Raw genomic sequence first — 57,671 nt, forward strand, 5'->3', positions numbered from 1 at the left:
TATACCTTTATACCTTTATACCTTTATACCTTTATACCTTTATACCTTTATACCTTTATACCTTTAAGTGTAAATAAAAAGTCGAGCAATATTGCCCGACTCTTTTGTAGTCTTTAATCAGAGTTAGTAAACATCTCTACGATAACGATCTGTTTCTCTGAGCTCATCTAGCTTGGCTGCGCCCAAAATATTAATTAAAGTTTGTTCTACATCATGTGCCATTGTATTTATGCTACCACATATATAAATACTGGCATTATTAGCAACCCATTCAATTAATCTTTGTGAATTTTGCTGTAGTTTATGTTGAACATAGCAGCTATCCTCAGAATCTCTAGAGAAGGCAAGATCTAAATGAGTGAGAAAAAAGTTATGTTCTAGAAGTGACTCAAGCTCAGCTTCATAAATAAAGTCTTTTTCACGCTGTCTTTCACCGAAAATTAACCAGTTATTCTGATATCCATAAGATTTCCGCTCTTGAAGTAAACTCATTAGTCCCGCAACTCCAGTACCATTTCCAATCAGAATAATAGGGTTGCTATTATTAGCTAAGTGGAAGCTCTCATTTCTTCTAATACGTAAGTTAATTACATCTCCAATGTTAGTATGTTTACAGAGCCAACCTGAACCTAGCCCAACTTCTCCCTCTTCTGAAATTTTAAGGCGAACCACAAGTTCTAACTTATTTTGTTTAGGTATGCTTGCAATAGAATATTCACGGTGTGGGAGCGTTGGTAATTGCTTTTCTAAGGTGTCAATCTGAGTATCTTGTAAAATGGTTGAATGCTCTAAACTCTTATGTTTAAGTACTTTATAAGCATCCATATTATTCAGAGCAATATGATGTTTTGTCATAAAGTTTTGAATTCTTGCTTTAGCATTCATTGGCTGTATTTCGGCAATATCTCCAGCTTGCCAATCAATTGTTTTCGGTGTATCAATTTCTAAAAGATAAATAGGTGCACCTAAACTTCCTACATTAATATGCTTGCGACTAACTAGAGTACACTCATCAAAAGCATCAAGCATTTTTACAGTTTGTAAGTTCAGTTCAGTTACTTTAGCTAATGCTTGATACCAAGAGGCAATGTCTAGTGTATTTGCATCATCTACTTCAATCGTTGGAAATAGAGGATTTGCTTTCTTGTATGAAAGCCAAGCATCAACTTCACGCCCAAACTGACAATAGGTATCTGCATATTCTTTAGAGCCTAAAGCCAATACAGCATATTGGGTATTAGATAAATCAAATGAAGTAGGCATAATCTTTTTTACAAAGCTTGTCGCTAAATCAGGAGCTTCACCTGTACCGTATGTACTTACAATAAATAAGATACGTTTGTACTGCATTAGGTCTTGCTGTGAGATTTTATGAATAGATTTTACGACAACGGATTCTTTTTGTTCTTGTAAGCTTGAAGATGTTCCCCATGCAAGTTGCTCTGCTGTACCTGTTTGTGACGCATGCACAATAAGCCATGTTGATGAGTCAGGCTTAACTTCTTCAGGAGTCGTTATTTGTCGCGCTTGCTCTGTTAGTTTCTTCTGCTTACGTCTTTTTAGGTAGAGTAAAATACCTGTAATAAAGAATAGCGGCATGGCAAGAGAAGAAAGCATTGCTAAGAAATGCCAAACTGGACCGAAGAAGCTTCCTCTATGTACAGGCAGCATACTAGACATAATCTTCTCATTGAGAGGCTTGTCTTCATATTTTTTTACAGATTCTAAGGTCTGTGATTCATAGTTATATACTGCGCTGTTTCTAGCTCTTTCGTGTTGAGGTGTAGCATCAAAGAAACTGAGTTCTACTTGTCCATTTTCTTTTTTAGGTACTGTTAGCGTTAAACTAGAAAAGCCATCTTTATAATCTTTATTAAAGCCAATCCATGCTTCTTGTAATGCATGACTAATTTGTAAGTTTGAAGGCTTTACATCTTCTTTGGTTTTTTTGTCATTCGCCATTTGCATTGGCTGTGGTCTGTTGACACCCATGACTTTAAACATGCCATCACGCCACCAATCATAAGACCAATATAAGCCTGTCATTGCAAGCATAAGGTAAAATACAATAACCCAAGTACCAACTACGGCATGTAAATCCCAAAGAAAATTTCGCCCTTTTAATTTTGGTTTAACGAAGAGCCACTGTTTAAGTGAATGTTTTTTAGGCCAACGTAGATAAATACCACTAAGAACAAAATAAATAAGCATCAATGCACATGCACCAGTAATCTGGCTGCCAAATGGTCTTTCTAATGTAAGAGTGCGGTGTAAGTTTAAAATAAACTGAAAGAAATCTTTACCTTTAATTGCAGGTAGAATTTCGGCAGTATAAGGGTTGACCATAAGGTCTAACCCTTTTCGTTCACCATCTTTTTTAATATTTACAATAGAGGATGCATCTGCTTCTTGCATAATTGTAATGCTATTAATTTGAAGTTTTGGATCTTGTTGTTTGAGGTGCTGATAAAGCTGGTCTGGTGTGAGCTTGGGAGAGTTTTCTACTTGAACGACATAGCTTTTTTGATTGAGCCAAGTCAAAATTTGTTGGTCATAGGAGTAAATAGCACCAGTAATACCAATAATGGATAAAATGAGACCTGCTGTAATCCCGCAGAACCAATGGAGTTGGAAGAGGGTCTTTTTGAGCATAAGTAAATACTGACGATAAATAGTGAGATGATGGATAAATAATCTCAAGATTATAACGAATTATCATGTTTAAATGCTATTACTTTACATATAGTATTAATTATCATTTATTTTTATATTCAAAAAAAAACTCCTTATGAAAAGGAGTTTGATTATTTTTTGCTAAATATTTTTTGCTTCGCCAACAGACTCTTTTAAGTGTTTACGAATCGTTGAAAAGGCAAAGTTTTTGCTATCCATACGTTTTGGTAAAATATAGGCCCCTTGCTGACCTTTTAACTTAAAGTTAACTAATAGAAACTCAGGTGTATCGTACCATTCATACATATCTTTCCAACCTACAGAACCCACACCTTCTTGTAGGCCAACTTTTTGGCGCATAACTATGCCAGTAGGTTGAACGCCTAATCGAATGCCTTTAATTTCCTGTGCAGGCATTTCATTCATTTTGCGTTTTACATACCATTCAAGTCCATATTTACGAACAAGAAGATAAATTGCAACGCAGGCGAGTGCAACCCAACAAAAAATAGTTGAATAGTTTTTTATTAAAACAATACCTAAAATTGAAAGCAAAACGACAATACCCATAATTGCCCAAGCTTTTATGCCAATTTTATTTGTACTACGCCAAATGGTTAGTTGAGCATTTCGTTGTTCTGCTTCAGACACTTCATAACTTACAGGTTGTAAAGTGTATGCATATAAATTTTTAGCTGTCATAGTGGATCTTTACAGATATTAAACTTTAAAAAGTGTACCATTAATCATGTACATGAGTGAGCATCTTTTAAAGAGATGCAAATGCACTGGTATCATCATGTTCGTAGCTTAAACTTTGTTTAAGCGTTCTAAGTTGCCCTAGAATACCAAACATTAGTGATAATTGCTGTAAAATGATAATTGCGAGTTGATCATTTGTATTATCTTGTGAGAGTCGATCTCTAATTGTTTGCAAAACATTTGTGACGGTAAGGTCAGGCATTTCATCATAAAGCAAGACACCTGTAATATCACTGACAGCTTGATCAAGGAGCTTTAGGATATCTGAGTCTTCTATTTTTTCACGATGTGCACCGAGAGCTGCAATATAACTGAGTAGGGTATGGTTTAGACATAGAAGGTCAAAAGACTGTGTTTTTTTAGCTGAGTTATAAAAGGGTTCAGTGGCAAGTGTTGAAATTACTGAGGCGAGTTCAGCATCACTATTATGTGCTGTTCTGCGTATAAAGCGATAATCTAAACCATTGTTTTTACCATGATGGTATTGTTTAACGACTTCATTTAAATAGTCACACTGTGCTTTAAACGCTTTTTTAATATTTCTTGGAAGCCTGCGAAATTTCCAGTCAGGAAATATAAACATGACTCCTAACCATGCAAAGAAACATCCAATAACTGTATCTAATATGCGTGGGACAGCTGCTGTATAACCTAAGCCACCATCTAAATTGAAGTTAATGAGTGCCAAGATCGTAATAAAAGCAGTTGCTTGAGCATATTGTTTACTACGAAGTTCAAAGAATAAAACACCACTGATAATAAGTAATAGAAGTTGCCCTTCGGTAGAAGGTACGAAGAATAAAATGCAGAAACCCACTAAAACACCCATAATTGTTCCTAAAATTCTTAGTTTTAGGCGTCGTTTAGTGGCATTAAAATTTGGTTGGCTGACGAAAAGTGCTGTGAGAAGTATCCAAAAACCATAAGTGATATGTGTTGTTTGAATAAAGATATATGAGATAAAAAGAACTATAGAAACACGAATAGCGTGTCTAAATAATACTGATTCAGGTGTACAATTTTGCCTAATACGTAAAATAATATCTGAGAAACCTTTCAAATCATCATCTTTTAAAAGACTTTCTTGTTGCTCACTCTCAAAAGTAATGGCTTGTTCTGTTTCTAAGTTTTTAAGCTGACTGTCGATAGATTTTAGATTTTTATAAAGAGAGTAGAGTGCATTTATCCAAAGAGGGTCGCTTGGGTAGTTTTTTCTAAGTCTTTTTAGAGATAGGTTGAGATTATCAAACGCTTGTTTGAAACGAATATTGTGCTCGTATTTTGTGCGGTGGCGTATGCTATCACTGAGGTCTTTACATGCTTTACCTTGCAGAGAAAGAATACGTTGAAAACGAAAGATAATATCACTATGTTTAAAATGCTCTACCAAAATTTGATAGTCGATATGAGATGAATCCGCACGCTCATGAATGTCTTGCGCAACAAAATAATATTGCAGACTCCGCCGTGTACTTTTTCTACCTCTATCTCCTTTTAAGCGTGTAAGTAATGAAATTTTCATTTCATTGAAAAGTTGGATCAGCTTGCTATTTTCCATAGAAAGATCAATCCAGCTTTGTTTATAACTTTTTTCCGTCATATCGACGTCAAATAAGTTTGCTTTAGCAAAAAGAAAATTTCCTAAAGATGAATAGCTTAAAGCTAATTTTTCTTGTACTGGGCGAATTGGAAACAAAAGATAGCTAATTGTAGAAAGTATACCGTACCAAATTGCGCCAATGACGAGTAGTGAGGGTTGAATATACCAAGCATCAAATAGATGTACCCCCAACATACTATATACAGAAACCACAAGGCATCCGTAGGAGATTGTTGCATAGCGACGACCCAGTGATCCAAGCAATACCCAAGCAATACATGCAAATAGAAGGCTAATTGCAAATATTACAGGATATGGAAATAGAAGCTGAATGGCACTTGCTGCAATAAAGAAGCCTAAGTATGTATAGGCTTGATTCATAATACGAATAGTAAAGCGATCATCAATATCGCTTAAGCCTGCTGCAACAACACCTAATGTCAGTGGAATTGTTGCAATTTGGAAGTTTAGAAAGTATGGGATAAAGGCTGTACCAATAAAGGCAATTGCCATGCGAATATTATAAATTAAAGAAGCCCGATATTTAATTTGCTGAAGACGCTTTAGCCCAATGTTCAATGACGTAATTCCTAATAAAAACTTCTTTTAAACGTTAAATAGCATGAACAGTATAACTGAAAAAAAGCTAAACGATTCTTTAGAAAAGGCTTTAGTAAATATTCGCAGCTTATTATTCACTTAAGAATTTTGTAAAATTTTCGACAGCTTCACGTGGGGTATGAAATGTATTTACAATTGCATTTGGATCGGCATAACCAAGCGCAACAGTGCAGACAAGCTCTTCATCTTCATGGGCATTTAAAGCATTAAGAACAATGGTATTAAAATGATTCCATGCCGCTTGAGGACAGGTATCTAGCCCTCTCGCTTTAGCACTAAGCATGATATTTTGAATCATCATTGCAATATCCATTTTTGCACCAATACCCATTATTTTATTTACTGTAATAAAGATACCTACAGGTGCATCAAAAAACTTAAAGTTTCTTAACTGTTGTGCAGCCATTTTTTCTTTTTCACCACGCTGAATATTTAATAGACTGTAAAGTCCCCATCCATTTTCACGTCTTCTGTCTATATATGGAGAGATCCATTTTTCAGGATAGTAGGAAAAAGTTTCTTTATAATTATCTTTTAGGGTTGGGTTTTTAAATATGTCCTCTTGGGTTTGGCAGACACGCTCTACAATCTCATCTCGCTTTCTTCCTGTAACCACATATACTTTCCACGGTTGTGTATTTGTGCCTGATGGTGCACGTGAAGATACTTCTAAAATGTCATGAATGAGAGCTTGAGGTACTTCTTTATGAGGTAAAAAAGCTCTCACAGAGTGTCTAGAAGTTATTATTTCGTCAATATGTTGTAATGTGCTCATTTTTCTCTCAATTATTTCGTTATTACATGGTCTTTTACCTAGTCTAATCGACAATTGGGTATAAATTTATGCTTATAAAGAACTTTAATTATTAAAAATTGTTTCAATATTTGTCATTTATATATTGATACTTGTATTTCAAAATTCAGGCTTATATTTTGTTATATATATTTGTTTCATATGTATTTATTTTTAAAATAAACAGTTAATTTTGCATTTTTTAAGAAAAATAAATTTAAGTTTTTTTGTGATTTAAAGTGCTTGTCAATTGCTAGAAAGCGTGATCAATGTAAGAAAAAAATTTTGTTTAAAGATTTGTATGCGTATAATTGCGTGTTTTTTACGTTTAAGGTGTTTTTAGATTTCGTAATTATTGTTATATATTTATATATATCAATAAGATTTTTTGACCGTGGATTTGGGCACAAAAGAAGTTTAAAAACAGGCTTTCAAATTTTGGCTAAATGTTTGACGAATACTTTCTGATAGCAAGTAGATCTACAACATATTTTATCGAGTACAGTTCTACGTTTGTTGAGTTGTTGCTAGGTTAGAAGTGACCTTATAATGCACTACAAACGGCACTAAAGATCATCATTAGAATGAATGTGAGCATTACTTTAGTGCGCCACCTTAGGTATGAATATTTTCGATAGCCACGTTTATATAAGGACGGATGTCTGAATGAATCAGGAATTAAATGATTTACTCATGGGTTGGATCAACCACTTAAATGATCCACTTTGGGACTTCTTAATTATTTTCCTACTGTCTGTGGGGATTATTTATACAATCGCAACAGGTGGTGTACAAATCCGAATGTTCTTAGAAAGTATTCGGGTAATGAAAGGCAGCCGCAACGAAAATGAAGGCGAAAAAAGACAAGGTCTAACGCCGTTCCAAGCATTTGTAACAGGATTGGCAAGTCGTGTAGGCGTTGGAAATATTGGTGGCGTTGCTATTGCAATTGCGATAGGTGGTCCGGGTGCAATTTTTTGGATGTGGGTAACAGCACTGGTTGGAATGAGCTCTGCGTTCGTTGAATCTACACTTGCACAGTTGTTTAAAATACGTGATCCAAAAAATAAACGTTTCCGTGGTGGCCCTGCGTACTATATTACCAATGGTTTAAAAAGTAAGTCATTCGGTATTATTTTCGCATTAGCTATGATTCTTGCTTATGGCTTTGTATTTAACTCTGTACAAGCAAATGCAATGATTGATGCTTCATCTCACGCGTGGGGGTGGGATAAATATAATATTTCAATTCCTTTAGGCAGTTCTAGTTTCCCAATTTCTTGGGTAGGTCTTGCACTTGTATTTCTTATTGGTATTGCCATTTTTGGTGGTATTAACCGTATTGCACGTTTTGCTGAGTTATTCGTACCATTAAAGGCAGGTCTATATTTAGGTGTTGCTTTTTATATCGCGATTATTAACTATGAGCAATTGCCTCACTTATTTGGCTTAATTTTTACAAAAGCATTCCAATTTGATGCAGCAGCAGGTGGCTTCTTCGGTAGCATGGTGTCTATGGCATTAATGCAAGGTGTGAAGCGTGGTCTGTTTTCGAATGAAGCAGGTATGGGCTCTGCACCAAATGCGGCAGCAGCATCAGATGTACCACATCCAGTAAACCAAGGTCTTGTACAAATGTTAGGTGTATTCGTAGATACATTTATTGTATGTACAAGTACAGCAATGATTATTTTGATCTCTGGTGCTTATACAGAAAAAGGTTTTATTGGTGTACAGCTTACACAGCGTGCTTTAGAAAGCCAATTAGGACCTTGGGGCGGTGATTTGCTTGCCTTCTTATTATTCTTGTTCTGCTATTCTGCTATTTTAGGTAACTATGCTTATGCAGAAGGAAATATGCAGTTTATTAAGAATAACCGTAAGGTCATGTTAATCTTCCGCATATTAGTATTATGTATGGTTTACTTCGGTGCAATTACAAGTGTTCCGCTTGTATGGGCAATGGCTGACTTGTCTATGGGTATTATGGCGACGCTAAATTTAGCAGCTATTTTACTACTTATGCCATTTGTAATGGTATTGCTCAAAGACTATCGTAAGCAGCAAAAAGCAGGTATTAAAGATCCGATCTTTAAATTAGATGATCATCCTGAATTAAAGAAAAAAGTAAAAAGCGATATTTGGTAATATAAAAAAAGCTCCCATAAGGGAGCTTTTTTTATACATGTAGTTATAGATAATTCATTTTTTGGCAAGAAAAGCCTAAAAAACCAAGATCGAACTAGTAAATATCAATGTTATTGATTATTATTCTCAAATAAGAGTTATTTACATAAATACACAGTGCCTTTTGCTTTTAATAAGCAAATTTCTTTACATGATGTTTGTAAATGATTATCAGTCAATATTTAAACAGTCGAGCTTTAAATGCGTAAATTATCTGTAAGAAAGCTGAAACCTAATTACTTAAATTGTTGTATAGCATTGGTTTTAGGGGGAGTTTCATTATCGGTAAATGCTCAGGAAAGTAATATCAAACTACCTGTAATTACAGTATATGCCGAGCAAAATCAAAAAATGCCTGAGTCATTCACTGTAATTAATGAACAGAACTTAGAGCGAATGGGTGTAACAGATATGGCGAGTATTATTAAATATCAGCCATTGGTGAGTGCGCCACAAACGGCTGTTGGTTCAGGAAATGCTTGGGATGGATCAGGGACAAGTAGCTATAATATTCGCGGTGTTGAGGGTAATCGGGTTGGTTTAGATATAGATGGAGTAGAGCTTCCTGATGCAGCCCCAGAACCTGACAGTGGAAAAGGAAATAGCTTTAGTTCAGGGAGAGACTTTATCGATCCTGAATTATTTAGCCAAGTGACTATTCAATCAGGAACAACCAATGTAAGTAGTGATGGCATTGGAGGTAGAGTTGTCTTTAAAACAAAGTCACCTCAAGATTACTTAAAGAATGGGAAAAAAATTGCAGGAGAAGTGAAAGGTGGTTATAGCTCTGCAGATGATGCATGGTTTAGTTCTGTAGCAACAGCTATTGGGAATGATACAGTAAAAGGGTTGGCTATTTATTCTCATAGAGATGGGCATGCAACAGAAGGTGAAGGAAAGCTACCTACGAATCCTGTGAATTGGAAGTCTGATGCTGTTTTAGCCAAGCTCTTATGGAATATTTCAGATTACCAATCACTTGGAGCAACATTCGACTTTTATGAAAAACAGACAAACCGTTATATTAGCTCTGATTTATTGAGTAGCCTCTATCCCAAAGGGGCAAAGCAAGATGTAGATGGACAAAGAATACGTTATAGCTTAGATCATAGCTTAAAAACTGAAAATGTAAGCTTGTTTGATGAGCTAAATACGAACTTATTTTATCAAACAACGAAAAGTGATAATACGACGCGTGCATTCTATGCAGGTAGAGCAGGAAATGGTAATCGTACAATCCTTAATAATTATACGGAAGATAATATTGGTATTAATTTAGGGGCAAAAAAACAATTCAGCTTGCATCAGTTTAACTATGGGCTTAATTTTAGCCAGCAAAATAGTGATCGTCCATGGCAACAGTTTAATGCTGATGGCAGTGTGACTACTCAAAATAGGATGGTGAAATCCAAGACAAATAAATATGCTGCTTATATTTCCGATGCTATGCAATGGGAGATTGCAGGTAATCCTCTTGTAGTAACTCCTGGATTACGTTATCAGTTTGAACAGTTTAAGCCTGAAAATAATAATCAAGTGCTAACATCAGCTGCGAAACAGGCGCAAATTTCTGAAAAAGATAATGCTTATCTTGCACCTAGTCTTGCAATAAGTTATGAGTTTTCACCTAATTATTATAGTTATTTAAAATATAACAGAGGTAACAGAATACCGACGGCTGCTGAAATGTCAGGAGCCTATGATCCTGGTCGTGGGTATTCAATTATTGGTAATAGTCAGTTGAAGAAAGAGACAAGTGATGCATTTGAAATTGGTTTAAAAACAACACCAATAGATGGTATTAAAGTCGATGTTACGGGTTTCTATACAAAATATAATAATTTTATAGATTATAGAATGCTCAATGTGCCTATTGCAGGTGATAGCAGTATGACTTATCAATTGCAAAATATGGCAAATGCCAATATATGGGGAGGTGAGATCTCTACACGTGTCGATTTAGCACAGTTTGTATCGCATGCCGATGGTTTTAGCCTTGCATTGGTTGCAGGTAAAACAAAAGGCAATGCTATAAACATAGCAGGACAAAAAAGTAGCTTAAACTCGGTTCAGCCTGAAAAAGCAAGTTTAACATTTGCATATGATGATCCTGATCAACGCTATGGTCTTGGATTTACAACCACAGCCGTTAGCGATAGAACAGCTTCAAAAGATGTCAGTACTGCAAATATTACGGGAGCAACTCAAAACTATTCACGTGTTCCCGGCTATGTCGTGCATGATTTATCTGCATATTGGAAAGCAAACCAATTTATGACCGTGAATGTTTCCCTAAATAATATCTTTGATAAGAAATATTGGGACTATGCAAGTGTTGGTACCTTAACAAGTGCAAGTCTAATTGATCGAGCAACTCTTCCGGGAAGAAATATAGTTGCAAGTTTGGCATTTAAGTTTTAAGAAACAGGAATTTTCATGAAAAAATATTTAGCAATCATCTCTTTATGTACATTGGCATCATGCCATTTATTTGCGTCAGAACAGGTTAAGAATACCCCTCTTATATTTACAACGGGTATAGAGGAATCACCTCAAACAACAAATAATAGATGGGTCAAATTATTTGCAGAAGATAATGCAAACGAGGTATCTAAAAAACAGTTTATTCAGAAGTTTACAGCACAATATGAGAGCTTATTCAAATCTAGCAGTCATGTAAATCGACAACAGTTTGTGGACTTTGAGCTAGAAAAATTTGATCAAATGATGCAAAGTCATAGAGGTATGTCAGTAAAGCAGGCTCATGTACGCTTTAATGTACTTGATGAAAACAAAGACCAAAAGTTGACGCTAAAAGAGTTTCAGGATGTTGGTTTAAAGACATTTGATAGTTTTGATAAAAACCATGATGGTGTAATCAATGATGAAGATATTAAATTGGATGAGAAAAAAGTAACATTACATGGAGGTGCTTCATTTAAGAGTCCAGTTTCTATGCCTATGGCAACAGATACGACATCATTTATTGAGCAATATGGTGAAGGAAAGGGTTATGTAACGTTGGCGATGTATTTGACAGCGCGTGAAAAACAATATGTTCACATGGATATAAGCCATAATTGGTATGTGACAGAAGATGCTTATGTAAATGAGTTTGCACAACGTTATGATGAGCATGCTTTAAATGCTCGTTCAAAAATGAAGTCATTTGATGAGTCTCGTTTTGATCATATTTCACATAGCAAAACTACGATAGATAGAAAAGATATTAAGCAATTTGCAACTCAACTTTTCCAATATTGGGATAAAGATAAAACAGGAAAAATTAAATTAACTCAGCCTTAGTGTGTTTTTGAGTGTTTGATGAACAGTTAAGAACTTATAGTATTGACGTAAAACGAATAAATATACATAATGCACGCACAAAATGGCTATGTAGCTCAGTTGGTTAGAGCACAGCACTCATAATGCTGGGGTCACAGGTTCAAGTCCAGTCATAGCCACCAAATTTAAACTTATAGAAATATAAGTTATAAGCCCCCAAAAGATTATATCTATTGGGGGCTTTTTTATTGCGCTGATCATTCGTATCTAGAGATCAAGTTTGTAATTTCATGAACATAATATGTTGTTCTATTTATTTTAATAATGTCATTTTTAGAAGCAGTTTCAAAAGTAGTATATAGCGCTGAATCAAAAATAGTCGAACTTTTTGAATTAATCCATAAATAATGTGTATATTTATTATTATTAACAATAACGATATCTTCCACCTGCTCTAAATATAAGGTTTCACTATTAACGTGAGACTTTAAAGTAATTAATAATAATGCTGTCATTATTATCCTAAAGGACCGAGTAACTCATTGAATATATTACTCTCTACAGTAGATAGATTCATGTTGTATATGGCTAATTTTGTTAGTTAAAAAACATGTTTGTAAGCTTTTGCTTACAAGTATCTCTACCTGAAAATTTATAGGCATGCTTGGTATCGTAATAGGTGAATAAACATGAATAATTTATTTAATTAAGTCTAGATATTAAGAATAAGTATTACGGTAATATGACAATGATATCTAAAACATATACCATATTATTTTGATTGAAATAATTGCTTATACATAAAGAAAAAACTTTACTCTAGGCAGAAATAAATAAGAAATTTGGAGATCTATATGGAACGCTTTGCTCCCATTTTGGTTATCTTTGGAGCGGTATCATATGCGATGGTCGGTATTGTCTTGGAAGTCGCGACACATCATGGCTACCCAGTTCAAAAAATTATTGTTGGTATGTATTTACTATCTTTTATCGTTTTACATATGCTTTATTGTGTATCTAAACAGACCAACTCATCTCTTTCTAGAAAAGAATTTATACTGTTTTTGTCTTTAGGAATCTTTACGATCTCCATTACATATTGTTTTTATCATTCCTTGAGGTTTGTAGGCGTACCTATTGCAACATTATTGTTAATGCAATCATCATGGATGACACCACTTTTATCTGCATGTTTAAGAAAAACAAGCTTAGCAAAGAAAGATATCATTTCTATGTGCTTTATCGTATTTGGTGTGTTTTTATCAGCGTATAGTCATGATGTTACTATTTCATTTGCTGGTATTGGGTGGGGGCTTGCTGCAGCATTAAGTTACAGTATTATGCTATTGTGCTCGTCAAACTTGGCTAAGGAAAAAAGTGTATTAGAGAAGTCCTCTGCAATTAGTTTAGGTGCATTTTTAATTTCATTAGTTTTATTTCACAATGACAGTTACGTTGACTTTTTAAGTGAAAGGACATATTGGTCATTGTTATATGCGCTATTTGCAACAATTTTACCGCTTACATTATTGGCAACTGGTCTGAAGTATATTTCAGCCAATTTAGCAGGGGCACTCATTACCTTAGAAATTCCTGCTGCTTATGTGTTATCGGCATTTTTCTTGGCAGATCATATTACGATTAATCAGATTTTAGGTTGTCTTATTATTACGTTAACAATAGGACTACCCAAAGTATTAAATAAAAAGAAGCCTAACATTTAGTTAGGCTTCTTGGTTAAGAAATTAGATACCTGCTTTCCAACCATTCATAATTGGATAGCGTCTTTCACGACCAAAAGCTTTTGAGCTAATACGTGGACCTATAACACCTTGACGGCGTTTATATTCATTGTTATCTACAAGCTTAATTACTTTTTCTACGACTGCTTTATCAAAACCACGTGCAATGATGTCAGTTTGGCTTTGATCTTCTTCGATATACGCATAAAGAATACTGTCTAAGACATCGTAACTTGGTAGAGAGTCTTGGTCTTTCTGATCGGCACGTAATTCAGCAGAAGGTGGGCGAGTAATAACACGCTCAGGAATAACAGGTTTTTCAGAAATGCTGTTACGGTATTTTGCAAGCTCAAATACGATGGTTTTATAAACATCTTTAAGTACAGCAAAGCCGCCGACCATATCGCCATACAGTGTGCAATAACCAACAGCAAGTTCTGACTTGTTCCCTGTAGAAAGTACAAGGTTACCAAACTTATTAGATAGTCCCATAAGCAGTGTACCGCGTGCACGTGCTTGTAAGTTTTCTTCTGTTGCATCTGCTTTTGCATTGCCAAAGAAAGGGAATAGTGTTTGTTGGTAGCTGTTTACAATTTGGTTGATTTCAGCAATACCAAAAGCAACACCTAAATTTTTCGCTTGTGTTGCTGCATCTTCTACACTAATTTTTGCAGTATAAGTATAAGGCATCATTACAGCTTGTACTTTATCTGCACCGAGAGCATCAACTGCAATTGCAAGTGTAAGTGCAGAGTCGATACCTCCAGAAAGCCCTAAAATAACGCCTGGAAAGCCTGAACGCTGTACGTAGTCACGCGTTGCTACAACTAAACCTTGATAAATTTCAGCCATGGTTTCAAGTGGAGCATGTTGCTCTGAACTTTCAAAACATGCTTTTTCAGTTTGGTATGTTGTGTAGTAAACCTTTTCTTTATAGCTTTCTGCTTGTAAAGCAACATCACCATTTTTATTGATGACAAACCCTGATCCATCAAAGATTAAATCATCTTGTCCACCAACTTGGTTGTTATAGACAATATTAATATTTAGTTGCTTTGCAACTTCTTGCAATGTTTTTACACGGTGTTGTGGTTTTCCCACCTCGTAAGGAGATGAGTTCAATACTAAAATGCTATCTACATTCAACTTGGCAAGTTGTTGTACGGTGTTTAAGTTCCAAACATCTTCACAAATAAGTACGCCAAATTTATGACCAGCATATTCAAATATAAGATGTTGGTTACCTGCATTGAAGTAGCGTTTTTCATCAAACACGCCATAGTTGGGTAGGTTTTGTTTGTTATATACACCTAAAACTTGCCCGTCTTTCATAACCGCAGCAGAGTTAAATGTTTGACCATCTTCAGTTTGATGGGCAAAACCAAAAACCATAATAATGTCTTTAACATGACTTAGTTTTTCAAAAGCTTGTTTCGTTCTTTTTTTAAGGCTTGGGCGTAAAAGTAGGTCTTCAGCTGAATAGCCAATTAAACTAAGTTCAGGAAAAATAATGAGGTCAGCATGCTCTTGTTTTGCTTTGCTTGCTTGTTCAACCATTTTTTGGGTATTACTTTCAAGATTGCCGACATGTGGAGAAAACTGAGCAAGCGCAATTTTAAAATTTTTCATTTAAACAAAATCCTATTCCTATAGGGATGAACAACGGGCTGATTTTTTGGATTTAATTATTCAGCTCATTGTCGATTACACATTGATATAAGGGAATAATTCGGTAGATGCTACTATATACGAAACTACACGAACATTGAGCTTTTAACGTCAAAAAAAATCTGTATTTTTAAAGAAAATTACAGATAACCAATAAGTTTGCACAATTTTTATCTATAGGTGCTTTACCATGCTAATTTCTATTTGGCAAAAGCTAAATCAAATTTTTATTGTACAGAAACGCTCATTAACTTCTGGCGAAAAACAACTGATACAGTCTGTTTTTAATAACCATATTGTTTTAGAGAATGTAGAGATTATTGCACATAAAGCAGTTATGAAAAACTACGCTATGAGCCCAAATGGTAAAGTTTATTTTAATCCTGTAAATTGGGTTGAAGATTTTTCAATTTTAGATATTTATAAACAGTCTTGGTTTATTCATGAAATGGTACATGTGTGGCAGTTACAACAAGGCGTAAATGTTGTGCTTGGTGCAATATGTAATAGGCGTTATCGTTACAAACTGAAATATGGTAAAGCATTTCATTGTTATGGAGTGGAACAGCAGGCGCAAATGGTGCAAGACTATTTCTTAAAAAAGAAACTTGCCTTGCCTTGTGATGATCTTAAACAATGTATTCCATTTTTATGCTTAATGCCTTAAATCATTCTTTTGGATATCTGAAAGCACTTGTTTAGCATGTGTTTCGGTATTTACACTTTGATAGTGATACACAATCGTGCCCTGTGGGTCTATAAGAAAAGTTTCTCGTTTGGCAATTTTGGTAATTCCTAAATTGCGTACAATGCCTAATGCTGCTGTTAATTTATTTTGATTGTCGACCAATATTGGAAAAGGTAATGAAAGTTTATTCGAAAACTTTTCATGTGATGCCAGTGAATCTAAACTTACGCCGAGTACACTCGCATTGCTTTTTACAAATTGAGGGTAGAGCTGTTTGAATTGGTTGGCTTCTTCTGTACAGCCGGGAGAGTTATCTTTAGGGTAAAAATACAAAACTAACCATTTGCCTTGATATTGCTCAAGTGTATGCCATTTTCCATATTGGTCTTGTAAGTTAAATGCTGGCGCAGACTTTCCGACCCATTCCTTTGCATCTGCTTTTGAGAAAAGAGATATTTCTGCATGACTTATAGAGATGCTAAATGTACTGATAAAGATAAAGTATAAGCATCTGAGAATGAACTGTTTTGTAGTATCCATATGCGCTTTAATAGATGTAATAAATATAAAATTTATTATGACGCATTAAGCAGGAGTTGTAAGCTTTTTCAGTTTATAACTCCTGCTTAGAATTATAAATAATCTAACCCGATATCTAGGTAGCGTGCGCTGTGTGTCAGATAGCCAAGTGCCATAAAGTTAACTCCTGTTTCTGCAACGGCTTTAGCAGTTTGAGGAGTAATACCACCTGATGCTTCTGTTGCTGCTTTGCCTTCACACATTGCAACAGCTTTTTTGAGTATCTCAGGAGACATATTGTCTAATAACACCAGTGATACGCCTTCTTGTAATACAAGTTGAAGTTGTTCTAGTGTATCTACTTCGACTTCTACAGGGATTAGATGTCCTGCATATGCTTTGGCTTTTTGGATGGTGGAAACAATATCTCCACCTGAAAGTGCAATATGATTATCTTTAATTAAAATAGCATCATCGAGTCCCATGCGATGATTCCGCCCACCACCTGTACGTACGGCATACTTTTGAACATCTCTTAAACCGGGAATCGTTTTTCGTGTACATGTTAAGCGTGTAGATGTATGAGAAATACTGCTTTGGATTTCGTGGGTTGTGGTAGCAATACCGCTGAGATGTGTAAGGAAATTCAGTGCTGTACGCTCTGCACTTAAAATGGCATGTGCATTACCTTGAATAGACGCAATAATGGTATTGGGTGCAAGTGCAGCACCATCTTCGAGGTGTGCATGAAACTCAAGGTGAGCATTCATGGTTTTAAAAGTAAGTCGTGCTAAATCTATACCGCATAGAACACCTGACTCACGAGCCACAATATGCAGCTTTGCTTCTTTCTGAGCGGGAATGACTGCTTCAGATGTTACATCGCCACGTCGTCCTAAATCTTCTCTTAAAGCTGCATCTACAAGTGGTTGTAAAATAACGTCAGGCAATGCGTAATGCATAGTAAATCTCCAATATATGCTCATATAGAGTATATGTTGGAAATTTACAACGATGCAATCTTTTTAATTGTTGGCAGCAGGGAGTTTATAGCCTGACAGCAGACTTTCTTGGAGTACATTCTTTTTAAAGCAGTAAAGCTGAGCAGGTCGACCACGTTCTACAATGGCTTCTTTACCTGTTGCTTCAATCAAATTTTGATTATGTATGAAGCGCCTAAAGTTTTGTTTGTGAAGCTCGATACCTGTAAGTGCTTCTAAGCTTTTTTGTAGCTGTAAAAGTGTGAATTCAGGTGGCATAAGATCGAAAATAACAGGACGATATTTTAACTTGGCACGTAGTCGTGTCATGGCTGTAGCAAGTACTCGGCGATGATGGTTGTGCATTGGTTGTCCTGTAATTTTTTCAGGCAACTGGTGATTAAAATATGGAGACTCAGCGATAAGTCCTGCTTCATACATGAGTTCATAGCGTAGAAGTACATTCTCTTCTTGCCATTCATGACCATTTAGACCCCAACACAAATTCATACGCTGAGTACGCTGTAGATGTATTTCAGTATTCGATGAGGAGTCAATCCAGTCTTGTATTTTAGTGATAATTAATCGAGTATTTTCATTGGCTTGAGGTGTTCGTTTATCCTCCCAAGGGAAGTAGTCATACCAGTCATGCCACTTGGCATCTAAAGCAAGTTTTTCTTCATCTGCTTCTTTGACAAGGCCTAAATAACTGACATATACCACAGGGTAGCCAATGGTTTTTGAGCGTTTAATATCTACAAAAGTGTATAGCTGCTCCATATAGCCAAGAGGTTGTCTTGTTTGTTGCTGTACCCATGTACGAGCACCTGCTTGTAGTGAGTGATGAATAGGTGTAAGTGGGCCAAAGGGTAATAGATCGCCCTCATGAATTGTTAAAACACGTGCTGAAAAGTGTGTCACTGCAATAAGTACAGCAACAAGCTCGGTGGTTGTTTCTTGAACCATATATATTTTATGTTCTCTTATATCGCATTATTGAATTTCATCGTGTTTATTGTATTTGAAACAGATGACTTCTTGAATACTTCTGAAAAAATTAAAAATATTATAACTTTTAAAATTAAAAAACTATATATATCATTACTTTAATTAATTTATACTCAGGTTGAGTAAAAATAATTTGAATTTATATACTCATTGTGAGCATAATTGGCGAAGAAGTAATTTGGATGAATGTAATGAAAAACGCTATTGAGCATTATCCCTATGAAAAGCCATCGTTGGATTTCATGCAAACGTATTTAACTGATGCCAAAGAACAGCAAGCTGAAAATAGCTGTACTTTGCATAATGCGTGGGCGAAAGTGCCACAGCCAATAGAGCAAGAAAAACAACAACACTATATTGAAGAAATTAAACAATTACTCAAAGAACGCCGTGCAGTGATGGTTGCACACTATTATGTAGAGCCTGAACTACAAGATTTAGCTTTAGAAACGGGTGGAATGGTAGGTGATTCACTCGAAATGGCGAAGTTTTGTAAGTCACATCCTGCCGAGACCCTTCTTGTTGCAGGTGTTCGCTTTATGGGTGAAACGGCTAAAATATTAAGTCCGCATAAAACAGTACTTATGCCTGATTTGGACGCTACGTGTTCACTCGATTTGGGTTGCCCAATTGATGAATTCTCAAAGTTTTGTGATGATCATCCCGACCGCACAGTTGTGGTATATGCAAATACCAGTGCAGAGGTGAAAGCACGTGCAGATTGGATTGTTACATCTTCGATTGCTATTGAAATTGTGCAGTATTTACATGCACAGGGAAAAAAAATTATTTGGGGGCCTGATCGTCATTTAGGAAGCTATATTCAAGCAGAAACAGGTGCAGATATGCTGTTATGGCAAGGCTCTTGTATTGTCCATAACGAGTTTAAAAGTATCGAGCTTGAGCATTTAAAGAAAAAACATCCAGATGCATTGGTTTTGGTACACCCTGAGTCACCTGCTGAGGTTGTCGCACATGCAGATGTTATTGGTTCGACCAGTAAGTTACTTAAAGCTGTTACACAGTACGAGAACCAAACATTTATTGTTGCTACAGATCTGGGAATTTTACATGAAATGCAAAAACAAGCACCTGAGAAACAGTTTATTGCAGCACCTACAGCAGGCAATGGTGCAACATGTAAATCTTGTGCATTTTGCCCATGGATGGCAATGAATGGTTTGGAAGCCTGTCTAAATGTATTAAAACATCAGCATAATCGTGTTGAGCTAGATGCAGATTTAATTGTAGCAGCCGAAAAACCAATTTTAAAAATGCTAAATTTTTCTGAAAAATATCAGAAATTTAATCAAGAAAATAAACAAGCTTTAAACGCAGGAGCGCAATCTTTTAAAGCATGGCTAATGGAGCAGCAACATGGTACAAAGTTTTGAGTATGACGTCGTTATTGTTGGTGCAGGTTTAGCAGGTTTAACAGTTGCATTGTCTTTGCCTCAGAATATGCGTGTGGGTTTGTTTTTAAAAGATGACATTCATATTTGTTCAAGCTATATGGCGCAAGGTGGTATAGCAGCTGTTTTGGCTGAAACGGACACGATAGAAAATCATGTCGAGAATACGTGTATAGCAGGTGCAGGTTTATGCCATGTCGAGAATACCCGAAAGATTTTAGAGCAAGCGCCTGAAGCAATTGAATGGTTACAGCAACAGGGTGTGGTATTTGATGTAGACCCAAGTCTTGAGACAGACGTATTACATCTAACCAAAGAAGGTGGGCATGACCATCGACGTATTGTGCATGTTGCAGACCATACAGGAAAGTCGGTTATTCAGGCTTTGGTAAAACAACTTGAAAATGCTGCACATATTGATTGCTTGATTGGCTATGATGTTGAGTCTCTGATCACTCGCGAAAAGAATTGCCAAGGGGTTGTGTGTCGCAAAGATGATGAGCAACGCGCATTTATTGCAAAGCATACTGTCCTTGCAACAGGTGGTGTTGGACAGCTATTTGAAAGAACAACCAATCCAATTACGTCAAAAGGTGAAGGTGTTGCATTGGCTTGGGAGGCAGGTTGCCGTATTGCAAACTTAGAATTTATTCAGTTTCATCCGACAGGACTTGCTATACCAAATGCAGATGGTTTTCTTATTTCTGAAGCATTGCGTGGAGAGGGTGGAATCTTACGTAATGTCGATGGGCATCGCTTTATGCCAGACTATGACGAACGTGCAGAACTCGCACCAAGAGATATTGTTGCGCGTGCAATTTCTAAGGAAATATTAAAACAAAATCAGCAACCTGTGTTTTTAGATATGACTCATTTAGATGCTGAGTTTATCCAAAATCATTTTCCTGCAATTTATGCAAAATGCCATTCATTGGGTTTAGATATTTGTCATGAAATGATTCCTGTTGCACCTACAGTTCATTATAGTTGTGGCGGTGTTCTCACAGATGCACTGGGGCATACCGATATTGAGCATTTATATGCTGTGGGTGAAGTGGCATGTACAGGGTTGCATGGCGCAAATCGTTTAGCGAGTAACTCATTGCTTGAATGTATTGTTGTTGGTCGTTCTGCTGCACAAGATATGGTTGAACAAGCAGTGTGGAATATTCCTCATCTAAATGAAATACAAGTACTTGCACAAAAACCATTGAATGCTGCCACTACATCAGAAGTAGATTTTTCTCATGAAATACTTCAACAATGGATGAGTCGTTATTTTGGTATTGTTCGTACTGAAGAAGGCTTAATGAGATTGTATGCTCAGTTGGTTACTTGGAAGAAAGCATTTCCTGCAAATAAGATGATTACGACAGCATTGCTCATGGTTAAAGGAGCACTCAATCGTAGAGAAAGTCGTGGTGCACACTTTAATCAGGAATATCCAAGTGTCATGCACGATGTATTTTATTCAATACATGAAGAAGTGTAAGTAAATAATACTAAATTTATTTTCGTGTATATTTTTGTCATGTTTTTGTCAAATTTATATCGTATCGTGTGATCCACATAGACACCTACTTTAAGAAAATAGAACGTATGAAAACTAAAACACTTCTTTGTGCTGTAATGGCGTGCATGAGTTTCTCGACATTCACTTCTGCGGCAGAAACACCTTCTAATTCTTTTTTACAACCAGATCAAGCACCTGATAGTTTGGCAATTATTCCACCACCACCTGCATATAACAGCATAGATTTCTTACGTGATAAAGCTGCATATGATCAAGCACGTAGCATGATTGGTACAGAGCGTTGGAAACAAGCTGCGGAAGATGCAGATTTGTCTGATGCAAATACAGGCAAACCATTTTCGGAAGCATTTGGTGTAGAAATTTCACCAACAAATACACCAATTACGTATGAAATTTTAAGAAAATTACGTACTGATAGTGGTAGCTATGCAACAAAAGCAGCGAAAGAGCATTATATGCGTTTACGCCCATTCGTGTTCTTTAACTCTCATTCATGTACACCAAACGAAGAAGCTGTTTTAAGTAAAAATGGTTCTTACCCGTCAGGCCATACAACAATTGGTTGGTCTACAGCATTAATTTTGGCTGAGATTCGTCCTGAGCGCCAAAATGAAATCTTAAAACGTGGTTATGAGTTTGGTCAAAGCCGTGTGATTTGTGGTGTACATTGGCAAAGTGATGTAGATATGGGTCGTATTACAGGTTCTGCAGAAGTTGCACGTTTACATGCAGACAAAAACTTTATGAAAACATTAGAAGAAGCAAAACGCGAAATTCAGAAGAAAGTAAAATAATTTAAGTTTTATCGTTTTAAAACCCCTCTAGATGCCACTTTATCTAGAGGGTTTTTTTTATTGTAGATAGGGCTACACTATAGATTGTAAATTTTGACGTGTAATCATTTTGAATGAAAACAGCATTAATCATAAGTGGGTGGGGAGTAAGTAAAAACTTACTTGATCCATTGGTAGAGCAGTTTAAAGAAGTTGGATACCAAGCGACTGTTATTGATATATTTGACCCGTTTAGTGACGAAGCATTTAAAAAAACATATGCTTTGGCATTTATGTCTGATGTGATTGTTGGATGGTCATTGGGTGGGCAACTTGCAACATGGTTAGCTTTGGAAATATTTGAAAAAGAAAATATTCGTAAACCTGTCATTTGTTTAGCATCTAACCCAAGTTTTGTGCGCCGTGAAAATTGGCAATATGCAATGCCATTGAGTGACTTTGAATCATTCAGAAATGGCTATGATGCAAATGAGAAAGCGATACTAAAACAGTTTTATTTAAATATTTGCCGTGGTGAAGAACAATTAAAACAAAATTGGCAATTTATATTAAAACATGTAGATACCTTATCAATTGACCAGTTAAAGATGGGTTTAGGTTTGCTTGAGTCTTTAAATTTAGTCGATAATTTGAAAGATTCTTCGCTTGATATACATTACATATTTGGTGATGAGGATACATTAGTTCCTTGCCAAGTTGTTGGAGATATTGGGAAGTTGTCTGCCAAATCTATAACAACTACAGTATTGCAGAATGTAAGTCACGCATTTCCTATTTTTCATGTGCAAGAAACTTTGCAGGCTATTCAGAAATTCTTATGTTCTCTAGAATAATTGTGGAAATTTGAAGTATCTAGCAATAGTTTTTCGATTTAAAAGAAATTAGTATGCCATGATCTTGTAAAAAAAAGGTGCTCGGATGACAGACCAATTTGATAAAAAACATTTATGGCATCCATATACATCTATGCTTAATCCTTTACCAACATTTAAGGTGAAATGTGCTTATGGCTCTACCATAGAGCTAGAAGATGGTCGCACTATGATTGATGGTATGTCCTCTTGGTGGTGTACCATTCATGGTTATAATCATCCAGCATTGAATCAGGCTGTTAAAGACCAATTAGATAAAATGTCGCATGTGATGTTTGGTGGTTTAACACATGAGCCTGCGATCGAACTTGGTAAGTTATTACTTCAAATTACACCACCAACGCTTGATAAAATTTTCTATGCAGATTCTGGCTCTGTATCGGTTGAAGTCGCACTTAAAATGGCTGTTCAATATTGGACAGCGCAAGGAAAGCATCAAAAAACTAACTTTGTGACGACACGCTCAGGCTATCATGGCGATACATGGAATGCGATGTCGGTATGTGACCCTGTGACAGGGATGCATCAAGTCTTTGGCAGTTGTTTACCTATTCGGTATTTTGTACCTGCACCACAAAGTCGTTATGGTGAGACTTGGATTCAAGAAGATATTCAGGCATTGGCAGATACATTGGCAACACATCATGAAAATATTGCAGCCATGATTGTTGAGCCAATTGTGCAAGGTGCAGGAGGTATGCGTTTCTATCATCCTGAATATTTGCGTCAAGCCAAAGTATTGTGTGAAAAATATAATGTACTCATGATTTTTGATGAGATTGCGACAGGCTTTGGGCGAACAGGAAAAATGTTTGCTTGGGAGCATGCCAATGTTGAGCCTGATATTATGTGTATTGGTAAAGGGCTAACAGGTGGATATATGACGCTTGCAGCAACTTTAACAAATACGCATATGGCAGAAGTGATTTCCTCAGGTGAGGCGGGTGTATTTATGCATGGGCCAACATTTATGGCAAATCCTTTAGCATGTGCTGTGGCATTAAAAAGTACCGAATTATTGGTGTCTCAAGATTGGCAAAGTAATATTCAGCGTATCGAAGCGACTTTACTCAAGCACTTACAGCCATTAAATGATTTAGATACGGTTGCAAATGTACGTGTTTTGGGTGCGATTGGTGTTGTTGAGATGAAGAATGCTGTGAACATGGCAGTTTTACAAGATGAGTTTGTACGCCGTGGCATTTGGGTTCGTCCATTTGGGCGTTTAATGTATGTCATGCCATCTTATGTGATTACTGATGATGAATTGGCATTTTTATTAACGCAACTTGCTGAAGTCGTACAAAATCAGGTGAGCGCTTAATGTCTATTTTAAAACATTACAAAGAAAAGTTAGATTTATTAAAATCTACAGGGAATTTTAGGCAGTTTACTGCCAATCAGCAAAATGATCATTGGATTACGATCCAAAATAAAACCATGCTTAATTTATCTTCGAATGATTATTTAGGTCTTGCTTCAAAAAGGCATTTGACTGAACAGTTTTTGGATGAAAAATCTTACTACTTTAGCTCGTCATCCTCACGATTACTTACAGGTAATTTTGAAGAATATACATTATGTGAAAAAGCACTTTCTGATGCATTTTTAGGAAGATCTGCGCTACTATTTAATAGTGGCTACCACATGAATATTGGCATTTTACCTGCACTTGCAGATAGCCAAACACTTATTTTGGCAGATAAATTGGTTCATGCGAGCATTATTGATGGCATACGTTTAAGTCAGGGTAAGTATCTAAGATATAGACATAATGATCTCGAGCATTTGTCACAACTGATTGCAAAGTATCATGACAGTGTAGAGATTGAACGGATTATTGTTGTCACTGAAAGTATTTTTAGTATGGATGGTGATGAAGCAGATTTAACACAGCTTGTGAAACTGAAAAAACAATTTCCAAAAGTCATGCTGTATGTTGATGAAGCACATGCGATTGGTGTACGAGGTCATTTAGGCTTAGGGTGTGCAGAGCAGTACCAAGTGATTTCAGAAATCGATTTTTTGGTTGGAACATTTGGTAAAGCAGTGGCTTCGGTCGGTGGATATCTAATTTGTGAGCCAGTTATTCGTGACTATTTAATTAACACAATGCGCCCACTTATTTTTAGTACAGCATTACCACCAATAAATATTGCTTGGACAACGTTTATGTTTGAGCATATGCAAACCATGCAAAGAGAACGTCATGCACTTGGCGAAATCAGTACTTACTTACAGTCTGAAATTATTCAAAAAGGCTATAGTAGCCCCTCTACGAGTCATCTTGTCCCTATTATTATTGGAGACAGTTTAAAGGCTGTAAATCAGGCAAAAGAAATGCAGGCACATGGCTTTTATATTATGCCTGTAAGACCACCGACTGTGCCTAAAAATACTGCAAGATTAAGGGTTTCTCTTACTGCTTCAATTCCAAAGCAAGCACTTGAAAAGCTGGTGGATATATTGTGAGTATTTCTAAGCAACAAGTACAACAACGTTTTGCACGTGCTAAAGATAGCTATACACAACATGCAACGGCACAATATGAAATCTGTGAGTATTTGGCAGCACTAATACAAAGTTATGTAGGGAAAGCATTGCCACAACTGTTTGAAGTCGGTTGCGGCTCAGGAATGCTCACCCACAGACTATTAGATGGTTTGAATGTTGATCGCTATATTGTGAATGATATTTACCCTGAAATAGAAAGCTTTTTTCGAAATATTCCTCATGTAGAGCTTTGTATCGGTGATGCAGAAACGATTGACTTTCCAAAAGAAAATAATGCGATTGTTTCAAGTTCGGCATTACAGTGGATGCATGATTTACCGCAATTCTTTCAAAAGGTTCATGAGTCTTTAGAGGCTCAAGGTTGGTTTATATTTTCTATTTTTGGGCCAGAAAATTTAAAGGAAATTAAATCATTGACTGGGCAGGGCTTGGCATATTCATCTTCAGCTTATTTAAAGCAGCAGCTTATACAACATGGTTTTGATGTATTGCATGTTGAGGAAAATAAAATTGTTTTAGATTTTCTAAAGCCTTTATCTGTGCTCAAGCATTTGAAAGCAACAGGCGTAACAGCAAATACCAATGGTTTTGCTTGGACTAAAAATACTTTAAAGAAGTTTGATTCTGATTATACTGAGCAATTTAGCTATAACGGAGCAGACGATCTAAAATATTATCCATTAACGTATCATCCTATTTATATTGTTGCTCGGAGAGTCTGATGAGCCATAAAGTTTATTTTATTAGTGGTATAGATACCGAAGTTGGGAAAACTTATGCGACGGGCTATTTGGCGAAACAATATTTGGAAGCAGGTCAGTCTGTTATTACACAAAAACTGATTCAAACAGGCAATGAGGCGTATTCGGAAGATATTTTAAAACATCGTGAAATTATGGGTGTGCCACTTTTTGAAGAAGACCATCAAAAAATAACCATGCCTGAAATATTCAGTTATCCTGCATCACCACACTTGTCTGCAAAGTTGGATCAACGTCCTATTAATTTTAATAAGATAGAAAAAGCAACACAGCAGCTCGTAGAGAAGTTTGAGCTTGTACTGTTAGAAGGTGCGGGTGGTTTAATGGTACCACTGACTGATGACTTACTAACAATTGATTATATTCAGCAATATGAGTTTCCCGTTATTTTAGTAACATCGGGTCGACTCGGTAGTATTAACCATACGCTGTTAAGTTTAGAAGCTTTGAAGTCTAGAAATATAAATTTACATGCTATTGCATATAACTTAAATGATGAGTCTGAAGACCAGACGATTTCAATAGAAACACAGCGCTATTTAAAAGAACATGTTCAAAAACAATTCCCAACATCGCTATGGTTTGATGTTCCTAAAATTTAAGCAATAAAAAAGCCTCACTATTGAGGCTTTTTTATATTGATTAACGCTGTGGATCGCGTTTTTTAAAATTTGGCTTTTTTGTCACATTTAATGGTCTTTTTGGACGTTCTGATGAGTTTGAAGGCTTACTATTTGTAGGCGCTGCCCCTTCACTTTCATCTCTACGCTGTTGACGTAGATATCCACCACGACGCGCTGCCATTGGTTTTTCAGTCATACGGTCTGCACGACGTTTTGCAAGACCAAATAACCCCGTACCTTGGCGTGGTTTAAGTTCAACCAGTTTGGCTAAAATGTCGATGTCTTGTTTATCAAGTTCAATCCAACGACCTGTACGTAGTTCTCTTGGTAAAATGACTGAACCATAACGTGTACGTAGTAAACGACTTACTTTTAACTCTTGAGATTCAAAGAGGCGACGTACTTCACGATTACGTCCTTCTTTCACTACAACTTGATACCAACGGTTAATTCCTTCACCGCCTAAATCTGTGATTGATTCAAACTTTGCAGGGCCATCTTCAAGTTCTACACCTTTAATTAAAGTTTGACGCATTTCTGGGGTAAGATCACCCATAACGCGTACAGCATATTCACGCTCAACTTCATTGGAAGGGTGCATTAAGCGGTTTGCGAGTTCACCATCATTTGTGAACAGCAATAAGCCAGTACTGTTTATATCTAAACGACCAACCATAACCCAACGGTCATTTGCAATTTGTGGGAGATTGTCAAATACAGTAGGTCTTTGCTCTGGATCATTTCGAGAACAAATTTCACCTTCAGGCTTATAGTAAACAAGCACACGACGACGAATTTCTTCTTCTAGTTGAAACTGTACCTTACGACCATCGATACGAAGTTCATCGCCAAACTCAATGCGTTCGCCCACTTGAGCGACTTTACCATTGACGCTTACACGGCCAGCAGCAATAACTTCTTCCATGTAGCGACGCGACCCCAAACCAACGCGGGCTAAAACTTTTTGTAACTTTTCACTCATAACAGTAAACCTTAGAATTAATCAAGCAACAGTCCACCTATTCACGACTTTGGTGCATTGGCATCCAGTGTCATGAAAGCTTCCTTGGCATCCTGCAGGGAAGGCAATTGACCTAAAGATGACAGGCCAAAAGCATTTAAAAATTGGGGAGTGGTAACAAGTAAGGCAGGTCTTCCTGGAAGTTCACGGAAACCTGATTCTCTAATCCAACTCCAATCAAATAAATTTTTCAATATTTGACTATTATTTGTTACACCACGAATTTGTTCAATATCTGCACGTGTAACAGGTTGATGGTATGCAATTACAGCAATTGTTTCGAGCAGTGATGGAGATAACTTTGTCGGACGTTCTGGCCATGTTTGCGCAATAATATCACGATATTTTGCACGAACTTGAAACCGAAACCCTTGTGCTGTTTCAACCAATTCGATAGATCTACCATGCTGTAATAGGGTTAATTGTTTTAAAAAATATCTGAGCTGTGTTTTATTATATTGATTTTTAAATGCTTCTTTCAAGCGTGCAATTGAGACAGGTGCATCACTTGCAAAAATAATAGCTTCTAGCTGCATAATAACTTCATGATGATTCTCATCTTCTAAAATAGTTGTGATATCTGTCATGTTTTATGCCCCTCGAATTGCCAATGGTGTTTCTTCGCCATTTGAAATAATATTGACTTTACTTTGGCGTGTAAGCTCTAAAATTGCCATAAAGGTCACAACCATTCCCATTTTTCCTTGGCTTGGTTTAAGCAGCGTATCGAAAGTAAATGTCTTACCTGTATCTAGGCAGTATTGTACATACGCAATTCTTTCTTCTAGCTGCACAGGTTCTTGTTCTATTTTATGTGTAATGGGTTCGGGACGGTTAAAAACACAAAGTAAAGCAAGCTTTAAAGATTCCGCATCATAACCTTCATAGGTCTTAGATGTATTATTGACTGTTACATTGGTGGGGAAAGTATCACGCTCGAGGATATTTAAAGCATCAAGTTTTTCTGCTGCATCTTTAATGCGTAAATATGTTTCGAGTTTTTGGATTAACTGCTGTTTAGGGTCTTTTTCTAAATTTATTGCTTTAGGCTTAGGAAGTAATAAACGTGATTTTAGATCTGCTAGGAGTGCTGCCATCACCATATAATCGGCAGTAAGCTCAATGTTCATGGACTTCATGGCACTTATATAGGTGAGATATTGTGTTGCAATAGGGGTAATATCTAACTGTAATAAGTCAAACCCATTTTTTTGAATGAGATAAATTAAAAAGTCGAGTGGGCCTTCGAAATGTTCTAACAGAATTTCAAATGCTGAAGGTGGGATATATAAATCTTCAGGAATAACTTCTTGCCATTCATCCATAACACGGATCGATGTAGAAGTATCCATCGATGGAAAGATGGGAGAGTTCATGTCGTATTGGGCCACGCGAATTTTCAAAAGCATGATGAAGCTCAACTGATACGAAGTTGAGCCACGTATGATTTCATTCTAACTGAATTATTTATGTTAATAAATTAAAAAGGTGAAAAATATTTAATCGAGTTAGAGATTAATTTTGGAAATAACTTTATTCAAATGCACTTACATCTGCAAACCCATGACGAATAACAGCAGGTTGATCACCTGATAAATCTACAATACTAGTTACATGAAGTGTGCCAAATCCACTATCTAGGAAAACATCTACACGTTTTTCGAGTTGCATTTCAATTTCATAAGGGTCGTCAAGTGGGTCATCTTGTTTTGGTAAAATTAGAGTACTTGTAAGAAGCGGTTCACCAAGCTCTTTAAGCAGCATTTGGCATATTGTATTGTCTGGTACACGAAGACCAATTGTTTTTTTCTTAGGATGCATTAAGCGGCGAGGAACTTCACTTGTTGCAGGTAAAATAAATGTAATGGTTGAAGGGGTATGTGACTTGAGAAGACGATAGGTTGCATTGTCTACTCTTGCAAAGTTTGCAAGATGCGATAAGTCGCTACACAAAATAGTATATTGGTGTTTACTGTCTAACTGTCTAATTTGAGCAATTCTTTCTATTGCAGCCTTATTGCCAATTTGGCAGCCAATTGCGTAGGCTGTATCTGTTGGGTAGATAATCACTTCACCATTACGAATTCTTTCCACTGCCTGTTGAATAAGCCTTGGTTGTGGGTTGTCTGGGTGAACTCTTAAGTGAAGCACTTTTTATCTCCAAAATGGTCTTCAGTAAGCGGGTATTATGTATCTAATGCTTAAAATTTACCAATAAATTGTAAGTATTTATTTGGCTTAATTAGTCAAGCTCTTCTCGTTGAAACTCATCGAATGAAATAAGCTGTCCGTTTCTAGTACTCTGACAAATGTAGTAAATGAAGTAAGCTGCATCCTGAGGTAACTTGGTTTTGCCTAGAAAAAGAGATTTAACTTGTTGATACACATTGTCTTTAAAGTAGTGACTGTCGCCTGCATCTCCTGTTAAATTGTCAAGTGATACGCGGAATCGTCTGCCAAAAGCCTTTGCAAACAACCATTCAATTGCTTGAGGTTTTACTTCAACTTGTTCAAAAACAGCCTGTTGTTCTTTGGTTCGTCCATCAGGAGCATACCAATAACCTAAATCGGGAAGTGTTCTACGATGTTTCCCTGCGATTGTCCAATGGCTAATTTCATGTAAGGCACTATTAAAGAAACCATGTGCAAATTGGATGCGCGCAGGGGTTTGATTTTGTGCTGGAAAATATTCAGGTTCGTATTCTCCCTTAATTAGTTTGACATTATGGTGGGAAAACCAATGATTAAAGTGTAAAATAAGCCAATCCACTTGCGATTCTTCAGTCGTTAATGTATGCCAAGGCGATAGCTGTATCTGTGTTGCTGGTAGGCAAGAGTCCAAGTTGGTTAGGGTGTAGACAAGTAATGACGAATGAGTCTTAGGTTGCTTTAGCAACGATTGCATGACTTAATTTACCCGATAGTTCTGTTTTAAAGTGGGAAATTGTATCTTAAACTTTGACAGAGTTCAGATGAATTTGTAGAATTGCCGCCTTAATTATGTCAGCAAATACCTTTCCGGCACAAATTGAGCCGTTTAAATGGGCTGAACAAGGCTTTACATGGTCAGGTAAACTGCCCCTGTCTCGCTTTGCTCGAATCGCTCGTGAAGCCGTTGAATCTGTTGATCATCAACAGGTTCAAATAAACTGTAAGCTATCAATGGACGCATATTTACGTCTAGTGTGGTTGGATGTACAAGCGGAAACGCAAGTACCTTTAGAGTGCCAACGTTGTTTAGGTACTGTAGAGGAACCTTTAGTTTCTCATGTTCATTTAGCGCTAGTCGAAGATGAGTCACTGATAGAGCGCTTGGATGAGGATGCTGATTTCGTCGTTCTAGGTGAAAATGATTCTTCAACAAAGGGATCTTTTGATCAACCTGCTGTTGTTGATTTACTTGCACTGATAGAAGACGAGTTATTATTGTTGTTGCCATTGTCTCCTAAACATGATGTTTGTGAGCATAAGCATCAACCTACCGAGCAGGACGTTGTTGAAGAAAAACGGGATAATCCGTTTGATGTATTGGCAAGTTTGAAGGGTAAACTTAACTAAAAAGTATGCTATACTTGTTGGTTAAGACAACTATTTTGTTCTGATCCATTTTTTCGTTTTTTGTAAGGAGCCATCATGGCCGTTCAGCAAAACCGTAAAAGTCGCTCTCGCCGTGACATGCGCCGTTCACATGACGCTTTAACCGAGAATGCATTAACTGTAGACCAAGCTACTGGTGAGACTCACCGTCGTCACCACGTAACTAAAGACGGTTTTTACCGTGGTCGTCAATTATTCGCTAAAGCAAGTGCTGAATAATTGAAGCTATTAGGCATTTGCTTAATAAAAAAAGGGAGCGTAAGCTCCTTTTTTTATTGCGTGAAATGTTCTATTTGGCAATTAAAAAGTATAAAAAATAATGATAAATTGCACCCCGTAACTTCAAAAGAAGATAAAAAAGGATTCTTATATGTCTGCTAAACAACTTGAGCAAGCTGCTCAAGCAGAAAGAACGGCATTTGTTTTTCCTGGACAGGGCTCACAAAAAGTTGGCATGCTTGCAGAGATGGCTGACCAATTTAGTGAAGTGAGAGAAACATTTGCTGAGGCATCTGATGCTGTAGGCTTTGATTTGTGGAATATTGCACAAACAGGTGAGGGGCTAAATCAAACTGAAAATACTCAGCCTGTATTACTCACAGCAAGTATTGCACTTTGGCGTGTTTGGTTGTCTTTAGGAGGCGTTGCTCCAAAGTTTTTAGCAGGTCATTCTCTTGGTGAGTATAGTGCATTGGTTGCAGGAAAAGCACTTACACTTACAGATGCTGTTAAGTTAGTAAATTTACGTGGTCAACTTATGCAGCACGCAGTTCCTCAGGGAGCAGGTGCAATGGCTGCTATTTTAGGCTTAGCAGATGAAAACGTGTTAGAGCTGTGTCAGCAAGCTTCTCTTACAGGAGAGGGGAGTGTTGAGGCTGCTAACTTTAATACCAAAGGACAAATTGTTATTGCGGGTACAACAAACTTAGTTGAACAAGTAATGGCAACTGTGAAAGCTCAGAGCGGTAAAGCAATTGCATTACCTGTTTCTGTACCTTCTCACTGTTCTTTAATGAAATCAGCAGCAGAAAAGTTCGCAGAAGCTTTGGAACAAACTGCCATTGAGTTACCTATTGTTCCTGTAATACAAAATGTAAATGCCAAAGCTGCACAAAGTGTTGCTGAACTACGTCAAGCTTTAACAGAGCAATTATATAAATCTGTTCAATGGACAAGCACAATTCAGCTTTTACAAGATCAAGGTATAGACTACATTGTTGAATGTGGGCCAGGAAATGTTTTAAGTAATATGGCAAAACGTTTGCCAAATATTGAGAAAACATTTGCACTTGATAATAAGTCTCGTATGGAAGATGCCCTAAACGCAATTTTAGTGGCGGAAGGAAAAATTGCATGACTCAAGAACAACGTAAAATTGCTTTAGTCACTGGCGCAAGCCGTGGTATTGGTGCTGCAATTGCTGCACAGCTTATCAATGATGGTTTTTTTGTTGTTGGTACAGCAACATCTGAAGCTGGTGCTGAAAAACTTACTGCACAGTTTGCAGAAGATGGTGTTGGGGCTGTATTAGATGTACGTGATGCAACAGCAATTGATGCATTAGTAACGCATATCGAAAAAGAATATGGTTCAGTATTAGTACTTGTAAATAATGCAGGTATTACACGTGATAATCTTTTATTGCGTATGAGCGAAGATGATTGGGATGATATTTTAAATATTCATTTAAAAGCAGTATATCGTCTATCTAAGCGTGTTTTAAAAGGTATGACACGAGCTCGTTTTGGTCGAATTATTAATATTAGTTCTGTAGTTGCACACTTTGCAAACCCAGGACAGGCAAACTACTCCGCTGCTAAAGCAGGTATTGAGGCATTTAGCCGTAGCTTAGCTAAGGAAATGGGAAGCCGCCAAATTACAGTCAATAGTGTTGCACCAGGATTTATTGCAACAGAAATGACAGATCAACTTAGCGAAGAAATTCGTAAAAAAATGACTGAACAAGTCGCTTTAGCACGTCTAGGTAACCCCCAAGATATTGCTGATGCGGTCAGTTTTTTAGCTGGTGAAAAATCTAGTTACATTACAGGTACGGTATTACATGTAAATGGCGGTCTATACATGGCTTAATGCTGTGCTAATAAACTTTCAATATTTGTTTTATTCCATTAAACTAACGGCATTTAAACGCCACAAGCAATGAGGAGAATTTCCTGTGAGCGATATCGAACAACGTGTTAAAGAAGCAGTTGCAGAACAACTAGGTATGCGCGCTGAAGAAATCAAAAACGAAGCATCTTTCACAGATGACTTAGGTGCTGACTCTTTAGATCTAGTTGAACTTGTTATGTCTTTTGAAAATGATTTCGACATCACAATTCCTGATGAAGATTCAAATGAATTGACAACTGTTCAATCTGCAGTTGACTATGTTACTAAAAAATTAGGTTAATCCCTTATTTTTTAAAAAGCCACGATTATCGTGGCTTTTTTTATTTGTAATTGATAGTGATTGTTGCCAGTCCTTGTACCTGTCCAGGAGTAACTTGTTCTTGTGTTTGTATATAGCGGGCTTTTAAAGAAACGGGAAAGGTTTGAGTATCATTTGAAACAATTGATCCAAGTGAATAATTATGATTATTTAAGACCACTTCATTTCGATCACTCCAAAGTAGTTGAAGGTCGACACCAGAAGCTGGAGAGCTGGTTGATGTATTCTTTATAGCTTGTGAATTATAAGCTGAAGGTGTGTAATTAAAACTTACGCCAATTTGATTCTGCTCAGTATAGGATGTGAAGTTGTCACCTCCATTACATAATACATTAACTTGAAAGTTTTGTTCGCCTTGAACCGATCCTATACCTCTGAAACTTGAGCGAGTTACATCATTTAGTTTGACAGTGGTATTATTATTTGTAATTAAGCAAGAGGAAGATGCAATTGTTGTTGAGTTTAGATCAACAGTTAATAAGGGTCTATTTTTATTATTATCTGTATAGAAAAGGACATAACGTCCAGAGTTTAAACTCCCTGACTCTGTATTACTATCCGTTTTAATAATTTGAACTTTGAGTAAATATGTCTTGTCTAGTGAATAACGGTAACCAAAAACTGAAAAATATTGGAAATAAGTATTAATAAGTGAACTAAATGGAAAGTCTTTTTGTATACCATCTTCCTGTATAGAAATACGTATACCAATCCCACCTAAATTTGTTGAGTAAATATTATTGCCAATATTACTCAGTGGACGACGTTGAGATAATTCACCTTGCGCAAGATATGAATCTGTCCTGAAATCACAAGTCAAATAGCTTCCTTTCTGAGATACTCTGTATAACTGTTCTTTCAGAACTTGCCCAATAGAGTCAGATGGTTTCACAACAATACGGCCTAAGTTGATATTTTGTTGTATGGTTTTTACCGTCGGAATGGTAGCAAATAGGCCGAATCTATATGGTAAACATGAAGCATAACTATGGCTTGTGAAAAAAGCGAAGAATAGAACAAGGCATATATAACGTATTATTGGCATGCTGCTTCAACCATAAACATATTAAGTTGATTATTCTCTACTTGATGCTTAAGTGAGTAATGTATAGCACACTGATCTGTTGTTTTTTCACCCCATTTGATTTTAAGAATATCATCTATTAAGGGGGTGCGTGCATAAACTAGACTTCCTTGAGCCACCATTCCAATAATCTCACCTTTAGAATTATATACTTGTGCTGCAAAAGGCAGAGGCTGTCCATTGGGTATTCTGCTATGTATATAAATTGCATATCCCTTTTGTGTAGAGAACACTATTTTTGTAATAGAGCCTGCATAAGGTGCAATGCGATGACTTGTTTCTTTAAGCTCTACACGGTTTGACATATTTTCAGGGTCAATATAGATATCATTTAAGCGATAGGGATTTAAATATGGGATAAGCGCATATCCATATTTATTAATAAGAATATTGGGATTGCTGTTAATACTTGCTCCTGTTGCATCTGGTGCATAAACGATACCCATTGTTTGTCCTTGTTCAGGGCTAAATAGGATACCGTGTGAATGTAGAACGATATTGCCACTTAAGTTAAGCATAGTTTGCTTATAACTGTCAGACTGAGTATAGCTCGTACCTATAGTGGTCATATCAGTCTTATAATCTGTATTAAGGCTTATACTATTTTGATCAAATTGCTTTGCTAGTATTGCACTGTAACTTAATCGATCTCCTGCTGTTCCACTTATACCAAAATTTTGATTATCTTGAGAAAAACTGGCATTTGTATTAAATGAATACTTTTTAAAGCTCAGTGGGAAAGAAAGAGTAAATAAGTATTCTGTATTATGACCAAGTTTTTGACTTGCATATTGCAATTGTTGACTTGTAATAGAAATGGAATAATTTAAACCTCTATAGGTATTATTATATCCTAATTGATACTCTTTATTTGAGGGCTGATTTCCTGAATAGTTAACCCATAAACCTGTTAGATAAAAACTGCCAAACTTTTTAGGAAGAACTTGATTGAGATTCACTTGTAGTTGATTTTCTTGGCCACCTAAGTGATTGGCTGTTAAATAGGGCGTGTGTTGTGCATATTCTTTTAATGCAATGGTATCTTTCAAGGTGTAATAATTACCACTCAATTTTTGTGAAGCCGAAATAGATATTTGAGTATTCGTTGGTTCTACGACCCGATTATAAGTCAAATTGAGAGTGTTTCCTGAAGAATACTGTCGATTTATTAAGCTATTTCTGTTGTGTGTAATATCTATTGAGACAGCACCCAATTGAGTTGAAATAGCACCTCCTAAACTTAATGCATAATAGTCATTTGACAACTGTATGCCACTAGATGTTGTAAAATAATTATTTAGTCCATACTGAAAAATGCCTTGAGAGAAAAGCGGTTTAGAATTTAATGTTTTTTCTCTGACTTGACCAAGTGTTAAAGAAAACTTTCTACGCTTAGGTCTAAGCATTTGCACAGAAGATGAATAAGGAACAGAATATCTTTGTATATAGCCATCAGACTCAAAAATCGTAACATCAAGGGTTCCCCCAAAGCCAGTTGGATATAAGTCATTAATTTCAAATGCGCCTGGGGATACCATTGTTTGGTAAATAAGCTGTCCTCGCTGCCGAATTTCTACTTTCGCATTTGTTTTGGCCACACCATGAATTTGCGGTGCGTATCCCTGCATACTATTAGGAAGCATACGATCATCACTTGAAAAGTCGATACCTCTATAGCCAATAGAGTTAAATATGTTGCCTGAAGTAAAGTTATCTCCGAGTGTGAATACACTTTGATATTTGGGAATCGCTTTTTGTAGATAAGTATTAATCGGGGTGTAGGAGGCACTGTTGTTGTTACTCCATTGCCATTGCCCATTATGGCGTAACTGCCATTCATTAATATTTAGTCCAGCTGATAAACTAATAAAAGCATTTGTATTGGTATTTTGCTTAGTAATATTATTTCGTATCTGATATGCATTGGCATTATAGGATAAGAATCCTGCATTAATTCCATGATCCCAAGAATTTGGGTCAACGTAATCCCGCACTTTTGTTTCCATTGCTATTTGTGGAATAAAAATATCTAAACGCTGAGTCGATGTATCGAAATCATAGTAAGCATTGGGTATCCATTCAGATAGTGGTGCACACATTAAACTATTCTGATTAATAAGATGTTCTAAAGCTGAATATTTTACATGGTAATTAAGAAGAGTATGAAGTGTAAAACAAGTAGTAGCATTATCTTGTTTTACTGTCGATTTAAAATCAAAATTTTGTTTTCCTACCCATTTATTATTTACATAAACATCTAGATTATATATACCAGGTAAAATAGGATTTCGATATTTAAACCTTGATATATCAATATTATTTTTTGTATTTCCCATTAAAAAATTAGTGTCAAAGTCAGCTTCTTGAGGATTTTTTTCTGCATATATATATGTATTTGTTGAAAATAATACTACGATAATAAAAATTATTTTACAGTTGGACATAGTATAAAATATATTTAGAAATTAACATCTTGTTCTGAAGGACTACCATAATCATTAATAGTAATAAAACGGAGACTAAAGAGTTGTTTAGGGTTTTCTATTGTATATTCAGAATATGGTGCAATTAATATTCCTTGAGGCGTGAGATCTATTTTTCTATTTTCTTTAGAAAATATAGATGTAATTGTAATATAAAAGGGAGTTGGGTTTTTAATAACGATTTTGTTGTCTTGACGTCGCCAATTTAGTTTCTTAGGTGCACTATTAGAGTTTTCTTTGATAGAACTAGGTCGATAAATAAATTTAATACGCGAACGAATAGCTAACTGTAAGAAATTTCTACTATCTTCAGATATATTTGAAGTCGGCTTTGGAGGAATATCAAGTACATTCAGCCAAAATAATGATTCATGTTGTTGATTTAGCTCATGGCTATTAGGTAAAGCGAGTATACGTAATGTTTGACTCTTTTCAGGGTCTATACGTGCGATAGGTGGTGTGATTACAAATGGCAATTGAATTTCATCAGGAGTACTATTTGGATTGCCATTGTCAAGCCAAGACTGAATAAGAGAGGGTTGAGTACCTTCATTACTAATTTGTAGTGTTGTTTCTGTACTATCTGATGGAAATATAACTCGAGTACCATGCAGAATAACTTCCGCATGGCTATTTATACCTATCATACATATAGATAAGAATATGATAGATAGTATCTGGTTTCTAATTATCATTTATAAACTATTGATATATAATAGTATATTGAACATTTGTGGATACATTGCCTGCTGTTGCACCACCTGATGCAGTAAAGTATTCAGCATAGTAGTTTAGGTTGGTTTGACCACCTTGATCAACAGAAACCCACTGAGAATTTGTTTGGGCATTTTTTTCAGCTGTAGCAAGAATAGGAATAACTTGGTTGTTACTACCTAAAAGTTGTACTTGAACATTTGTAGCAGGGTTATCAGTACTTGTATTATTTAAGCGCCCTGTTAAATAGTCAACGGTTGGACCTGGTTCAAAGTATGTTGCAAGATTGCCAGCACTTTTACATTGACTCAAACTAATTTGAAATGGTGTGCGACCAGCTGTACTGTTTGCGACTTGAAGTGATTGTTGAGAAATGGTCGGTAAATTAACACTAATGGTTTGAGTTGAAATCTTACAAGTATTATCTAAAATTTTACCTGTAATATTAATTGTACCATCGGTAGCATGTGTTGTAACAGTCGAAAATAAACCTAGCGTTAATGATAAAAGAACCGATTTCTTCATTTTAGTGACCTAAATTGTCTTGGGGCTAATAAAGCAAAAATGTGACATGAATCACATTCTAAAGATTTTTAACAAAAACTACAATATATAATTAAAAATTATACAGTTTATTTCATAAACATTACAGGTAGTAATCGTACTTAATTAGTAATAGGTCACAGTTACTATATTATTTGTAGTCGTTTTAGAAATTAATTTTTTAGTTTCAAATTTTTCATTTGATTTTGTATTATTCGTTAATAAACATTTATTTACTAAATCCTGTGATTTTATATTACAAGAATATTCTATGATACTCCCTGTAATATTTATGGTATTTGCTATTATTGGATTGACCATTAAAACTTGACATATTAAATATATTATATACTTCATTATTATTACTCTTTATAGAGCTTATATATTGGTATATCAAATATTATTTTTTATGTATAGTAGTATTTTTTAAAAATATGTGTATAAAAATTAAATATTGTATGTTATTAAAAAATTATTTAAATCAGTATCTTATGTTTTTATTTTTGAGGTTTAAGGGCATTAAAATATACTGTATAATAATGCCCTAAATAGTTTTAGATATATTTTACATTAACAATTTCATATTCTACTTCACCTTGAGGTGTAGTAATTTTAGCTTCATCGCCTTCACTTTTTCCTAGTAAGCCACGAGCAATTGGTGAGTTTACAGAGATCTTATTAATTTTAAAATCTGCTTCATCATCACCAACAATTTTATATGTCTTTTGTTCCTCGGTATCTAAATTCTCAATAGTTACAGTCACACCAAATACAACGCGACCATTCTTTTCTAATTCAGTTACATCAATAACTTGTGAAGCACCTAGCTTTGCTTCGATATCTTGGATACGTCCTTCACAAAAACCCTGCTGCTCACGAGCTGCATGATATTCAGCGTTTTCTTTTAAATCACCATGTTCACGTGCTTCAGCAATTGCTTGAATAATACGTGGGCGTTCAACAGTTTTTAGTTGTTGTAGCTCTTTTTCTAACGCAGTTTTGCCTTCAGGAGTCATAGGGTAACGTTGCATGTCGTCCCTCCAAAATAAAAAATATCAGGTTTAAAAAATAAAAAATCCCGCCACCGAGTAGGTGACGGGACCTTTCGGTAATGCGGATTAACTAGTAACGGTTAAATCTTGCAAACGGTATACATCCATTGGTAATTTCACGGCAAATGCTTGGCAAACTGCCTCAGCACCGCTAATTGTCGTCGTATAGTACACTTTACCTTGTAGTGCAGCACGGCGAATAGCAGCAGAGTCAAATTGTGCTTGTTTACCTTCAGTTGTATTTACAATAAGGTGTATTTCACCATTTTTCAAGCGGTCTACAATATGCGGACGACCTTCGGTTACTTTATTTACACGCTCACATGCAAATCCAGCTTCAGTAATGACTTTATATGTGCCACCTGTTGCAACAAGTTTAAAGCCATAGTCTGCGAACTGTTTTGCAATCGCAACAACATCTTTTTTATCAGATTCACGTACAGATAAGAATGCATATTTTGTTTCATTTTCTGTAGGTAAACCTGGTAGGCGCTCATTTGAACCTAAAACAGCTTTATAGAATGCTTCACCAAATGTTTCGCCAACACCCATAACTTCACCTGTAGATTTCATCTCAGGCCCAAGCATAGGATCTACACCTTGGAATTTAGCAAATGGGAAAACAGCTTCTTTTACTGCAAAACGCTCAGGAATAATTTCTTGAGTAAAGTTTTGGTCAGCTAAAGAGCGTCCTGCCATACAGCGTGCAGCAACTTTTGCAAGAGAGTCACCAATACATTTAGAAACAAAAGGTACTGTTCTTGATGCACGTGGGTTGACTTCAAGCACGTAAACATCATTTCCTTTGACCGCAAACTGTACGTTCATTAAACCAATTACACCAAGCTCTTTTGCCATAGCGATGGTTTGACGACGCATTTCATCTTGAATTTCTTTAGATAAAGAATACGGTGGAATCGAACATGCAGAGTCACCTGAGTGAATACCTGCTTCTTCGATGTGCTGCATAATACCGCCAATGACCACATTTTTACCATCAGATACGCAATCAACATCAACTTCAATGGCTGAGTTTAAAAAGTGGTCAAGTAGTACAGGGGACTCGTTAGATGCTTGAACAGCTTCACGAAGGTAGCGTTTAAGCTCATCTTCATTGTATACAATTTCCATTGCACGACCACCAAGTACATAAGATGGACGAACAACCAATGGATAGCCTACTTTCGATGCTTCAGAAATACCTTCTTCAGCAGATTTTACAATGCTATTGTTCGGTTGGCGTAGTTGTAGACGTTGAATCATTTGCTGGAAACGTTCACGGTCTTCTGCACGGTCAATTGCATCAGGAGATGTACCAATAATTGGTGTGCCTGCTTCTTCAAGTGCACGTGCCAATTTTAGAGGAGTTTGTCCACCATACTGTACAATTACACCCTTAGGTTTTTCAGTACGAATGATCTCTAAAACATCTTCAAGTGTAATTGGTTCGAAGTATAAGCGATCTGACGTATCGTAGTCGGTTGAAACAGTTTCAGGGTTACAGTTAACCATGATCGTTTCATAACCATCTTCACGCATTGCAAGTGCAGCATGTACACAGCAGTAGTCAAACTCAATACCTTGTCCAATACGGTTTGGCCCACCACCAATAACCATGATCTTTTTACGATCTGATGGGTTTGCTTCGCACTCTTCGTCATAGGTTGAGTACATATAAGCTGTACTTGACTCAAACTCTGCAGCACATGTATCTACACGCTTATAAACGGGGTAAATACCTAAATTCCAACGCTGTTTGCGGAATTGTTTTTGTGAAATACCCATTAAGTTTGCAATACGTAAATCAGATAGGCCTTTACGTTTGAATGAACGGATATTTTCAGCAGTTAAATCACCAAAACCAAGTGATTTAATGTGGTTTTCAGTTTTAATAATATCTTCGATTTGGATAAGGAACCAACGATCAATTTTGGTTGCTTCAAAGATGTCATCTAATGTGAAACCTTGACGGAATGCATCTGCAACATACCAAATACGCTCAGGGCCTGGAACTTTAAGTTCAAGCATGATTTTTTCTTTGGCATTTGGTGTTGTAGCATCAATTTTTTCATCGAAACCACATGCGCCTACTTCAAGACCACGAAGTGCTTTTTGTAACGACTCTTGGAAGTTACGGCCAATTGCCATGACTTCACCAACTGATTTCATTTGTGTGGTGAGTACAGGCTCTGCTTGTGGGAACTTCTCAAAGTTAAAGCGAGGAATTTTAGTTACGACATAGTCGATCGATGGTTCAAATGAGGCAGGAGTAATACCACCTGTAATATCATTATTGAGCTCATCGAGTGTATAGCCTACTGCAAGTTTTGCTGCAATTTTAGCAATAGGGAAGCCTGTTGCTTTTGATGCAAGTGCAGATGAGCGTGATACACGTGGGTTCATTTCAATAACAACCATACGGCCGTCTTTTGGATTAATACCAAATTGAACGTTTGAACCACCTGTTTCAACACCAATTTCACGTAATACAGCAACTGATGCATTACGCATAAGTTGGTATTCTTTATCTGTAAGTGTTTGAGCAGGTGCTACAGTAATGGAGTCACCTGTGTGTACACCCATTGGGTCGAAGTTTTCAATTGAGCAGACAATGATACAGTTATCATTTTTGTCACGCACAACTTCCATTTCATATTCTTTCCAACCGATGAGTGACTCATCAATAAGAAGTTGGTGTGTTGGAGAAAGTTCGAAACCACGTTCACAAATTTCTAAAAACTCTTCTCTGTTGTATGCAATACCACCACCAGAGCCACCCATTGTAAATGATGGGCGAATAATGACAGGGAAGCCAAAGCGTGATTGAATCTCTAATGCTTCTGGCATAGATTCAGCAACAGCAGCGCGAGGGCATTCTAAGCCAATTTTTTTCATTGCCTGATCGAAAAGTTTACGATCTTCAGCTTTTTCAATGGCGTCTTTTGATGCACCAATCAGTTCAACATTGTATTTCTTTAAAATACCATGTTTGTCTAACTCTAATGCACAATTCAGCGCAGTTTGACCACCCATTGTTGGTAAGACAGCATCAGGGCGTTCTTTTTCAATAATACGCTCTACAGTTTGCCAAGTAATAGGCTCAATATAAGTTGCATCTGCCATTGATGGATCAGTCATAATCGTTGCAGGGTTAGAGTTAACCAAGATAACTCGGTAACCCTCTTCACGTAATGCTTTACATGCTTGTGCACCTGAGTAGTCAAACTCACATGCTTGACCAATGACAATAGGACCTGCACCAATAATTAAGATGCTTTTAATATCCGTACGTTTAGGCATTATTTCGCTCCTTAATTACTTTTTAGATGCTTCAATAAGTTCAATGAAGTGGTCAAACAATGGGGCACAGTCATGTGGACCAGGACTTGCTTCAGGGTGACCTTGGAAGCTAAATGCTGGTTTATCTGTACGATGAATGCCTTGTAATGTACCGTCGAATAAAGATTTGTGTGTTGCCTTTAAATTCGCAGGTAATGTACTTTCATCTACTGCGAAACCATGGTTCTGAGAAGTGATCATCACAGTTCCATTTTCTAGGTTTTTCACAGGATGGTTTGCACCGTGGTGACCATGGTTCATTTTAACTGTTTGTGCACCAGAAGCTAAAGCCAATAACTGATGACCTAAACAAATACCGAATACAGGAATTTCAGTTGTTTCGATGAGTGTTTTTACGGCTTCAATGGCATAGTCACATGCAGCAGGGTCACCAGGACCATTTGATAAGAAAATACCATCTGGATTGAGTGCAATTACTTTTTCAGCAGGTGTTTGCGCAGGAACAACAGTAAGTTTGCAACCACGATCTGCAAGCATACGTAAAATGTTGGTTTTTACGCCGTAGTCATATGCAACAACATGAAACTTAGTTTCAGGTTGAGTAAAGCCATTTTGTAATGTCCATGAACCCTCAGTCCATTCAAAACCTTCAGGGTCACAGCATTCTTTTGCAAGGTCTAAGCCGTTAAGGCCACCAAATGCACGTGCTTTTTCAATGGCTTCTTCAGCAGTAATATTTTCACCTGCAAGAATGCAACCATTTTGTGCACCTTTATCACGTAAAATACGTGTTAATTTTCGAGTGTCAATGTCTGCAATAGCAACGATATTCTGTTGTTGTAGGTAGTCTTCTAAAGACAATTCTGCTCTGAAGTTGCTATGCAGTAGAGGAAGATCTCGAATAATTAGACCATTTGCCCATACTTTATGAATGCGGCCAGATTCAACATCTTCAGCATTACAACCTGTATTACCAATATGAGGATACGTAAGCGTTACAAGCTGCTGTGCATAGCTTGGATCGGTTAATATCTCTTGATAGCCAGTCATGGCAGTATTGAAAACGACTTCTCCAGTCGTAGATCCCGTTGCGCCAATAGAAATACCAGTAAAAATGGTTCCATCAGCAAGGGCTAAAATGGCGGGGGTGCTCAAGTCGAAGCTCCTGATTTTTAAGCTGTAAAAAAGCGAGGAAACCTACGCTCAATAGGTAAAATTTACCTATCTCCGGGGCGACTCACTCGTAACTTAAAAACATATTGTACGCATATAAATAAAGAAAGTCTATGTAAATTATTGAGCTGATTTTATATCTTGTATTTTTCTGTGTAGTGTTTTGTTTAAATTAAATATTTGTTTTATTTGGAGTAATTTTGATTTTTGTTTTTTATATAAGGGCGGTAGAAATCTTGATCGAAAATATAAAATAATAAGAGGGTGGTTCGGATCAAAATACTAAACTTCACGTAACTCTCTATAAAAGTTTATATTTATAATGAAATTCTAGTGATATGGTTAATAAAAATACGAATCAATGGAAATACGCATTATGTCTATTCAAAATAACAATTCAGACCGCAATGATAATACGCTCCATACCAGTGAACTTAAAAAACACCTTCAACATCTGAAAGAGAATGTTATTCACCATTTAAATAATCTAAGGGAAGACTATACACTGTCAGAAGATGATTTTATTGAAATAAAAGAAGTTGCTAAAATTGAGCTAAAAGATTTAACAGCACAAATTGAAGAAATTAAAAGAGAGTTAAAGGATAGCTTGGAAAAAAGAGCATCCAAATAGAGAATGGATGCTACTACAGTCATGAATTTTAAAACTCATGTAACCAATCGCGTTTGTTATGAAAGTCTGGCTCAGGACTGCTATGCTGGATGGCATAGTACTGAGTCCCTTGTGCTGTTTTAAAGATTGCAGCAAGTCCAATATAAATATCACTGACTTGTAGTTGATGCGTTGTTAGAAACAATTGCAGATCAAGTACAGCATTTAGCCCATAGTGTGTACGTTTTAACTCAATAAGCTCAATGTCTGTCGCAAGTATTGGAGGAACGTTCTCAGGGTAGCGATACTCTTCAAACTGATAGCTTTGCCAAGTTTCAGACGGAGATAAATTAATTTCTCTGTAAAAGTCTTCATTTTTGACACCAATAAATATTTCAAAGCAGCTGTTTTCCCAAAGAAAATCTGCTCTTGATAATTTATATTGCGTACTTTCAGGCCATTCAATGAGTTGCATTGGGTCTCGAACCCAAAAGCCAACGTTTATGATGGTGTTTTGTTGTTCAATTGCAGATACAAGATGAATTGCATCAAATCTTTTGAACGGCTGTAACTCATAACTTGCCATAGAAGCCTTATTGATCAGTTATTTTGCTAAATGTGCATAACGCACTAAGTTAGACAGTTTTTGGTTTTGTTGTTCAGATTTTTTGTAAAGCAAAATAACCTTACCAATTTTGTGAACAACCGCTGCATTCGTTTTTTGGCTGATCAGATCAATGACTTGTGCACGAACTTCTCGATCTTCTCCAACGATTTTTACTTTAATGAGCTCATGGTCATTTAAAGCACGAAGCGTTTCTTCAATAACATTTTCAGTGAGTCCTTGCCCACCAATAATGACAACAGGAGACAGAGAGTGTCCAATCTGACGTAGAAGTTTACTTTCTTGGGTAGATAAAGATGCCATGGGAAAACCTATATGAATGAAGCCTTACAGTATAACAAATCAAATCTGAGAAAGTGTAAGAAATGCAAAAACTTTCATATATTGTATGAAAATAAATGATTCAGATAAAAAAAATATGCTAGATTGATAAAGTCAGATGTATTGATATAAGTCTCGTTGATTTATATATGTGATAATTTTTATGAGTATTAGAACGTACTTTTATAAAAACGATTAACATGATTAAAAAAAACTTATTTATATATATGTAGTTCCATACTGCAAGAACCCTTTTTTTTGCGTACAATATAATGATTATTTTTTATGAATTTTGATGATTATGGCGACGCGCATTACCAATCAAAAGCTATCTAAGAGCAGTCGTGCGTGGATGAGAGAGCATTTGGATGATCCTTTTGTAAAAAAGGCGCAGAAAGAAGGCTATCGTGCACGTGCAGCTTATAAGCTTTTGGAAATTCAAGAAAAATATAAACTTATTAAACCAGGAATGACTGTTGTTGACTTGGGAGCTGCACCAGGAAGTTGGTCGCAGATTGCAGGAAAACTTGTTGGCCCAAAAGGTTTGGTAATTGCATCTGATATTTTAGAAATGGATGCATTGCCTGATGTTACTTTTTTACAAGGTGACTTTAGGGAAGAAGAAGTTTTTGAAAAACTGTTAAATATTTTAGATGGAAGACAAGTCGACATTGTAATTTCAGATATGGCCCCCAATACATCAGGTAATAGGGCTGTTGATCAACCTCGTCAGATTTATTTGTGTGAACTTGCTTTAGATTTTGCACAAAAAGTTCTTGGGCCTAATGGACAATTTGTTGTTAAAGTTTTCCAAGGCACAGGATTTGATGAGTTTAGAAAACAGGTTGTCGATACATTTAATGTTTTAAAAACTGTAAAACCTGCCGCATCGCGTGCACGTTCAAAAGAAGTTTTTCTTATTGGACAGCAGCGTAAAGCACGTTAGACTTGCCAAGTTCGTAAAAATTGTGCATGTTTACAGTATTAGGTATTGAGTGTTGTCACTCACTTTCGTGAAAAGAGCTTACTTTGAATGAAGTAGGTTCAAATTAGATTGATGATATGGGAATAAAGCTTTGAGCGATCTCTTCAAAAACGCAGTGTTATGGCTAGTGATACTCGGAGTGCTGATTTTAATATTCAGCAACATCAGTGATCACAATAAACCATCGCAAATGAACTATTCAGAGTTTGTTGCTGCGGTAAATGCAGGCCAAATTAAGCAAGTCACCATTGATGGCGAAAAAATTACTGGCGAGAAAAAGAATGGTTCAGGTTTTGAAAGTATTCGCCCTGCGGTACAAGATCCTGAACTTATGCCGAGTCTAATTAAAAACAGTGTTGTCGTTGAAGGTACAGCTCCTCAACGTCAAGGCGTTTTGATGCAATTACTCATCGCAAGTTTCCCAGTGCTTTTAATCATCTTATTGTTCATGTTCTTTATGCGTAACATGGGCGGTGGTGCTGGTGGTAAAAGTGGCCCAATGAGCTTTGGTAAATCAAAAGCAAAAATGCTTGCAGAAGATCAAATCAAAGTAAACTTTAAAGACGTTGCAGGCTGTGATGAAGCAAAACAAGAAGTTGTTGAAATTGTTGATTTCTTGAAAGATCCAGCAAAATTCAAACGTCTTGGTGCATCAATCCCTAAAGGGGTATTGATGGTTGGACCACCGGGAACAGGTAAAACATTACTTGCAAAAGCGATTGCAGGTGAAGCTAAAGTGCCATTTTTCAGTATTTCAGGTTCTGATTTTGTTGAAATGTTTGTTGGTGTGGGTGCTTCTCGTGTAAGAGATATGTTTGAACAGGCAAAACGGCATGCACCTTGTATCATTTTTATTGATGAAATTGATGCTGTTGGTCGTCATCGTGGTTCTGGTACAGGTGGTGGGCACGATGAGCGTGAACAAACCTTAAACCAGATGCTTGTTGAAATGGATGGTTTTGAAGGCAATGAGGGTATTATCGTTATTGCTGCAACCAACCGTGCAGATGTTTTAGACAAAGCACTACTTCGTCCTGGCCGTTTTGACCGTCAAGTGATGGTTGGTTTACCAGATATTAATGGTCGTGAACAAATTCTAAATGTGCATTTGAAAAAATTGCCATCTGTAACAAGTGTAGATGTAAAAGTCTTAGCACGTGGTACGCCTGGTTTCTCAGGTGCACAGCTTGCAAACCTTGTGAATGAAGCAGCTTTATTTGCAGCACGCCGTAATAAAAATACGGTAGATATGCATGACTTTGAAGATGCTAAAGACAAGATTTATATGGGACCTGAGCGTAAATCTATGATTATTCGTGATGAAGAACGTAGAGCAACGGCTTACCATGAAGCAGGACATGCCATTGTTGCAGAAGTTTTACCAGGTACAGACCCAGTGCATAAAGTAACAATTATGCCGCGTGGTTGGGCGCTTGGTGTTACTTGGCAGTTACCTGAACAGGATCAAATTAGCCACTATAAACATAAGATGTTAAATGAGTTATCTATTTTGTTTGGTGGTCGTATTGCTGAAGAAATATTTATCAATCAGCAATCTACAGGTGCATCGAACGATTTTGAACGGGCAACAAAAATGGCACGTTCAATGGTAACTAAGTACGGCATGTCGGATAAAATGGGCGTGATGGTCTATGAAGATGATAATCAACAATCTTTCTTAGGAAGCATTGGTAGCCGTACGATTTCTGAAGCAACTCAACAGCAAGTTGATGCAGAAGTCCGTCGTATTTTAGATGAGCAATATAAAGTGGCATGGGATATTCTTGAGCAAAATAAAGATAAAGCTCATGTCATGGTGAAAGCACTGATGGATTGGGAAACGATCGATCGTGATCAGGTGTTAGATATTATGGAAGGTAAAGAACCTAGACCGCCAAAGGTTTATGTTGCTGAAAATCCAGTATCAGATGAACTACCTAAAGATGGTCCATCGTCTCCACCCCCATTACCTGCGATGAATTAAAAATAAGAGTCACTTCGGTGGCTCTTTTTTATTAGATATTGAGAAAATTATGCAATTAAAATCTTTACCAAAAAAACAAATCATTTGTAATGGGCGTGTCATCGACTTATCTATTCCTCAGGTTATGGGGATACTCAATGTAACGCCTGATTCATTTAGTGATGGTGGCGAGTATACACAAATAGATTTAGCTGTTCGTAAAGCTCAAGAAATGATATCTCAAGGTGCAACAATTATTGATATTGGTGGTGAGTCGACAAGACCGGGAGCATCTTATGTTGGTGTGCAAGGGGAGTTGGCGCGAGTTATTCCTATTGTTAAAGCGCTTGCTAAGTACGATGTTATTTTATCTATTGATACCAGTGAACCTGAAGTCATTAAACAGGCTGTAGAAGCTGGTGCACATATTTGGAATGATGTACGAGCATTAAGTCGTCCATTTGCCCTAGAAACAGCAGCGGCGCTTAATATTCCTATTATACTCATGCATATGCGAGGTGAACCTACAACAATGAATCAACTTGCACAGTATGGCGATGTTGTAAATGATGTGATGGATGAGCTTAAATTAAGAATTAAAGATGCAAAAGATACGGGTGTGCGTGACGAAAATATTATTATTGATCCTGGATTTGGTTTTGCAAAAGATGTAAATCACAATATTACTTTGCTAGACAATCTCTATCGATTACATGAGTTAGGTTATCCAATTTTAGCGGGTCTATCACGGAAAAGATTTGTGGGAACAGTAACAGAGTGCCAAAATGCATCTGAGCGTGTTATAGGGAGTGTTTCAGGGCATTTGTTTTCAATACAGCAAGGAGCGAGTATTGTGCGTGTGCATGATGTCAAGGAAACATCACAAGCAATAAAGATGTGGAATAAGCTCCAAGATGCCGCTACATGTCGTAACCCTTGAACCATAAAGTTCAAGGCGGACGCGACGCATACTTGCTGGGTTTCCCATTCAAGATGGGCATACACTCTAAATATGCAGAACACAATCCTAAAGTGTTAGTATTGGCTCAGGGGAATCTGACCTGCTGGCGAACACCTCAGAGTAGTTTTTATTATAACTAAAAACCTTTGATATGCATACCGTTTAAGGTAGTGTTGTGTTAAGTTCCTTTTCAGTTGGTGACGATTTATGCACTTCTTGAAAAGGAATTCTTTATACAGTTTCTTTCTCAATACTCTCAAGCACTGTCTTTAATAAATGTTCACATTGTTCATACTGCTGTAAAGATTTATTTAAAGAAAGAACTTCTTGCATCAGCTCTAAAGCAACCATAACGACTAATTTATTATGTTCAATTCGAGGTGCTTTTGCACGAAATTCTTGAAAGCGTTGATTTAAAATATCAGCAGCTTTTTCTAGCTCACTTCGTTCTTCATCTGTAGTTGAAAGGCGAAAAATTTGCTCAATGATGCGAAGCTCAATAACGATCGGTGTATTACTGCTCATGATGCTTCCTCATTATATTCAGATGGATGAGCAAGTTTTTGAATTTCTTGTGTGTTTTGGTCTTCATCTGTACCAAGAATAGCTAGACGTTCAATAATAGCTTCTACTTTTAGCTTTGCATGCTCATTTTTTTCAACGAGTTGCACACGCTCTTCTTTTAATGCTGCAATTTCTTGCTTTGCACTGATTTGTTCATGTTGCAATTTTTCTTTAAGCACACGCAACTCATTACGCTCTGCAAGAATTTCTTGAAATCGACTCTTTAAATCTGTACAGCCTTTCTCTAAACGACTATAACGTTCAGCCAATGTTTTCGCATCTTGATTGAGTGCGTTATATTGATCCTGTAAAGTATTTAAATTATTGGTTAGCGTATCAATTTTATCTTGTTTACTACGCAGTGTTGTTGTTTGTTGGGTTGTTTGATCATCATGGTGTTTCTCCATTTCTTTTTTTTGCTGATGCAAAGAGGTGTTTTCACCCTCAAGATTTTTCAAACGCTCTTGAAAATTAGCAATATGCGTTTGAAGTCGCTTTAATTCTTCTAACATAACGTGGTCGCACAGTATTGCAAACAAAGGTAAGATATACGCAGTATAGACATTGGAAAAACGAATGCAAGATGATATTACAGGTTGGTCTGAATGGGATCGCCACTTTTCAAATATTGAAGAAATTTCAAGTCCAAGTGAGTTACATGGGCTACTTACAGGTATCGTTTGTGTGACACAGCCACCAACACGAGAAGAATGGACACTTATTTTATCGACTTTAAATGTGCCTGAACTGAATGATGAGAGTTTAGCTGTTTTAACTGATGAAACTGAAGATGTGGCACATGCACTTTCAGAAGATGATTTAGATTATTTACCAATGTTGCCAGATGATCAGCATGTATTAAGAGACCGCGTACAGGCATTGGCAGACTGGTGTGCAGGGGTTGTACTTGGTTTTGGCTTGGCTTCTGGACATATTCGTGCAGATGAAAGAGAACTCATCGGTCATTTACAAGATGTTGCGGCCGTTGAGTTTGAAGATGAAGATGATGACGAAGAAGGTGAGGAAGGCTATCAAGAGCTATTTGAATTTGTGCGCTTGATTCCTGTCAGTCTATCTATGGGACGTAAAAGGATAGCTGTTGATGAAAGCTCTTTACTGAAGCATGTGCATGAGCGTATTCAACCTGTAAGTGATACACCAGAATCGAATAATGTGGTTGAAATGTTTACACCACACCGTCCAAGTTAAAAAAATACCTGTTAGATAATATAAAACTTAAAAAGGAGTAGGTATGCTGAAACTTACCCAAGCTGATTTTGCAGTAAGACGTTTAGAGCTAGCGCGTAAAATGGGCGCACATAGCATTGCTATTATTGCAACAAATGCGGTGAGCTATCGTAATAGCGATGTAGATTATAAATATCGTGCAGACAGTAGTTTTTATTATTTAACAGGTTTCCCTGAACCTGAGGCAATTGCCGTTATTCAAACTTTTGATGATGCCGATGAGTATGAATATACTCTTTTTTGTCGTGAACGTGATCCTGAGTTAGAAATATGGAATGGTTATCGTGAAGGCTTGGAAGGTGCAAAATCTGCCTATCATGCAGATGCTTCATATGCTATAGATGACTTTAATGAAGAGGTGGTCGAGTTACTTTCACATGCGCATAAAGTTTATTTTCGAGTAGGTCACGATGCCGACTTTGATATACGTATTACGAGTATTATCCAACAGCATCATTTAAAACTGAGTTTATTGCAGCTAGACCCAATTGTAGATGTTATGCGTTTAATTAAATCTGATAAAGAAATTGGATTAATGAAAAAGGCTGCTGAAATTAGTGCGCTTGCACATACGAAAGCAATGGAAAGTGTACGTAATGGCATGATGGAGTATGAGCTAGAAGCAGAACTAAACTATGTATTTGGAAAGCATGGCTGTGTACCTGCATATGGTAGTATTGTTGGGAGTGGTGAAAATGGATGTATTTTACACTATGTCGAAAATAATAAAAAAATAGAAGATGGACAGCTTGTTTTAATAGATGCAGGTTGTGAGTATGAGTATTATGCATCTGATATTACGCGTACATTTCCTGTAAATGGTGTGTTTTCAAAAGAACAGCGAATAATCTATCAATTGGTTCTAGATGCACAACTGGCAGCGATCGATGCGGTACGTATTGGTAATCCATACCGAAAACCACATGACATTGTTGTAAGAATACTTACTCAAGGTTTATTGGAACTTGGTTTGTTGCAAGGAAATTTAGAAGATTTAATTGGCGATGAAGCTTATCGACAATTTTATATGCATGGTACAGGACATTGGCTTGGTTTAGATGTGCATGATGTGGGAGGCTATAAAACAAAAGAAGGTCCTCGACATTATGAAGCAGGCATGGTTGTGACGATTGAGCCTGGTATTTATATTTCTCCACAAGATACAACGGTTCCTGAAAAATGGCGTGGTATTGGTATTCGAATTGAAGATGACATTGTGGTGACATCCGAAGGGCCACAAGTTTTAACGGCAAGTGTTGTTAAAGAAATTGATCATATTGAAGCATTGATGAAATCTACTGCCAATAAATAGGAAATAATCATGCCACAGGTTGTAATTGTTGGTGGTGGGATGGTGGGTTTAAGCCTCTCATTGATGTTAGCGAAAGCAAATATTCGTGTGAAACTTCTAGAAGCGATTAAATATCCTGATATTTTAGATGCTGAGTTACAGGAATATCATTCAAGCTTTGATGCACGAAATAGTGCGTTATCACGACGTAGTGTTCAAATTTATAGCAAGTTAGGCTTGTGGGAAAGCTTACAACAACATGCCACACCTATCCGACAAGTGCATATTACGGAAGAGGGAGGATTTGGCAAAGCACGTTTATTGGCTGAACAAGAGAATGTTGAAAACTTTGGGCAGGTAATTGAAAATGCGTGGTTAGGACGTGTACTTTTGACCCAAGTAAAAAAGAATAACCAAATTGAGCTTATTGATGGTATTCAAGTGACGGCGCTGACACAAGATAATGCGAAAGTGACTATTGAGGCTCTCAGAGATAATGAAAAAATTAAAGTTGTTTCTGATCTTGTTATCGCAGCAGATGGTCGGGATTCTTTTTGCCGTCAAGCATTGGGTATCGATGCAGACGTTCATGACTATGAGCAGGTCGCGATTGTTACAACAGTACAAACATCTAAACCTCATGAGCATGTCGGTTTTGAGCGGTTTAGTGCTTTAGGCCCTTTGGCACTACTTCCATTACCGGGAGAAAAGCGGCGTTCGGTTGTCTGGCCTGTAAAAAAAGGTACTGAACAGCAGTGGTTAGGTACTGAAAATGATCAAAAGTTTTTAGATGCGTTACAGCATACCTATGGTGGGCGAGCAGGAAAGTTTGAAAAAACAGGCAAGCGTTTTTGTTATCCATTGTCGCAAGTGCTTTCACACAAACAGGCGAGTGGTCGGGTTGTACTTATGGGAAATGCAGCGCATACCATTCATCCTGTTGCAGGGCAGGGGTTTAATTTGTGTTTAAGAGATGCAGAAGTGTTAGTAAGATTTTTATCTAACCAGCTTAAAACATCAAGTGATATTGGTAGTCCCCACCTTTTAAAGCAATATGAACAAGCAAGATTAGTTGACCAAAAGCGTGTCATTAAATTTTGTGATGGTGTTGTGAGAGGCTTTAGTAATCAGAATCCACTCTTAAAATTAGTGAGAAATACAGGTCTAGTAGCTTTTGATATTGTGCCGGGTATTAAACCAATGGTTGCAAATTATGCAATGGGGTTGAAAGCATGATGTCTCAGGAAAAGCATGATGTTGTGATTGTAGGGGGTGGCCTAGTTGGTGGACTAACTGCTTTATTACTTGCAAAAGAAAATATCGATGTTGTGGTATTAGATGCAGCCCCACTACTTGATTCAACACAAGTTCTAGAAAAAATGAATTCTAGAGTACTTGCTTTAAGCCAAGCAACAATTCATTTATTGCAGATAGCAGGAGTTTGGCCTCATATTGAGAGATATGAGCCTTATACAGCAATGCATGTCTGGAATAAAAATGGCTATGGAGATATTCATTTTGGTCATGATAGTATAGATAAACCTGCTGAAACTGATTGGCTCGGTGTGATGGTTGAACCTAGCATTCTAAACTTGGCTATGCAAAAGACTATGTTGGAAAAAGTGAAGCACTACCGAACGAATGTTCGTGTGAAACACTTAGAACAACGTACAGATAGTTGGTCTATTACACTTGCCAATGATGGATGCTTAAATACAAAGTTAGTCATTGGTGCAGATGGTGCAAACTCTTTTGTACGTCAAGAAGCACTCATTGGATTAAAGGTTCTAGACTATAAGCAATCTGCGATAGGTTGTGCAATTCAAACCAATCAACCTCATCACCATGTGGCTCGGCAAATTTTCTTACCAACAGGACCACTTGCATATTTACCAATAAAAAGTCCTGTTTCTAAAGAGGATGGATATTGGCAATCGATTGTGTGGACTCTACCTACAAATATATGCAATGAGTATATGGCGTTAGATGAAATAGCATTTGCAGATAGACTGACAAAAGAAAGTCTGTACATGTTGGGTGGTGTGAAAGTTGCAAAAAATAGATCTTGTTTTCCATTAAAAGCACGTGCTGCTGAAAAATATGTAATGACAGGATTGGCTTTAGTTGGCGATGCTGCACATGTAATACATCCGCTTGCAGGGCAAGGTGTAAATATAGGTTGTTTAGATGCTGCTATGTTATGTGATGTTTTATTAACAGATATACATCGAGGAGCATGGGCAAATATTCAGACATTACGAAAATATGAGCATTTGCGCCGTCATCAGAATGAAGCAATGATGCATAGTATGTCTATTTTAGGATGGTTGGAGTCTTCTCAGGTATATCCACTGATTTGGGCAAGAAGCTTTGGACATAAAATTGCTATGAGTAATTCTAAATTGAAAGATTTTTTTATGTATAAAGCAAATGGTTTGGAATCTCTGAGAAATACGAGATATGCAAAATAAAAATGTGATTGTTTGTATTAAAAAACTGCAAAATATACGAATTGGAGTCTTGCTATTTTTGTGAAGATTGCTAAATTTCATATTGCTCACTGATGAGGTGAGGCATACCAATGAGACAGTGGAAGATGGGGAGTTATCATGGTCGACTCAAATGATTATGATGAATCAGAAGATTCAGTTGTAGATGATGATGAAGCGAAAGCAGCAGAAAAAGGTGCAAGTGAACCAAGTGCTGAGACAAGTCAAAACTCAGCAGATATTGCAGAGGCAGAGAGCTTAACTGTAACAGCTAAGCAAAAACAACGTTCAGCTTTAGAGGATGAGGTTGCAGCTTTTTTAGCAAAAGGTGGGCATATAACAGAAGTACCCCCTGATACAAGTGTTGACTGATTTTTGAGCGCTATAACTGGTGTTTTATCGTCATTATTTTGAAATAAATTTTCGCTATCTAATGTATTAACAGTGTATAATACAGTGAGAAAATTACATTAAATAATGAGAAGAATGATATATGTGTTTAAAAACATAGGTTTGTATTAACTGTGTATAAAGCCAAGAGCATTTTTTTAACTTTTTATATTATTGTTATTAAAAGTTTAATTTTTTAAGAAGCTCTTGTATTATATCTGTTCATTAGTTAAAAACTACTGGGGTACAAAATATCTCGGTAAAATTAAACAAAAACTTTAGGCTGAGCTTAAAAAAAACAATTGTTATCTCTGGAGGATATCCATGAAATTGAGTCGTATTGCTCTTGCTACAGTGCTTGCAGCTTCTCCTTTTGTAGTTGCTAATGCAGGCGTAACTGTAACTCCATTATTATTAGGTTACACTTTCCAAGACAGTACTCATAATAACGGTACACAAAACGTAAATGACAGTGCACAGCACTTAACTACGGGTCCTGAGTTACAAGACGACATGGCAGTTGGTGCAGCATTAGGTGCTGAATTAACACCATGGTTAGGTTTTGAAGCTGAATACTTACAAGTTAAAGGCGACGTGCAAGGTGCTCAACAAGGCGCTCAATACAAACAACGTCAAATTAACGGTAACTTCTACGCAACATCTGATTTAATCACTAAAAACTACGATAGCAAAATCAAGCCATACGTATTATTAGGTGGTGGTTACTACAAGTATGATTTTGATGGTGTTCCACGTACGTCTTACCAAAACCGTGAAGGTGGTTTAGTTAACGTAGGTACAGGTATTTTCTGGCGCTTAAATGATGCATTGTCTCTTCGTACAGAAGCGCGTGCTACATATAACGTAAATGCTGATTTCTGGAACTACACAGCACTTGCTGGTCTAAACGTTGTTATTGGTGGTCACTTGAAACCTGCTGCACCAGTTGTAGACGTTCAACCAGTTCCACCTGCTCCAGCACCTGCTCCAGCGCCAGTTGTTCAACAGCCTCAGCCTCAGCCACAAGAGTTGACTGAAGACTTGAACATGGAACTTCGTGTGTTCTTTGATACAAACAAATCAAACATCAAACCACAATACCGTCCTGAAATTGCAAAAGTTGCTGATGCGTTAAATCAGTATCCAAATGCAACTGCACGTATTGATGGTCACACAGATAACACGGGTCCTCGTAAGTTAAACGAACGTTTATCTTTAGCGCGTGCTAACTCTGTAAAAGCTGCACTTGTTAATCAGTACAACATTGATGCATCTCGCTTAACTACTCAAGGTTTTGCATGGGATCAACCAATTGCTGACAACAGCACTAAAGAAGGTCGTGCAATGAACCGTCGTGTATTTGCTACAATCACTGGTAGCCGTACAGTTCTTGCTCAACCAAAAGCACAATAATAGTAATAAGTAGTTTTTATTACGCATAAAAATGGCTCTAAATGAGCCATTTTTTTATTTATATGAGTTACATATTTTTACGTATTGTTGATGTTTGTAAAATAAAAGACAAATTTTTTTGTTATATTAAAATGACTAAAGCGAAAATATAACTATAGAATTTAATCAGGAGATAACAATGGGTTTATTTGATTTTGTAAAAGGTATTGGTAAAAAATTAGAAGGCCAATCTGAACAGCCAGAACAACAAACACAAGCTGCTGAACCAACAGCACAAGAAATTGCGAACCAGCTTTTAGCACATATTCAAAGTTTAGGTCTAGCAATTACAGGTTTATCTGTAAATTATAACAGCG

The 57,671-nt window shown here is 36.7% G+C and carries 53 protein-coding genes, 1 tRNA gene, 1 other RNA gene and 1 pseudogene (1 of these 56 running past the window's edge); 30 read left to right on the forward strand and 26 right to left on the reverse strand.

What is annotated here, in order from left to right:
- Window positions 1-123: 123 nt before the first annotated feature.
- From P256_RS10610 to P256_RS10625, 4 genes are all read right to left on the reverse strand, one after another.
- Window positions 124-2,652, reverse strand: coding sequence for a PepSY domain-containing protein (locus P256_RS10610; RefSeq protein WP_023273681.1), 2,529 nt, complete (start codon window positions 2,650-2,652; stop codon window positions 124-126).
- A 162-nt stretch (window positions 2,653-2,814) separates the two neighbouring features.
- On the reverse strand, window positions 2,815-3,375 hold the full coding sequence (locus tag P256_RS10615) for a YcxB family protein (RefSeq protein WP_023273682.1): 561 nt from the start codon (window positions 3,373-3,375) through the stop codon (window positions 2,815-2,817).
- A gap of 67 nt (window positions 3,376-3,442) precedes the next feature.
- The gene (yccS, locus tag P256_RS10620) at window positions 3,443-5,614 is read right to left on the reverse strand and encodes a YccS family putative transporter (protein WP_023273683.1); all 2,172 of its coding nucleotides are present in this window, start codon (window positions 5,612-5,614) and stop codon (window positions 3,443-3,445) included.
- Window positions 5,615-5,726: 112 nt separating this feature from the next.
- On the reverse strand, window positions 5,727-6,431 hold the full coding sequence (locus P256_RS10625; protein WP_023273684.1) for a nitroreductase: 705 nt from the start codon (window positions 6,429-6,431) through the stop codon (window positions 5,727-5,729).
- Between the two features lie 684 nt (window positions 6,432-7,115).
- On the opposite strand from P256_RS10625, the gene P256_RS10630 reads away from it, so the two are divergent.
- The 4 genes from P256_RS10630 (at window position 7,116) to P256_RS10645 (ending at window position 12,103) form a co-directional block, all read left to right on the forward strand.
- Window positions 7,116-8,597, forward strand: coding sequence for an alanine/glycine:cation symporter family protein (locus tag P256_RS10630; RefSeq protein WP_023273685.1), 1,482 nt, complete (start codon window positions 7,116-7,118; stop codon window positions 8,595-8,597).
- 240 nt (window positions 8,598-8,837) lie between these two features.
- The gene (locus P256_RS10635) at window positions 8,838-11,057 is read left to right on the forward strand and encodes a TonB-dependent hemoglobin/transferrin/lactoferrin family receptor (RefSeq protein ID WP_023273686.1); all 2,220 of its coding nucleotides are present in this window, start codon (window positions 8,838-8,840) and stop codon (window positions 11,055-11,057) included.
- Window positions 11,058-11,072: 15 nt separating this feature from the next.
- Window positions 11,073-11,942: an EF-hand domain-containing protein gene (locus P256_RS10640; protein ID WP_023273687.1), complete on the forward strand. Its 870-nt coding sequence runs from the start codon at window positions 11,073-11,075 to the stop codon at window positions 11,940-11,942.
- Window positions 11,943-12,026: 84 nt separating this feature from the next.
- Window positions 12,027-12,103, forward strand: a tRNA-Met gene (locus tag P256_RS10645).
- Window positions 12,104-12,178: 75 nt separating this feature from the next.
- On the opposite strand, the gene P256_RS10650 is transcribed toward P256_RS10645, so the two are convergent.
- On the reverse strand, window positions 12,179-12,436 hold the full coding sequence (locus P256_RS10650) for a hypothetical protein (RefSeq protein WP_023273688.1): 258 nt from the start codon (window positions 12,434-12,436) through the stop codon (window positions 12,179-12,181).
- A 339-nt stretch (window positions 12,437-12,775) separates the two neighbouring features.
- Here P256_RS10650 and P256_RS10655 point away from each other — a divergent pair, with 339 nt between their 5' ends.
- Window positions 12,776-13,645 (forward strand): DMT family transporter, encoded by an 870-nt coding sequence (locus tag P256_RS10655; RefSeq protein WP_023273689.1) that lies wholly within the window; start codon window positions 12,776-12,778, stop codon window positions 13,643-13,645.
- Between the two features lie 21 nt (window positions 13,646-13,666).
- Here the strand turns inward: P256_RS10655 and P256_RS10660 are convergent, their stop codons facing one another.
- Window positions 13,667-15,292, reverse strand: a complete 1,626-nt coding sequence (locus P256_RS10660) for an NAD+ synthase (RefSeq protein WP_023273690.1) — start codon at window positions 15,290-15,292, stop codon at window positions 13,667-13,669.
- A 229-nt stretch (window positions 15,293-15,521) separates the two neighbouring features.
- On the opposite strand from P256_RS10660, the gene P256_RS10665 reads away from it, so the two are divergent.
- Window positions 15,522-15,998 (forward strand): hypothetical protein, encoded by a 477-nt coding sequence (locus P256_RS10665; RefSeq protein WP_023273691.1) that lies wholly within the window; start codon window positions 15,522-15,524, stop codon window positions 15,996-15,998.
- Here P256_RS10665 and P256_RS10670 read toward each other — a convergent pair.
- The 3 genes from P256_RS10670 to P256_RS10680 all read right to left on the reverse strand — a co-directional run bounded on the left by P256_RS10670 (window position 15,987) and on the right by P256_RS10680 (window position 18,484).
- Window positions 15,987-16,559, reverse strand: coding sequence for a peroxiredoxin (locus P256_RS10670; RefSeq protein ID WP_023273692.1), 573 nt, complete (start codon window positions 16,557-16,559; stop codon window positions 15,987-15,989). The two genes, P256_RS10665 and P256_RS10670, sit on opposite strands and share 12 nt — an antisense overlap.
- A 92-nt stretch (window positions 16,560-16,651) precedes the next feature.
- Window positions 16,652-17,500 carry a carboxylating nicotinate-nucleotide diphosphorylase gene (nadC, locus tag P256_RS10675; RefSeq protein WP_023273693.1) on the reverse strand — a complete coding sequence of 283 codons (849 nt, stop codon included), beginning with the start codon at window positions 17,498-17,500 and terminating at the stop codon, window positions 16,652-16,654.
- A 63-nt stretch (window positions 17,501-17,563) separates the two neighbouring features.
- Window positions 17,564-18,484, reverse strand: coding sequence for an NUDIX hydrolase (locus P256_RS10680; RefSeq protein ID WP_023273694.1), 921 nt, complete (start codon window positions 18,482-18,484; stop codon window positions 17,564-17,566).
- Between the two features lie 233 nt (window positions 18,485-18,717).
- Between P256_RS10680 and nadA the strand changes: the two genes are divergently transcribed.
- From nadA to bioD, 8 genes are all read left to right on the forward strand, one after another.
- The gene (nadA, locus tag P256_RS10685) at window positions 18,718-19,920 is read left to right on the forward strand and encodes a quinolinate synthase NadA (RefSeq protein WP_023273695.1); all 1,203 of its coding nucleotides are present in this window, start codon (window positions 18,718-18,720) and stop codon (window positions 19,918-19,920) included.
- Entirely contained in the window at window positions 19,904-21,430 is a 1,527-nt protein-coding gene (gene nadB, locus P256_RS10690; protein WP_023273696.1) for an L-aspartate oxidase, read from the forward strand. Before nadA ends, nadB begins: the two co-directional genes overlap by 17 nt.
- A 107-nt stretch (window positions 21,431-21,537) precedes the next feature.
- The gene (locus P256_RS10695) at window positions 21,538-22,266 is read left to right on the forward strand and encodes an acid phosphatase (RefSeq protein ID WP_040332171.1); all 729 of its coding nucleotides are present in this window, start codon (window positions 21,538-21,540) and stop codon (window positions 22,264-22,266) included.
- Between the two features lie 113 nt (window positions 22,267-22,379).
- A complete protein-coding gene (locus P256_RS10700; protein WP_023273698.1) occupies window positions 22,380-23,099 on the forward strand; it encodes an alpha/beta hydrolase family protein in 720 nt (239 codons plus the stop codon).
- Window positions 23,100-23,184: 85 nt separating this feature from the next.
- Window positions 23,185-24,462, forward strand: coding sequence for an adenosylmethionine--8-amino-7-oxononanoate transaminase (bioA, locus tag P256_RS10705; RefSeq protein ID WP_023273699.1), 1,278 nt, complete (start codon window positions 23,185-23,187; stop codon window positions 24,460-24,462).
- Window positions 24,462-25,610 (forward strand): 8-amino-7-oxononanoate synthase, encoded by a 1,149-nt coding sequence (locus tag P256_RS10710; RefSeq protein WP_023273700.1) that lies wholly within the window; start codon window positions 24,462-24,464, stop codon window positions 25,608-25,610. The genes bioA and P256_RS10710 overlap by 1 nt, the downstream gene beginning before the upstream one ends.
- Window positions 25,607-26,374, forward strand: a complete 768-nt coding sequence (gene bioC, locus P256_RS10715; protein ID WP_023273701.1) for a malonyl-ACP O-methyltransferase BioC — start codon at window positions 25,607-25,609, stop codon at window positions 26,372-26,374. The genes P256_RS10710 and bioC overlap by 4 nt, the downstream gene beginning before the upstream one ends.
- Entirely contained in the window at window positions 26,374-27,015 is a 642-nt protein-coding gene (gene bioD / locus P256_RS10720; RefSeq protein ID WP_023273702.1) for a dethiobiotin synthase, read from the forward strand. Before bioC ends, bioD begins: the two co-directional genes overlap by 1 nt.
- Window positions 27,016-27,055: 40 nt before the next feature.
- Here bioD and rluB read toward each other — a convergent pair whose 3' ends face one another.
- From rluB to P256_RS10745, 5 genes are all read right to left on the reverse strand, one after another.
- On the reverse strand, window positions 27,056-28,018 hold the full coding sequence (gene rluB / locus P256_RS10725) for a 23S rRNA pseudouridine(2605) synthase RluB (protein WP_023273703.1): 963 nt from the start codon (window positions 28,016-28,018) through the stop codon (window positions 27,056-27,058).
- Window positions 28,019-28,059: 41 nt separating this feature from the next.
- Window positions 28,060-28,644 carry an SMC-Scp complex subunit ScpB gene (gene scpB, locus P256_RS10730; protein WP_023273704.1) on the reverse strand — a complete coding sequence of 195 codons (585 nt, stop codon included), beginning with the start codon at window positions 28,642-28,644 and terminating at the stop codon, window positions 28,060-28,062.
- 3 nt (window positions 28,645-28,647) lie between these two features.
- Entirely contained in the window at window positions 28,648-29,433 is a 786-nt protein-coding gene (locus P256_RS10735) for a segregation and condensation protein A (protein WP_040332209.1), read from the reverse strand.
- Window positions 29,434-29,590: 157 nt separating this feature from the next.
- Complete coding sequence (locus P256_RS10740; RefSeq protein WP_023273706.1) at window positions 29,591-30,208, reverse strand: L-threonylcarbamoyladenylate synthase; 618 nt, start codon at window positions 30,206-30,208, stop codon at window positions 29,591-29,593.
- A 91-nt stretch (window positions 30,209-30,299) separates the two neighbouring features.
- Window positions 30,300-30,962 carry an elongation factor P hydroxylase gene (locus P256_RS10745; RefSeq protein WP_023273707.1) on the reverse strand — a complete coding sequence of 221 codons (663 nt, stop codon included), beginning with the start codon at window positions 30,960-30,962 and terminating at the stop codon, window positions 30,300-30,302.
- A gap of 95 nt (window positions 30,963-31,057) precedes the next feature.
- Here P256_RS10745 and P256_RS10750 point away from each other — a divergent pair, with 95 nt between their 5' ends.
- From P256_RS10750 to acpP, 5 genes are all read left to right on the forward strand, one after another.
- Window positions 31,058-31,615 carry a YceD family protein gene (locus tag P256_RS10750; protein WP_023273708.1) on the forward strand — a complete coding sequence of 186 codons (558 nt, stop codon included), beginning with the start codon at window positions 31,058-31,060 and terminating at the stop codon, window positions 31,613-31,615.
- Between the two features lie 75 nt (window positions 31,616-31,690).
- On the forward strand, window positions 31,691-31,873 hold the full coding sequence (gene rpmF / locus P256_RS10755; protein ID WP_023273709.1) for a 50S ribosomal protein L32: 183 nt from the start codon (window positions 31,691-31,693) through the stop codon (window positions 31,871-31,873).
- 151 nt (window positions 31,874-32,024) lie between these two features.
- Complete coding sequence (gene fabD, locus P256_RS10760; protein ID WP_023273710.1) at window positions 32,025-33,011, forward strand: ACP S-malonyltransferase; 987 nt, start codon at window positions 32,025-32,027, stop codon at window positions 33,009-33,011.
- Window positions 33,008-33,745 (forward strand): 3-oxoacyl-ACP reductase FabG, encoded by a 738-nt coding sequence (gene fabG / locus P256_RS10765; RefSeq protein ID WP_023273711.1) that lies wholly within the window; start codon window positions 33,008-33,010, stop codon window positions 33,743-33,745. The genes fabD and fabG overlap by 4 nt, the downstream gene beginning before the upstream one ends.
- 85 nt (window positions 33,746-33,830) lie before the next feature.
- Window positions 33,831-34,067 (forward strand): acyl carrier protein, encoded by a 237-nt coding sequence (gene acpP, locus P256_RS10770; protein ID WP_023273712.1) that lies wholly within the window; start codon window positions 33,831-33,833, stop codon window positions 34,065-34,067.
- A gap of 40 nt (window positions 34,068-34,107) precedes the next feature.
- Here the strand turns inward: acpP and P256_RS10775 are convergent, their stop codons facing one another.
- The 7 genes from P256_RS10775 to carA all read right to left on the reverse strand — a co-directional run bounded on the left by P256_RS10775 (window position 34,108) and on the right by carA (window position 44,437).
- Window positions 34,108-35,151: a fimbrial protein gene (locus P256_RS10775; protein WP_023273713.1), complete on the reverse strand. Its 1,044-nt coding sequence runs from the start codon at window positions 35,149-35,151 to the stop codon at window positions 34,108-34,110.
- A complete protein-coding gene (locus tag P256_RS10780; RefSeq protein ID WP_023273714.1) occupies window positions 35,142-37,634 on the reverse strand; it encodes a fimbria/pilus outer membrane usher protein in 2,493 nt (830 codons plus the stop codon). The genes P256_RS10775 and P256_RS10780 overlap by 10 nt, the downstream gene beginning before the upstream one ends.
- A gap of 14 nt (window positions 37,635-37,648) precedes the next feature.
- Window positions 37,649-38,368 (reverse strand): fimbrial biogenesis chaperone, encoded by a 720-nt coding sequence (locus P256_RS10785; protein WP_040332172.1) that lies wholly within the window; start codon window positions 38,366-38,368, stop codon window positions 37,649-37,651.
- Window positions 38,369-38,375: 7 nt separating this feature from the next.
- A complete protein-coding gene (locus P256_RS10790; protein WP_023273716.1) occupies window positions 38,376-38,912 on the reverse strand; it encodes a fimbrial protein in 537 nt (178 codons plus the stop codon).
- Between the two features lie 572 nt (window positions 38,913-39,484).
- Window positions 39,485-39,961 carry a transcription elongation factor GreA gene (gene greA / locus P256_RS10800; RefSeq protein WP_023273718.1) on the reverse strand — a complete coding sequence of 159 codons (477 nt, stop codon included), beginning with the start codon at window positions 39,959-39,961 and terminating at the stop codon, window positions 39,485-39,487.
- 87 nt (window positions 39,962-40,048) lie between these two features.
- Window positions 40,049-43,282: a carbamoyl-phosphate synthase large subunit gene (carB, locus tag P256_RS10805; RefSeq protein ID WP_023273719.1), complete on the reverse strand. Its 3,234-nt coding sequence runs from the start codon at window positions 43,280-43,282 to the stop codon at window positions 40,049-40,051.
- Window positions 43,283-43,297: 15 nt separating this feature from the next.
- Window positions 43,298-44,437: a glutamine-hydrolyzing carbamoyl-phosphate synthase small subunit gene (carA, locus tag P256_RS10810; protein ID WP_023273720.1), complete on the reverse strand. Its 1,140-nt coding sequence runs from the start codon at window positions 44,435-44,437 to the stop codon at window positions 43,298-43,300.
- A 394-nt stretch (window positions 44,438-44,831) separates the two neighbouring features.
- On the opposite strand from carA, the gene P256_RS10815 reads away from it, so the two are divergent.
- Window positions 44,832-45,086, forward strand: a complete 255-nt coding sequence (locus tag P256_RS10815; RefSeq protein ID WP_023273721.1) for a hypothetical protein — start codon at window positions 44,832-44,834, stop codon at window positions 45,084-45,086.
- A gap of 28 nt (window positions 45,087-45,114) precedes the next feature.
- On the opposite strand, the gene P256_RS10820 is transcribed toward P256_RS10815, so the two are convergent.
- Together P256_RS10820 and yhbY are read right to left on the reverse strand one after the other, a co-directional pair.
- A complete protein-coding gene (locus P256_RS10820) occupies window positions 45,115-45,651 on the reverse strand; it encodes a DOMON-like domain-containing protein (protein ID WP_023273722.1) in 537 nt (178 codons plus the stop codon).
- Window positions 45,652-45,669: 18 nt separating this feature from the next.
- Window positions 45,670-45,993 carry a ribosome assembly RNA-binding protein YhbY gene (gene yhbY, locus P256_RS10825; RefSeq protein WP_023273723.1) on the reverse strand — a complete coding sequence of 108 codons (324 nt, stop codon included), beginning with the start codon at window positions 45,991-45,993 and terminating at the stop codon, window positions 45,670-45,672.
- A 319-nt stretch (window positions 45,994-46,312) separates the two neighbouring features.
- Here yhbY and rlmE point away from each other — a divergent pair, with 319 nt between their 5' ends.
- The 3 genes and pseudogenes from rlmE to folP all read left to right on the forward strand — a co-directional run.
- A complete protein-coding gene (rlmE, locus tag P256_RS10830) occupies window positions 46,313-46,957 on the forward strand; it encodes a 23S rRNA (uridine(2552)-2'-O)-methyltransferase RlmE (protein ID WP_040332215.1) in 645 nt (214 codons plus the stop codon).
- 130 nt (window positions 46,958-47,087) lie between these two features.
- Window positions 47,088-48,980: an ATP-dependent zinc metalloprotease FtsH gene (gene ftsH, locus P256_RS10835; protein WP_040332173.1), complete on the forward strand. Its 1,893-nt coding sequence runs from the start codon at window positions 47,088-47,090 to the stop codon at window positions 48,978-48,980.
- 49 nt (window positions 48,981-49,029) lie between these two features.
- Window positions 49,030-49,872 (forward strand): annotated as a pseudogene (gene folP, locus P256_RS10840) (dihydropteroate synthase); the annotation flags it as partial.
- Here folP and ssrS read toward each other — a convergent pair.
- The 3 genes from ssrS to P256_RS10850 all read right to left on the reverse strand — a co-directional run bounded on the left by ssrS (window position 49,862) and on the right by P256_RS10850 (window position 50,996).
- A non-coding RNA gene (gene ssrS / locus P256_RS13135) (6S RNA) lies at window positions 49,862-50,045 on the reverse strand. The pseudogene folP and the gene ssrS overlap by 11 nt on opposite strands.
- Before the next feature lie 106 nt (window positions 50,046-50,151).
- The gene (locus tag P256_RS10845) at window positions 50,152-50,445 is read right to left on the reverse strand and encodes a cell division protein ZapA (protein WP_023273727.1); all 294 of its coding nucleotides are present in this window, start codon (window positions 50,443-50,445) and stop codon (window positions 50,152-50,154) included.
- A complete protein-coding gene (locus P256_RS10850; protein WP_023273728.1) occupies window positions 50,442-50,996 on the reverse strand; it encodes a coiled-coil domain-containing protein in 555 nt (184 codons plus the stop codon). The genes P256_RS10845 and P256_RS10850 overlap by 4 nt, the downstream gene beginning before the upstream one ends.
- 64 nt (window positions 50,997-51,060) lie before the next feature.
- Between P256_RS10850 and P256_RS10855 the strand changes: the two genes are divergently transcribed.
- The 7 genes from P256_RS10855 to lysM all read left to right on the forward strand — a co-directional run.
- Window positions 51,061-51,693, forward strand: coding sequence for a UPF0149 family protein (locus tag P256_RS10855; RefSeq protein WP_023273729.1), 633 nt, complete (start codon window positions 51,061-51,063; stop codon window positions 51,691-51,693).
- Between the two features lie 46 nt (window positions 51,694-51,739).
- Window positions 51,740-53,044, forward strand: a complete 1,305-nt coding sequence (gene pepP / locus P256_RS10860; protein WP_040332217.1) for a Xaa-Pro aminopeptidase — start codon at window positions 51,740-51,742, stop codon at window positions 53,042-53,044.
- A 6-nt stretch (window positions 53,045-53,050) separates the two neighbouring features.
- Window positions 53,051-54,259 carry a 2-octaprenyl-6-methoxyphenyl hydroxylase gene (gene ubiH, locus P256_RS10865; RefSeq protein WP_155756763.1) on the forward strand — a complete coding sequence of 403 codons (1,209 nt, stop codon included), beginning with the start codon at window positions 53,051-53,053 and terminating at the stop codon, window positions 54,257-54,259.
- Window positions 54,259-55,494, forward strand: coding sequence for an FAD-dependent monooxygenase (locus P256_RS10870; RefSeq protein WP_040332218.1), 1,236 nt, complete (start codon window positions 54,259-54,261; stop codon window positions 55,492-55,494). Before ubiH ends, P256_RS10870 begins: the two co-directional genes overlap by 1 nt.
- A gap of 138 nt (window positions 55,495-55,632) precedes the next feature.
- A complete protein-coding gene (locus P256_RS10875) occupies window positions 55,633-55,884 on the forward strand; it encodes a hypothetical protein (RefSeq protein ID WP_023273733.1) in 252 nt (83 codons plus the stop codon).
- A 342-nt stretch (window positions 55,885-56,226) separates the two neighbouring features.
- Entirely contained in the window at window positions 56,227-57,315 is a 1,089-nt protein-coding gene (gene omp38, locus P256_RS10880; RefSeq protein ID WP_023273734.1) for an outer membrane protein Omp38, read from the forward strand.
- 178 nt (window positions 57,316-57,493) lie between these two features.
- Window positions 57,494-57,671: the beginning of a peptidoglycan-binding protein LysM gene (lysM, locus tag P256_RS10885; protein WP_023273735.1), read on the forward strand. It continues 311 nt past the right edge of the window; the window shows 178 of its 489 coding nt (coding positions 1-178); its start codon is at window positions 57,494-57,496; its stop codon lies off the right edge, out of view.

It is taken from the genome of Acinetobacter nectaris CIP 110549, from assembly GCF_000488215.1.
Lineage (GTDB): Bacteria > Pseudomonadota > Gammaproteobacteria > Pseudomonadales > Moraxellaceae > Acinetobacter > Acinetobacter nectaris.

Coding starts and splice junctions, on each gene's coding strand:
- P256_RS10610 (WP_023273681.1), bottom strand. CDS start 2,652: ATGCTCAAAAAGACCCTCTTCCAACTCCATTGGTTCTGCGGGATTACA.
- P256_RS10615 (WP_023273682.1), bottom strand. CDS start 3,375: ATGACAGCTAAAAATTTATATGCATACACTTTACAACCTGTAAGTTAT.
- P256_RS10625 (WP_023273684.1), bottom strand. CDS start 6,431: ATGAGCACATTACAACATATTGACGAAATAATAACTTCTAGACACTCT.
- P256_RS10630 (WP_023273685.1), top strand. CDS start 7,116: ATGAATCAGGAATTAAATGATTTACTCATGGGTTGGATCAACCACTTA.
- P256_RS10635 (WP_023273686.1), top strand. CDS start 8,838: ATGCGTAAATTATCTGTAAGAAAGCTGAAACCTAATTACTTAAATTGT.
- P256_RS10640 (WP_023273687.1), top strand. CDS start 11,073: ATGAAAAAATATTTAGCAATCATCTCTTTATGTACATTGGCATCATGC.
- P256_RS10650 (WP_023273688.1), bottom strand. CDS start 12,436: ATGACAGCATTATTATTAATTACTTTAAAGTCTCACGTTAATAGTGAA.
- P256_RS10655 (WP_023273689.1), top strand. CDS start 12,776: ATGGAACGCTTTGCTCCCATTTTGGTTATCTTTGGAGCGGTATCATAT.
- P256_RS10660 (WP_023273690.1), bottom strand. CDS start 15,292: ATGAAAAATTTTAAAATTGCGCTTGCTCAGTTTTCTCCACATGTCGGC.
- P256_RS10665 (WP_023273691.1), top strand. CDS start 15,522: ATGCTAATTTCTATTTGGCAAAAGCTAAATCAAATTTTTATTGTACAG.
- P256_RS10670 (WP_023273692.1), bottom strand. CDS start 16,559: ATGGATACTACAAAACAGTTCATTCTCAGATGCTTATACTTTATCTTT.
- nadC (WP_023273693.1), bottom strand. CDS start 17,500: ATGCATTACGCATTGCCTGACGTTATTTTACAACCACTTGTAGATGCA.
- P256_RS10680 (WP_023273694.1), bottom strand. CDS start 18,484: ATGGTTCAAGAAACAACCACCGAGCTTGTTGCTGTACTTATTGCAGTG.
- nadA (WP_023273695.1), top strand. CDS start 18,718: ATGAAAAACGCTATTGAGCATTATCCCTATGAAAAGCCATCGTTGGAT.
- nadB (WP_023273696.1), top strand. CDS start 19,904: ATGGTACAAAGTTTTGAGTATGACGTCGTTATTGTTGGTGCAGGTTTA.
- P256_RS10695 (WP_040332171.1), top strand. CDS start 21,538: ATGAAAACTAAAACACTTCTTTGTGCTGTAATGGCGTGCATGAGTTTC.
- P256_RS10700 (WP_023273698.1), top strand. CDS start 22,380: ATGAAAACAGCATTAATCATAAGTGGGTGGGGAGTAAGTAAAAACTTA.
- bioA (WP_023273699.1), top strand. CDS start 23,185: ATGACAGACCAATTTGATAAAAAACATTTATGGCATCCATATACATCT.
- P256_RS10710 (WP_023273700.1), top strand. CDS start 24,462: ATGTCTATTTTAAAACATTACAAAGAAAAGTTAGATTTATTAAAATCT.
- bioD (WP_023273702.1), top strand. CDS start 26,374: ATGAGCCATAAAGTTTATTTTATTAGTGGTATAGATACCGAAGTTGGG.
- rluB (WP_023273703.1), bottom strand. CDS start 28,018: ATGAGTGAAAAGTTACAAAAAGTTTTAGCCCGCGTTGGTTTGGGGTCG.
- scpB (WP_023273704.1), bottom strand. CDS start 28,644: ATGACAGATATCACAACTATTTTAGAAGATGAGAATCATCATGAAGTT.
- P256_RS10735 (WP_040332209.1), bottom strand. CDS start 29,433: ATGAACTCTCCCATCTTTCCATCGATGGATACTTCTACATCGATCCGT.
- P256_RS10745 (WP_023273707.1), bottom strand. CDS start 30,962: ATGCAATCGTTGCTAAAGCAACCTAAGACTCATTCGTCATTACTTGTC.
- P256_RS10750 (WP_023273708.1), top strand. CDS start 31,058: ATGTCAGCAAATACCTTTCCGGCACAAATTGAGCCGTTTAAATGGGCT.
- rpmF (WP_023273709.1), top strand. CDS start 31,691: ATGGCCGTTCAGCAAAACCGTAAAAGTCGCTCTCGCCGTGACATGCGC.
- fabD (WP_023273710.1), top strand. CDS start 32,025: ATGTCTGCTAAACAACTTGAGCAAGCTGCTCAAGCAGAAAGAACGGCA.
- fabG (WP_023273711.1), top strand. CDS start 33,008: ATGACTCAAGAACAACGTAAAATTGCTTTAGTCACTGGCGCAAGCCGT.
- P256_RS10775 (WP_023273713.1), bottom strand. CDS start 35,151: ATGCCAATAATACGTTATATATGCCTTGTTCTATTCTTCGCTTTTTTC.
- P256_RS10780 (WP_023273714.1), bottom strand. CDS start 37,634: ATGTCCAACTGTAAAATAATTTTTATTATCGTAGTATTATTTTCAACA.
- P256_RS10785 (WP_040332172.1), bottom strand. CDS start 38,368: ATGATAATTAGAAACCAGATACTATCTATCATATTCTTATCTATATGT.
- P256_RS10790 (WP_023273716.1), bottom strand. CDS start 38,912: ATGAAGAAATCGGTTCTTTTATCATTAACGCTAGGTTTATTTTCGACT.
- greA (WP_023273718.1), bottom strand. CDS start 39,961: ATGCAACGTTACCCTATGACTCCTGAAGGCAAAACTGCGTTAGAAAAA.
- carB (WP_023273719.1), bottom strand. CDS start 43,282: ATGCCTAAACGTACGGATATTAAAAGCATCTTAATTATTGGTGCAGGT.
- P256_RS10815 (WP_023273721.1), top strand. CDS start 44,832: ATGTCTATTCAAAATAACAATTCAGACCGCAATGATAATACGCTCCAT.
- P256_RS10820 (WP_023273722.1), bottom strand. CDS start 45,651: ATGGCAAGTTATGAGTTACAGCCGTTCAAAAGATTTGATGCAATTCAT.
- yhbY (WP_023273723.1), bottom strand. CDS start 45,993: ATGGCATCTTTATCTACCCAAGAAAGTAAACTTCTACGTCAGATTGGA.
- rlmE (WP_040332215.1), top strand. CDS start 46,313: ATGGCGACGCGCATTACCAATCAAAAGCTATCTAAGAGCAGTCGTGCG.
- P256_RS10845 (WP_023273727.1), bottom strand. CDS start 50,445: ATGAGCAGTAATACACCGATCGTTATTGAGCTTCGCATCATTGAGCAA.
- P256_RS10850 (WP_023273728.1), bottom strand. CDS start 50,996: ATGTTAGAAGAATTAAAGCGACTTCAAACGCATATTGCTAATTTTCAA.
- P256_RS10855 (WP_023273729.1), top strand. CDS start 51,061: ATGCAAGATGATATTACAGGTTGGTCTGAATGGGATCGCCACTTTTCA.
- P256_RS10870 (WP_040332218.1), top strand. CDS start 54,259: ATGTCTCAGGAAAAGCATGATGTTGTGATTGTAGGGGGTGGCCTAGTT.
- P256_RS10875 (WP_023273733.1), top strand. CDS start 55,633: ATGGTCGACTCAAATGATTATGATGAATCAGAAGATTCAGTTGTAGAT.
- omp38 (WP_023273734.1), top strand. CDS start 56,227: ATGAAATTGAGTCGTATTGCTCTTGCTACAGTGCTTGCAGCTTCTCCT.